The 56,418-nt window shown below is 54.3% G+C and carries 60 protein-coding genes, 1 pseudogene and 1 riboswitch (2 of these 62 running past the window's edge); of the genes and pseudogenes, 32 read left to right on the top strand and 29 right to left on the bottom strand.

The features are described 5' to 3' along the window. The 6 genes from FKP33_RS02060 to FKP33_RS02035 all read left to right on the top strand — a co-directional run. Positions 1-17 carry the final stretch of an efflux RND transporter periplasmic adaptor subunit gene (locus FKP33_RS02060; protein WP_141333819.1) on the top strand. Its footprint begins 637 nt before the window's first position, so the window shows 17 of its 654 coding nt (coding positions 638-654); its start codon lies off the left edge, out of view; it ends in the stop codon at positions 15-17. A 35-nt stretch (positions 18-52) separates the two neighbouring features. After that, a complete protein-coding gene (locus FKP33_RS02055) occupies positions 53-1,642 on the top strand; it encodes a DHA2 family efflux MFS transporter permease subunit (RefSeq protein ID WP_141333818.1) in 1,590 nt (529 codons plus the stop codon). Positions 1,643-1,693: 51 nt separating this feature from the next. Beyond that, positions 1,694-2,932 carry an efflux RND transporter periplasmic adaptor subunit gene (locus tag FKP33_RS02050; RefSeq protein ID WP_054797699.1) on the top strand — a complete coding sequence of 413 codons (1,239 nt, stop codon included), beginning with the start codon at positions 1,694-1,696 and terminating at the stop codon, positions 2,930-2,932. Positions 2,933-3,188: 256 nt separating this feature from the next. After that, positions 3,189-3,455 carry an ROK family protein gene (locus tag FKP33_RS02045; RefSeq protein WP_141333817.1) on the top strand — a complete coding sequence of 89 codons (267 nt, stop codon included), beginning with the start codon at positions 3,189-3,191 and terminating at the stop codon, positions 3,453-3,455. Between the two features lie 77 nt (positions 3,456-3,532). Continuing rightward, positions 3,533-3,901: a hypothetical protein gene (locus FKP33_RS02040; RefSeq protein WP_230876126.1), complete on the top strand. Its 369-nt coding sequence runs from the start codon at positions 3,533-3,535 to the stop codon at positions 3,899-3,901. A 241-nt stretch (positions 3,902-4,142) separates the two neighbouring features. Continuing rightward, positions 4,143-4,502: a hypothetical protein gene (locus FKP33_RS02035; RefSeq protein ID WP_236595977.1), complete on the top strand. Its 360-nt coding sequence runs from the start codon at positions 4,143-4,145 to the stop codon at positions 4,500-4,502. A gap of 66 nt (positions 4,503-4,568) precedes the next feature. On the opposite strand, the gene FKP33_RS02030 is transcribed toward FKP33_RS02035, so the two are convergent. Beyond that, positions 4,569-4,874, bottom strand: a complete 306-nt coding sequence (locus FKP33_RS02030; RefSeq protein WP_230876125.1) for a hypothetical protein — start codon at positions 4,872-4,874, stop codon at positions 4,569-4,571. Positions 4,875-5,012: 138 nt separating this feature from the next. Between FKP33_RS02030 and FKP33_RS02025 the strand changes: the two genes are divergently transcribed. Continuing rightward, positions 5,013-5,678: a tetratricopeptide repeat protein gene (locus tag FKP33_RS02025; protein ID WP_127606212.1), complete on the top strand. Its 666-nt coding sequence runs from the start codon at positions 5,013-5,015 to the stop codon at positions 5,676-5,678. Here the strand turns inward: FKP33_RS02025 and thiO are convergent. Together thiO and FKP33_RS02015 are read right to left on the bottom strand one after the other, a co-directional pair. Continuing rightward, positions 5,668-6,837, bottom strand: coding sequence for a glycine oxidase ThiO (gene thiO / locus FKP33_RS02020; RefSeq protein ID WP_141333816.1), 1,170 nt, complete (start codon positions 6,835-6,837; stop codon positions 5,668-5,670). The two genes, FKP33_RS02025 and thiO, sit on opposite strands and share 11 nt — an antisense overlap. Next, positions 6,834-7,490 (bottom strand): thiamine phosphate synthase, encoded by a 657-nt coding sequence (locus FKP33_RS02015; protein WP_054797702.1) that lies wholly within the window; start codon positions 7,488-7,490, stop codon positions 6,834-6,836. The genes thiO and FKP33_RS02015 overlap by 4 nt, the downstream gene beginning before the upstream one ends. Positions 7,491-7,686: 196 nt before the next feature. Here FKP33_RS02015 and thiD point away from each other — a divergent pair, with 196 nt between their 5' ends. The 3 genes from thiD (at position 7,687) to FKP33_RS02000 (ending at position 9,942) form a co-directional block, all read left to right on the top strand. After that, positions 7,687-8,499, top strand: a complete 813-nt coding sequence (thiD, locus tag FKP33_RS02010) for a bifunctional hydroxymethylpyrimidine kinase/phosphomethylpyrimidine kinase (protein ID WP_127606206.1) — start codon at positions 7,687-7,689, stop codon at positions 8,497-8,499. Between the two features lie 128 nt (positions 8,500-8,627). Next, positions 8,628-9,068, top strand: coding sequence for a DUF86 domain-containing protein (locus FKP33_RS02005; protein ID WP_054797703.1), 441 nt, complete (start codon positions 8,628-8,630; stop codon positions 9,066-9,068). Positions 9,069-9,306: 238 nt separating this feature from the next. Continuing rightward, positions 9,307-9,942 carry a helix-turn-helix transcriptional regulator gene (locus tag FKP33_RS02000; RefSeq protein ID WP_054797704.1) on the top strand — a complete coding sequence of 212 codons (636 nt, stop codon included), beginning with the start codon at positions 9,307-9,309 and terminating at the stop codon, positions 9,940-9,942. A 198-nt stretch (positions 9,943-10,140) separates the two neighbouring features. Here the strand turns inward: FKP33_RS02000 and def are convergent, their stop codons facing one another. Next, on the bottom strand, positions 10,141-10,659 hold the full coding sequence (gene def, locus FKP33_RS01995) for a peptide deformylase (protein WP_054797705.1): 519 nt from the start codon (positions 10,657-10,659) through the stop codon (positions 10,141-10,143). A gap of 83 nt (positions 10,660-10,742) precedes the next feature. Next, entirely contained in the window at positions 10,743-11,879 is a 1,137-nt protein-coding gene (locus FKP33_RS01990) for an LCP family protein (RefSeq protein WP_141333815.1), read from the bottom strand. A 259-nt stretch (positions 11,880-12,138) separates the two neighbouring features. On the opposite strand from FKP33_RS01990, the gene FKP33_RS01985 reads away from it, so the two are divergent. From FKP33_RS01985 to FKP33_RS01975, 3 genes are all read left to right on the top strand, one after another. Next, complete coding sequence (locus tag FKP33_RS01985; RefSeq protein WP_141333884.1) at positions 12,139-12,705, top strand: FAD-dependent oxidoreductase; 567 nt, start codon at positions 12,139-12,141, stop codon at positions 12,703-12,705. 228 nt (positions 12,706-12,933) lie between these two features. Next, complete coding sequence (locus tag FKP33_RS01980; RefSeq protein WP_054800206.1) at positions 12,934-13,377, top strand: DUF948 domain-containing protein; 444 nt, start codon at positions 12,934-12,936, stop codon at positions 13,375-13,377. Between the two features lie 6 nt (positions 13,378-13,383). Then, the gene (locus tag FKP33_RS01975) at positions 13,384-13,815 is read left to right on the top strand and encodes a YtxH domain-containing protein (protein WP_127606202.1); all 432 of its coding nucleotides are present in this window, start codon (positions 13,384-13,386) and stop codon (positions 13,813-13,815) included. 401 nt (positions 13,816-14,216) lie between these two features. Here FKP33_RS01975 and FKP33_RS01970 read toward each other — a convergent pair whose 3' ends face one another. The 8 genes from FKP33_RS01970 to FKP33_RS01935 all read right to left on the bottom strand — a co-directional run bounded on the left by FKP33_RS01970 (position 14,217) and on the right by FKP33_RS01935 (position 21,094). Then, on the bottom strand, positions 14,217-15,356 hold the full coding sequence (locus FKP33_RS01970; RefSeq protein WP_141333814.1) for a phosphodiester glycosidase family protein: 1,140 nt from the start codon (positions 15,354-15,356) through the stop codon (positions 14,217-14,219). Positions 15,357-15,467: 111 nt separating this feature from the next. Then, positions 15,468-17,276 (bottom strand): EAL domain-containing protein, encoded by a 1,809-nt coding sequence (locus tag FKP33_RS01965; protein ID WP_141333813.1) that lies wholly within the window; start codon positions 17,274-17,276, stop codon positions 15,468-15,470. Positions 17,277-17,347: 71 nt separating this feature from the next. After that, the gene (locus FKP33_RS01960) at positions 17,348-17,470 is read right to left on the bottom strand and encodes a cyclic lactone autoinducer peptide (protein WP_127606198.1); all 123 of its coding nucleotides are present in this window, start codon (positions 17,468-17,470) and stop codon (positions 17,348-17,350) included. Further along, on the bottom strand, positions 17,467-18,024 hold the full coding sequence (locus FKP33_RS01955; protein ID WP_127606196.1) for an accessory gene regulator B family protein: 558 nt from the start codon (positions 18,022-18,024) through the stop codon (positions 17,467-17,469). The genes FKP33_RS01960 and FKP33_RS01955 overlap by 4 nt, the downstream gene beginning before the upstream one ends. Beyond that, entirely contained in the window at positions 18,021-18,713 is a 693-nt protein-coding gene (locus tag FKP33_RS01950) for a hypothetical protein (RefSeq protein ID WP_127606194.1), read from the bottom strand. Before FKP33_RS01950 ends, FKP33_RS01955 begins: the two co-directional genes overlap by 4 nt. 214 nt (positions 18,714-18,927) lie before the next feature. Further along, the gene (locus FKP33_RS01945; RefSeq protein ID WP_127606192.1) at positions 18,928-19,521 is read right to left on the bottom strand and encodes a CPBP family intramembrane glutamic endopeptidase; all 594 of its coding nucleotides are present in this window, start codon (positions 19,519-19,521) and stop codon (positions 18,928-18,930) included. A 230-nt stretch (positions 19,522-19,751) separates the two neighbouring features. After that, positions 19,752-20,399 carry a hypothetical protein gene (locus tag FKP33_RS01940; protein WP_141333811.1) on the bottom strand — a complete coding sequence of 216 codons (648 nt, stop codon included), beginning with the start codon at positions 20,397-20,399 and terminating at the stop codon, positions 19,752-19,754. Between the two features lie 29 nt (positions 20,400-20,428). Next, positions 20,429-21,094 (bottom strand): helix-turn-helix domain-containing protein, encoded by a 666-nt coding sequence (locus FKP33_RS01935; protein WP_127606189.1) that lies wholly within the window; start codon positions 21,092-21,094, stop codon positions 20,429-20,431. Between the two features lie 159 nt (positions 21,095-21,253). Between FKP33_RS01935 and FKP33_RS01930 the strand changes: the two genes are divergently transcribed. The 8 genes from FKP33_RS01930 (at position 21,254) to FKP33_RS01895 (ending at position 29,485) form a co-directional block, all read left to right on the top strand. Then, entirely contained in the window at positions 21,254-21,691 is a 438-nt protein-coding gene (locus FKP33_RS01930; RefSeq protein ID WP_127606187.1) for a hypothetical protein, read from the top strand. Positions 21,692-21,807: 116 nt separating this feature from the next. Further along, complete coding sequence (locus tag FKP33_RS01925) at positions 21,808-23,841, top strand: glycoside hydrolase family 15 protein (RefSeq protein WP_127606185.1); 2,034 nt, start codon at positions 21,808-21,810, stop codon at positions 23,839-23,841. Beyond that, on the top strand, positions 23,838-25,139 hold the full coding sequence (locus tag FKP33_RS01920; protein WP_141333810.1) for a glucose 1-dehydrogenase: 1,302 nt from the start codon (positions 23,838-23,840) through the stop codon (positions 25,137-25,139). Before FKP33_RS01925 ends, FKP33_RS01920 begins: the two co-directional genes overlap by 4 nt. Before the next feature lie 127 nt (positions 25,140-25,266). Continuing rightward, a complete protein-coding gene (locus tag FKP33_RS01915) occupies positions 25,267-25,695 on the top strand; it encodes a disulfide oxidoreductase (RefSeq protein ID WP_127606181.1) in 429 nt (142 codons plus the stop codon). 149 nt (positions 25,696-25,844) lie between these two features. Continuing rightward, entirely contained in the window at positions 25,845-26,879 is a 1,035-nt protein-coding gene (locus FKP33_RS01910; RefSeq protein WP_141333883.1) for a delta-lactam-biosynthetic de-N-acetylase, read from the top strand. A 156-nt stretch (positions 26,880-27,035) separates the two neighbouring features. Next, on the top strand, positions 27,036-27,845 hold the full coding sequence (gene racE, locus FKP33_RS01905; RefSeq protein ID WP_127606179.1) for a glutamate racemase: 810 nt from the start codon (positions 27,036-27,038) through the stop codon (positions 27,843-27,845). A 75-nt stretch (positions 27,846-27,920) separates the two neighbouring features. Continuing rightward, positions 27,921-29,123 carry a M14 family metallopeptidase gene (locus FKP33_RS01900; protein ID WP_141333809.1) on the top strand — a complete coding sequence of 401 codons (1,203 nt, stop codon included), beginning with the start codon at positions 27,921-27,923 and terminating at the stop codon, positions 29,121-29,123. Positions 29,124-29,251: 128 nt separating this feature from the next. Then, on the top strand, positions 29,252-29,485 hold the full coding sequence (locus tag FKP33_RS01895) for a hypothetical protein (protein WP_054798358.1): 234 nt from the start codon (positions 29,252-29,254) through the stop codon (positions 29,483-29,485). 211 nt (positions 29,486-29,696) lie between these two features. On the opposite strand, the gene ytvI is transcribed toward FKP33_RS01895, so the two are convergent. After that, entirely contained in the window at positions 29,697-30,809 is a 1,113-nt protein-coding gene (ytvI, locus tag FKP33_RS01890; protein WP_127606175.1) for a sporulation integral membrane protein YtvI, read from the bottom strand. A gap of 161 nt (positions 30,810-30,970) precedes the next feature. Here ytvI and FKP33_RS01885 point away from each other — a divergent pair, with 161 nt between their 5' ends. From FKP33_RS01885 to FKP33_RS01870, 4 genes are all read left to right on the top strand, one after another. Beyond that, positions 30,971-31,273, top strand: a complete 303-nt coding sequence (locus tag FKP33_RS01885; RefSeq protein WP_127606173.1) for an iron-sulfur cluster assembly accessory protein — start codon at positions 30,971-30,973, stop codon at positions 31,271-31,273. A gap of 56 nt (positions 31,274-31,329) precedes the next feature. After that, entirely contained in the window at positions 31,330-31,551 is a 222-nt protein-coding gene (locus FKP33_RS01880) for a YuzB family protein (RefSeq protein ID WP_054798359.1), read from the top strand. A 358-nt stretch (positions 31,552-31,909) separates the two neighbouring features. Then, positions 31,910-32,002: riboswitch (cyclic di-GMP riboswitch) on the top strand. Positions 32,003-32,091: 89 nt separating this feature from the next. Then, positions 32,092-32,385, top strand: coding sequence for a hypothetical protein (locus FKP33_RS01875; RefSeq protein WP_054798365.1), 294 nt, complete (start codon positions 32,092-32,094; stop codon positions 32,383-32,385). A gap of 124 nt (positions 32,386-32,509) precedes the next feature. Continuing rightward, a complete protein-coding gene (locus tag FKP33_RS01870; protein ID WP_054799249.1) occupies positions 32,510-33,322 on the top strand; it encodes a DUF2935 domain-containing protein in 813 nt (270 codons plus the stop codon). Between the two features lie 177 nt (positions 33,323-33,499). Here FKP33_RS01870 and FKP33_RS01865 read toward each other — a convergent pair whose 3' ends face one another. Further along, entirely contained in the window at positions 33,500-34,681 is a 1,182-nt protein-coding gene (locus FKP33_RS01865; RefSeq protein ID WP_127606169.1) for a THUMP domain-containing class I SAM-dependent RNA methyltransferase, read from the bottom strand. A 128-nt stretch (positions 34,682-34,809) separates the two neighbouring features. Between FKP33_RS01865 and FKP33_RS01860 the strand changes: the two genes are divergently transcribed. After that, positions 34,810-35,451, top strand: a complete 642-nt coding sequence (locus FKP33_RS01860) for an O-methyltransferase (protein WP_141333808.1) — start codon at positions 34,810-34,812, stop codon at positions 35,449-35,451. Positions 35,452-35,540: 89 nt separating this feature from the next. On the opposite strand, the gene FKP33_RS01855 is transcribed toward FKP33_RS01860, so the two are convergent. Further along, entirely contained in the window at positions 35,541-36,758 is a 1,218-nt protein-coding gene (locus FKP33_RS01855) for an MFS transporter (RefSeq protein WP_127606167.1), read from the bottom strand. Positions 36,759-36,845: 87 nt separating this feature from the next. After that, the gene (locus tag FKP33_RS01850; protein ID WP_054798363.1) at positions 36,846-37,595 is read right to left on the bottom strand and encodes a metallophosphoesterase family protein; all 750 of its coding nucleotides are present in this window, start codon (positions 37,593-37,595) and stop codon (positions 36,846-36,848) included. A 301-nt stretch (positions 37,596-37,896) separates the two neighbouring features. Between FKP33_RS01850 and FKP33_RS01845 the strand changes: the two genes are divergently transcribed. Both FKP33_RS01845 and FKP33_RS01840 read left to right on the top strand, forming a co-directional pair. After that, positions 37,897-39,279 (top strand): CapA family protein, encoded by a 1,383-nt coding sequence (locus tag FKP33_RS01845; RefSeq protein ID WP_141333882.1) that lies wholly within the window; start codon positions 37,897-37,899, stop codon positions 39,277-39,279. A gap of 44 nt (positions 39,280-39,323) precedes the next feature. Continuing rightward, the gene (locus tag FKP33_RS01840; protein ID WP_127606163.1) at positions 39,324-39,959 is read left to right on the top strand and encodes a fumarylacetoacetate hydrolase family protein; all 636 of its coding nucleotides are present in this window, start codon (positions 39,324-39,326) and stop codon (positions 39,957-39,959) included. A 59-nt stretch (positions 39,960-40,018) separates the two neighbouring features. Here the strand turns inward: FKP33_RS01840 and FKP33_RS01835 are convergent, their stop codons facing one another. Beyond that, positions 40,019-41,239 carry an HD domain-containing phosphohydrolase gene (locus FKP33_RS01835; protein WP_244932919.1) on the bottom strand — a complete coding sequence of 407 codons (1,221 nt, stop codon included), beginning with the start codon at positions 41,237-41,239 and terminating at the stop codon, positions 40,019-40,021. Between the two features lie 157 nt (positions 41,240-41,396). On the opposite strand from FKP33_RS01835, the gene FKP33_RS01830 reads away from it, so the two are divergent. Beyond that, positions 41,397-42,233, top strand: a complete 837-nt coding sequence (locus FKP33_RS01830; RefSeq protein ID WP_141333881.1) for a DUF92 domain-containing protein — start codon at positions 41,397-41,399, stop codon at positions 42,231-42,233. Positions 42,234-42,428: 195 nt separating this feature from the next. Here the strand turns inward: FKP33_RS01830 and FKP33_RS01825 are convergent, their stop codons facing one another. From FKP33_RS01825 to FKP33_RS01795, 7 genes and pseudogenes are all read right to left on the bottom strand, one after another. Continuing rightward, a complete protein-coding gene (locus FKP33_RS01825) occupies positions 42,429-44,948 on the bottom strand; it encodes a beta-propeller domain-containing protein (protein ID WP_258313355.1) in 2,520 nt (839 codons plus the stop codon). Positions 44,949-45,078: 130 nt separating this feature from the next. Further along, positions 45,079-46,764: a sensor domain-containing diguanylate cyclase gene (locus FKP33_RS01820; RefSeq protein ID WP_127606161.1), complete on the bottom strand. Its 1,686-nt coding sequence runs from the start codon at positions 46,762-46,764 to the stop codon at positions 45,079-45,081. Between the two features lie 139 nt (positions 46,765-46,903). Then, a complete protein-coding gene (locus FKP33_RS01815) occupies positions 46,904-47,239 on the bottom strand; it encodes a LapA family protein (RefSeq protein WP_230876124.1) in 336 nt (111 codons plus the stop codon). 111 nt (positions 47,240-47,350) lie between these two features. Then, a complete protein-coding gene (gene pepF / locus FKP33_RS01810) occupies positions 47,351-49,141 on the bottom strand; it encodes an oligoendopeptidase F (protein WP_127606159.1) in 1,791 nt (596 codons plus the stop codon). 241 nt (positions 49,142-49,382) lie between these two features. Beyond that, positions 49,383-49,565: a hypothetical protein gene (locus FKP33_RS01805; RefSeq protein ID WP_054796846.1), complete on the bottom strand. Its 183-nt coding sequence runs from the start codon at positions 49,563-49,565 to the stop codon at positions 49,383-49,385. A 271-nt stretch (positions 49,566-49,836) separates the two neighbouring features. After that, a pseudogene (locus FKP33_RS01800) lies at positions 49,837-50,490 on the bottom strand (TerC family protein); the annotation flags it as partial. A 282-nt stretch (positions 50,491-50,772) separates the two neighbouring features. Next, positions 50,773-51,006: a hypothetical protein gene (locus FKP33_RS01795; RefSeq protein WP_127606155.1), complete on the bottom strand. Its 234-nt coding sequence runs from the start codon at positions 51,004-51,006 to the stop codon at positions 50,773-50,775. 230 nt (positions 51,007-51,236) lie between these two features. On the opposite strand from FKP33_RS01795, the gene FKP33_RS01790 reads away from it, so the two are divergent. The 3 genes from FKP33_RS01790 to FKP33_RS01780 all read left to right on the top strand — a co-directional run bounded on the left by FKP33_RS01790 (position 51,237) and on the right by FKP33_RS01780 (position 52,710). Further along, the gene (locus tag FKP33_RS01790; protein WP_141333807.1) at positions 51,237-51,947 is read left to right on the top strand and encodes a class I SAM-dependent methyltransferase; all 711 of its coding nucleotides are present in this window, start codon (positions 51,237-51,239) and stop codon (positions 51,945-51,947) included. 86 nt (positions 51,948-52,033) lie between these two features. Then, entirely contained in the window at positions 52,034-52,231 is a 198-nt protein-coding gene (locus FKP33_RS01785) for a cold shock domain-containing protein (RefSeq protein ID WP_054796811.1), read from the top strand. Positions 52,232-52,473: 242 nt separating this feature from the next. After that, positions 52,474-52,710: a YebC/PmpR family DNA-binding transcriptional regulator gene (locus FKP33_RS01780; RefSeq protein WP_141333806.1), complete on the top strand. Its 237-nt coding sequence runs from the start codon at positions 52,474-52,476 to the stop codon at positions 52,708-52,710. Between the two features lie 138 nt (positions 52,711-52,848). Here the strand turns inward: FKP33_RS01780 and FKP33_RS01775 are convergent, their stop codons facing one another. From FKP33_RS01775 to FKP33_RS01760, 4 genes are all read right to left on the bottom strand, one after another. Beyond that, positions 52,849-53,517: a nitroreductase family protein gene (locus tag FKP33_RS01775; RefSeq protein ID WP_054796812.1), complete on the bottom strand. Its 669-nt coding sequence runs from the start codon at positions 53,515-53,517 to the stop codon at positions 52,849-52,851. A 117-nt stretch (positions 53,518-53,634) separates the two neighbouring features. Next, the gene (locus FKP33_RS01770; RefSeq protein ID WP_141333805.1) at positions 53,635-54,717 is read right to left on the bottom strand and encodes an efflux RND transporter periplasmic adaptor subunit; all 1,083 of its coding nucleotides are present in this window, start codon (positions 54,715-54,717) and stop codon (positions 53,635-53,637) included. Positions 54,718-54,741: 24 nt separating this feature from the next. Continuing rightward, a complete protein-coding gene (locus tag FKP33_RS01765) occupies positions 54,742-56,115 on the bottom strand; it encodes an ABC transporter permease (protein WP_141333804.1) in 1,374 nt (457 codons plus the stop codon). Beyond that, on the bottom strand, positions 56,112-56,418 hold the 3' end of the coding sequence (locus FKP33_RS01760) for an ABC transporter ATP-binding protein (protein ID WP_054796813.1). It continues 386 nt past the right edge of the window; only the last 307 of its 693 coding nucleotides appear in the window; its start codon lies beyond the right edge, outside the window; the stop codon is at positions 56,112-56,114. Before FKP33_RS01760 ends, FKP33_RS01765 begins: the two co-directional genes overlap by 4 nt.

Here is a 56,418-nt window from a genome sequence, read left to right as displayed (position 1 = left end):
TGAAAATCGAGAAATAGCAACAGACACGTGAGCGGTAAGGGGGAAGCAGACGATGAGCGCTCAGAATGAACAGGAGAATAAAGGGGGTAAGGCGCCCCAAGCCGCCGCCAAATTACCTGGATTCGCGATGGTGGCGCTAATTCTCGGGGTGTTTATGGCCGTCCTCGATACAAGTATCGTCAACGTCGCCATTCCGAAGATGATGTCCGTCTTCGGCGTGAACCAGTCGCAAATCGAGTGGGTGGTTACCGCCTATGCGTTGGTGAGCGGGGCTTTGGTACCGGCAACCGGGTTTTTGGGCGATCGTTTCGGCTATAAGAAAATGTACGTGATTTCGCTCGCTATTTTTACCATCGGTTCGGGGCTTTGCGGCATCGCCTGGAGCAACAACGCGATGATCGTATTCCGGATCGTGCAAGCCGTTGGCGGCGGCGCGATGATGCCGATCAGCATGGCGATGATTTTACGTATGATTCCGGTGGAGCGCCGCGGTATCGCGATGGGCATGTTCGGGATCGCGATTATGTTCGCTCCGGCTACCGGTCCGACGTTGTCCGGTTACATCGTCGAATATTTGGATTGGCGGCTCATTTTTACGATCAATGTGCCGATTGGCATTTTGGACTTATTTTTATCGGCAGCTTTCTTAAGGGAGTTCAAATCGGAAGTGAAACGGCGTTTCGACCTTGCCGGCTTTCTGACCTCCAGCCTCGGACTCGCTTCGCTGCTCTACGGGGTCGGGCTCGTGTCAGAGAAAGGCTGGACGGATCACGAGGTGCTCGCCTTCGTCTTGACAGGCCTTGTCTCCTTGATCGCATTCATCACGATTGAACTCCATGTGAAGGACCCGCTGCTTGACTTGAGCTTGATGAAAAACTGGACGTTCACGCTCACCGTGTCGATCTCGAGCCTCGTCACCGTCATCATGATGGGCGTGTTATTTTTGCTGCCGATTTTCCTGCAAAGCGTCTCCGGCCTATCTGCCGTCCAAACCGGCTTGCTGCTGCTGCCGCAGGCGCTCATGTCGGGGTTCATGATGCCGATAGCGGGAGCGTTATACGATAAAATCGGGGCCAAAGCGATTGCGGTTATCGGCATGCTGATCACGGCTTATGCGTTGTATTTGACCTCGCAGCTCAGCATGGAAACGTCGCACGGCACGATCGTCTTCTGGATGTGCCTGCGGGCCGCCGGAATGGGCTTGATGATGATGCCGATGCAAACGGCGGGGATGAGCACGGTGCCGATGGACAAAGTCGGGCAAGGAACCGCGCTGTCCAATACGATCCGTCAGGTCAGCGGTGCGTTCGGCATCGCCTGGTTGTCGATGCTGTTCACGGACCGCCGGAATTTCCACAGCGCGAGCTATGCGGAGCAGCTTAATATGTTCTCTACTTCGGTGACGGATCAAATCAACCGGCTGCAGAACTCGTTCGTGGCGCTCGGGCAATCGGCGTCGCAGGCCAGGGCCAGCGCGCTCAGCTACGTGGCCGGGCAGGTGCAAATCGAAGCGACGATCACGGCGCTGGACGACGTGTTTATTTTAACGGCGGCTCTATCGCTGGTGGCGCTGGCGCTGTCGCTGTTGATCAAGGAAAAGAAGCGCAAAGGCGAACCCGGCATGCCGATGATGGGCGAATAACGGGAAGGCCGACAGGAACGGAACAGGCGAAGCAAAGGAGCGAATCTGGAGATGGCACAATCAACGAATCATAAACAAGCCGCGTCGCGAGCTATGCTGGCGGTACTCATGGTCTTGCTGACCGGAGCTGCCGCAGCGGGCTGCTCGAACGCTTCCGCCGGATCGGACGGAGCGAAGATCGTCACGGTAGCGCGGGCGGCGACGGCTGAGATCGACGGCAAGCTGGAGCAGGAGGCCGACATCGTCGCATCCTCGCAGCTCAACATCATCTCCAAGCTAGGCGGGGACGTCGTCGAGGTATTGAAGAAGAAAGGCGATAACGTCAACCGCGGAGACGTGTTGTTCAGACTCGATGCCTCCGATATGGAGCGCAATCTGGAGAAGACGAGGCTATCCGGCGAAAATTTACAAGCGCAGCTCGATAAGAACGCAGCCGAGTTATCGACGAACAAGCAGGTGCTGCGCAATACGGTCGAGAAGCTGAGCCTGCAAATTGCCGATATCGAGAAGTCGTACAACAGTGTGAGGAACGATTACGACGCGGGAACGGCGACGAAGGCGCAGGTCGACAAAATCGAGACGCAATGGAAGGCGGCCCGACTTGACCTCGATACGGCGCAGAAGCAGCTTGCGGGGCTCGAATCGACCGACCCGCTTGCGCCGCTGCGGATTCAACTCCAGAGCGCTGAGCTGTCGATGAAAGATATCGAGGATACGTTAGCCGATGTGGAAGTGAAGGCGCCGATCGGCGGCATATTGACCGAATTGACGCCCGAGCCGGGAATGACGGTGCCGCAAGGGTTTGCCGCCGGTGTGGTGCAGCAGCTGGACCCGATCAAGATCCATGCCGACGTGACCGATCAAGCGGTCAAGCAATTGGCCGGCCGGAAGGAAGTGACGTTCACGCTTCAAGGCTCGGCCGACAGCTTCACCGGCACCGTAACCTACTTGGCCGATGTCATGAGTCCGTCTAGCAAGACGTACGTGCTGGAGCTGAGCGCTCCGAATCCCGACCGCAAGCTGAAGCCGGGGATGCGCGTGAAGCTGCAGCTTGGCGACGACGGGAACCGGCAAGCGCTCACGGTCCCGTCCGCAGGCATAGTGAAGGAAGGCGTCGACAACTACGTGTTCGTGTTGGTCGGCGATCATGTCGAGAAGCGGAGCGTTACGCTCGGGCGCAGTTCGGATAACGGCCGCGAGGTGTTGAGCGGCTTGAAGGAAGGCGAGCAGGTGGTCGTATCCGGTCAGCAGGGTCTGAAGGATCAAGATAAAGCGGTTATACGCAATTGAGAAAGAGATTGAAGTATTGGATTGAAAACATCAATAAAATGAACTGAAATTTGATAAAACCGAGCGAAGGGAGCGCCGGTCGGAAGAAGAAGACTTCAAGATCAGAGCAGAGGGAGAAGCCGGTGAAGCATTACATAGGTGTCGGTATTGGTGGAACGAACATGGTCATCGGCGTTGCGAACGAGACGGGGGCCACGGTCAGCCTGGTAAAAATCGCAACGGACGCGCAGCGTGGGGGCGCGGATGGGGTCGTGCTGTGCAGGCGGAAGCGATCGTCCGCCTGCAGCAGGAGACGGGCTTGGCGCCTGAAGGCGTCGGCATCGGCATCGGCGTACCGGGCTTCGTTGACCATGTGACGGGGACGAGCGTCTTTGCCGCCAACCTCGGCTGGTGCGGCTTTCCGCTGGCGGCGCGTTTGAGCCGGGTGCTCGGCGGGCTGCCGGTATTCGTCAACAACGACGTGCGCATGTACGTAGATGGGAGAAGCGACTGGCGGCGTCCCCGCCTTGCCGCAAGCTTTTGACAACTTTTAGACAGATTCGGCAAACGGTTGTCCCGCTTTCGCTTTCATGTTAACCTTGGGAAGGCGAGATGTTTGGAATGAGTCGGATTTGGGAGCGTGAACGACCCTTGACGTACGATACGATATTTTGGGTAGTGATAGGAGCCGGCTTCGTGTTGACGGGGCTTGTCGGCATTTTATTGATGTGGAAAACAGGCCTTCTCCTGCTGTCCTTCCTGGCAGGCTCGGCCGTCAATATAGCGATTACCGCTTCAGCCGTCTGGTGGTGGGCGTCGGTATTCCCGGGAACGGAGCAGCACTTCGCCCGCATGTTCGGCATTTTCGGCTTAGGGGTATCCTTTGTCAACAACGAAGTGCTCTTGTTTTTTGCACAGCTGGCGATGAAGAAGAAAATAGGCGGCGATCCGCCCCGGGAGGAATATGTCGATTTCGACGATGAGGATTAAGAACAGGCCCGGCTCCGGCCCTTGTAATGATACCTTGTAACGAAACTGTAATCTGTTTATAACAGGTCGTTAATGTAACCCGGCTATACTAAGGAAGACCCCCTTTTTAAAATATATATTCCTTTGACGCCTGCCATCCTCGGATTGCGGGTTTTTTGTTTGCTGTGCATAAGGGGCGGCCGGCAGTGGGACACTGTTGAGGACGAAGGCTCTCATAAGGGAGGTATGGCCGTTGCACGACGTGAAGAATGCCGAATGCAAACGCGTGCTGGAGCGAAGCGATCGGCTTTGCGCCGATGTGGAGGTATCCGTAGAAGGCGAAAAGTCAACCTATGTGGCGCTTTTCTCAGACTCGAAGGATAACGATTTTGATATGGTGATGCTGTTGAAGAAGGACGCTGACAGCGATATCGATTGGTATGATAACGATCTGCATGCGGCTTACGTAGATGTGACCGAATCGCTGTTTCAGGATAAGCACGGCGAAACGCACTGGGGCGCCCGGGAAACGTTCAAGGAGCAGGTGCTCAGCTTCGGCACCGTACGGGCAGATGTACGCCGCATGCTGGAAGAAGCGAAGAAGCTCAAAGTCGAAGCGTGAACGAACAGGAAGGAGCACCGGTCTTGGCGACGGGTGCTCCTTTTTTTGCCGGGCTTTATATGGCGTTTATTTGCGCTTCGGTTTGTTCGGCGACTTGGTCCCGGGCTTGCCTTGATGGTGGTTCGTCCGGGCCAAGTAAGCTCGTTCCTGACCGTCCCAGCGGACATTGGCGATGAGAAATCCGATAATCCCGAATACGATCAGGCGAACGGTCAGCCAAGACGTAAGCATCGTATGCTGCGTCATCCATTCTATCGCCGTGAACAGCACGGTCAGGGAAACGCCCCACAACAAGACGCCTCGAAACATCACATATTTGGCCTTGCCCATTTGTCTTGTTTTACTCCATTTGACTGCGGCGCTTTCATTCATATCGCGTCGTCCCCCTGCTTCGTTCGTATGGTAACAATCATTGACAACTTATGGTACAATCGGCTATAAGCGACTCGGCCGCCATCCTTTTTTCCGGAATGCGGCGCGGTCACGATAGACGAAAGGAAGGCATGCCTCTTGAGCAAAGTTCTGATTTTTTCCTTACTATGGTGGTTAACAGGAAATCCGTTCGTAGCGCTCCTTGTGCTCCTGATCGTTCTATACGTCTTGGAGCGGCGCTTTATCGGGCTGACGCCCAGCTTGTTCAAGCCGCTGCAGCGAATCCGCCGGCTCAGCCGATTGCGCGACGAGCTGCGCATGAGTCCCCATCACACGTCGACGAAGCTGGAAATCGCCCGTATTTATATGGAGCAGAAGAAGTACGACGCTGCCTTCGAGCTGCTGGAAGATGTACGGCGCATCATGGACGATTCGGCGGATGTGCTCAGCGAATCGGGCATCTGCCAATTAAAGCGCGGCCACCGGGAAGACGGCGAAGCTTTAATCCGGCGGGCGCTGGACATCAATCCACGCGTGAAGTACGGCGAGCCGTATTTGCGGCTTGGCGAGGCTTACGCCGCAACCGATCCCGAGAAAGCAGTCGGGTACCTGGAGAAATTCCGCGAAGTGAATTCCTCTTCTTGCGAAGCCTACTACAGGCTCGGGCTGCTGTATAAGGAGCTCGGGCGCGAAGAAGAAGCCCGCCGTGCGTTCCGGGAGACGGTGGAACTGTACCGGGGGCTTCCCAAATACAAACGTCGCTTCGAGCGGCGCTGGGCGCTGCTCGCCAGGTTCAAATCGTAATGGCGCCCGCAGCGGCCCGAGGCGCGGCGACTCTTGCCGGCGAGTAAGGCGTGAGATCGACTTCGGTCGGACGGTCTTGCACGAGCTGGGCGATCAGCTTGCCGGTGACCGGAGCGAGCAGGATGCCGTTCCGGTAATGGCCGGTCGCGAGCAGCAGACCCGGGGCGCCGTCCCAGGCGCCGAGGAACGGCAGCTCATCTTCCGTGCCCGGACGCAGTCCGGCCCAGGTGTTCACGAATTCGGCTTCGGCTATCCGCGGCAGCAGCGCCGCCGCTTTGTCGTACAGATCGGCAATGACGCGGGTTGTGGCACGTTTATCGAAGCCGACCTGTTCTTGCGTGGCGCCGATGATGTAGCTGCCGTCGTTCTTCGGCACGATATAACAGCCTTTGGTAAAGACGGTCGAGCGGATAAGCGGCGCTTCGGTGCGCACGGACAGGCATTGGCCTTTGACCGGGAACATCGGCAGCGTTAAGCCGAGCGGTTCGGTCAACGACGAGCTCCAGGCGCCGGCGGCCAGGACGACGAAGTCGGCCGTCAGCCCGCCTTCCGGCGTATGGACGCCGTTCACGCGTCCGCTGCCGGAGTCGGTCAGCAGACGGGTGACCGGGGTCCACTCGCGGATGCGGCAGCCTTGGCGTACGAGCGCGGCGCGCAGCGTCCGGGCCAGCCAGACCGGATGGACTTGATGGTCGGCATGCAGAAGCAACCCGCCGCGGACGGCAGGCGTCAGCTCGGATTCGAGCTGCAGCATCTCCTCCGGGCTCATCCATCGTGCATCGGACATCCACGTCAGCCGGCTGCGCAGTTCCGTTTCATCCTCTTCGGTTAATGCGGCTCTGACGATGCCTTCCGGTATATATTGCGGGGTGATGCCCGTCAACGCTTCCAGTTCTTCGGCCCAGGGGCGGTACAGCTGCTGGCTGGCGCGGCACAGCTCGTAGAATGGTCCCGGCTGATGGATTTCCACCTGCGCGCCCAGCATGCCGGCCGCGGCGGTAGAAGCTTCCTGGCTCCAGCCTCCTTTATCAAGCAGCGTGCAGGCGAAGCCCGCTTTGCCCAGCTCGTAGGCGATGGCGGCTCCGATGACGCCGCCTCCGACGATAATCGCCGAAGGGGCGTCCGGGCTAACAGGGGTACAATTTGAGACGGTGGTCATAGGAATCCTCTCCTTGGCAATTGCAATGGCTTCGTCCGATCGATCGCTTGCCGGAACAGCTCGATTTGCGCGCCGGGCTTCTCATGCAGGAACACGCCCGACAAAACCGCAACTCCGGCTGCGCCCGTCGCCAGCACCTCTTCGGCGCGCTCCGGCCGGATGCCGCCGATGGCGATCACAGGGATCGGCGACGCTTGTACGGCGCGCGTCAGCGCTTCAAGGCCGCGTCCCGCCAATCCCGGCTTCGAGCCGCTCTCGTAGACATGGCCGTAGAGGACGAAGTCCGCCCCTCCCCGGGCGGCTTCGACCGCCTCTTCCGGTGTGTGGACCGAGCGGCCGATCCGCATGCCCTGCGGCGCAAGCGCTCTCGCTTCGTCCGGCGACAAGCTGCCTCCGCCGAGCTGGACGCCGTCGGCTTGCACAGCCAGTGCCGCGTCCAAGCGGTCGTTCAGCAGGACGGCCGTATGCGGCAGCAGCGGCTTGAGGGTCCGGTACCAGCGAATGAGCTCGCGCGCGGAGCGGTGTTTCTCACGGATGTGCAGCACGTCGATCATCGCAACCGGACAGTCCCGCAGGATCGCGGCAACGTCTTCCAGCTCTTGGCGGCCGGTGGTGACCAAATGAAGTTCGTGCGTGCAGGGGTACGTCGGCATAGGGCAATCGAACCTTTCCGAATTTTCATCGTAGTTTCATCATAACGCTGGGGCTTTACGGCGTCAAAGCGTTTGTTCCACTTGTCAAAAAATGATCACGAAAACTTTGCTTTTCGGCTCGGATGACAGCCTTGACGAGGGAAGGCCCGGAGGTCTAAACTAATAGGAAGGATTGGGCGGAGAGGATTGAAGAGTCATGAAGGTACATAAAGCGTTAACGATAGCCGGTTCGGACAGCGGCGGCGGCGCAGGGATTCAAGCGGACTTGAAGACGTTCCAAATGCTCGACGTGTTCGGCATGTCTGCGGTCACGGCGATCACCGCGCAAAACACGCTCGGGGTTCACGGCATATACGATGTTCCGCTAGAAGGGATCGAGAAGCAGATCGACGCCGTCTTATCCGATATCGGAGCGGATGCGGCCAAGACCGGCATGCTGTCGCAGCCGGAAGTGATCGAGGTGGTCGCTTCGTGCATCCGCAAAGCCGGTTTAACGAAGCTGGTAGTCGACCCGGTCATGGTGGCCAAAGGCGGAGCCAGCCTGCTCGCTTCGAACGCGCAGAACGCGCTGCGGGACAAGCTGCTGCCGCTCGCGGCCGTCGTCACCCCGAACATTCCGGAAGCCGAAGTGCTGACCGGATTGACGATCGGTTCACTGGACGATATGAAGGAAGCGGCGCGGCAGCTGGTCCGGCAGCACGGGGCCGGCGCGGCGATCGTGAAGGGCGGGCACCGAAGCGGCGAGCCGACCGATGTGCTGTTCGACGGCGAGACGTTTCATCTGCTCGTTGCGCAGCGGTATGAGACGCGTCATACGCATGGAACGGGCTGTACGTTCTCGGCGGCGATCTGTGCGGAACTGGCGAAGGGACGCAGCTTGCTGGAAGCGGCGCATACGGCCAAACGGTTCATTACGCTGGCCATTCGCGATGAGTTGGGGATCGGCGGTGGACACGGGCCGACCAATCATTGGGCCTATTCCCGCGAGAACGCCTCCGGCCGGGCCTAGCACAGAAGGAGACCGATATGAGCTACGAATACTTGATGCAGGCAGTATTGTTAATCGTTCTTTTGATCGTCTCGTTCCCGGCCATCTTGTTATGGTCGAAATGGAAAAAGAAAAAGCGGGGATAAGCCATGTACTATGTCAATCAAGAACAAATCGACCTTCGGTTGTCGTTCATCCCGACGTTAATTCAAGCTTGCCGCGAACTGCAGGAGGCTCATTCGACTGCAGGCCCGGCTTCTGCAACGCTCTTGTTTCATTTGGCGCAGGAGCGTACGCTTCACTTGGCGATCGAAACGGTGACGGACATCGGCAGCTTGCTGATCGATGCTTTTATGATGCGCGATGCGAGCAGTTATGAAGACATCGTGGACATTTTGGAAGGAGAAGGCGTTGTTGAAGCTCCAACGGCCGGGACATTGAAGGCGCTCGTACAACTTCGCCGGCTGCTGGCTCAAGACTATGCGGACATCGTGCGGGATGGCTTACATCCGCTAGTCGAAGCGCTGCCTGAGGCGCTGGAAACGTTCGCAGAAGCCGTACCGGCTTTCATTCGCAAAGAAGTGCTGTAATCCGCAGGAGAAGGTAAGCGATTATCCGTGGTGAATAAGTGCGAAGCCGACGCGTCGGCTTCGCTTCTTTGTGTAAAGCGGGAACGCTTTCCTCCATTAGGATTTTATATACATAGTAGTATATTAATTTACTTATCGTGTAATTTCGTATACAATGAGGGTATTCATTGGCGTGTGGAATTTTATTTGTCGAATTGTCGAATAATGGCGACCTGCGTACGAAGGATGGTGAGACCGGATGAACCAAGAACCTGATGTTTCCACTAGAAAAGTCATCATCACCTTATTGAAAACCAAGGGTTCTATGAGTGTCGGCGATTTGTCGAAACGGCTCGGAATAACGGAGATGGCGGTCCGTCGTCATCTGAACACGTTGGAGCGGGACAGCTTGATCGAATCGAGGCTGGTTCGGCAAGCGATGGGCAGACCGACCCATTTATATTCGTTATCGGCAGCGGCCGACGAATTATTTCCTAAGAAATATCAGTTTCTCACCCTGGATTTGTTGGAGGAGCTGGAAGCCGTTTCCGGTCAGGAGCAGGTGAACTTGCTATTCGAGCGCCGCAAGGATCGGCTGATCGGTCGTTACGAGGAGCGGATGGCGGGCAAGCCTTTGACCGAGCGGGTGCTGGAGCTGGCGGATATTCAGAATGCGAACGGGTATATGGTTGAGCTGGAGGAGCAAGAGGACGGTACTTATTTGCTCCAGGAATACAACTGTCCGATTGCCCAGGTAGCTAATCATTACAATCATGCTTGCAGCTGCGAATTGGCGATGTTTCGCAATTTGCTGGGCGGAGAAGCGCACGTGGAACGAACCGAGTGCTTGGCCAAGAGCGGCAGCAAGTGCACGTATATCATTAAACCGAACTAATCATCATGAAACCCAAACCGCCCTATCCTGTTCGCGCAGGATGGGACGGTTTTTTTGCCATATACATCAAATCATTCGCGAAAAAAGAAGGCAGCCGCGTGACCGCCGCTGCAAATGGACCGCGGCATTCATCGGCGTTGGGGGAAAATACGAAGGGAAGCGAGGTCGAAACCCGACCCCGCTTCCCTTCATCGATTGCTACTGGCCCTGCTTGGACAGGCGAATCAAATCGTACACGTTCATCGGCTTATCCGTCGACTCGTCGTACAAATCGCCCTGCTTCACATGGTCGATATACAATACCCCGTCCAAATGATCGATTTCGTGCTGCATACACACCGCGAGATGTCCTTCGGCTTCGAGGATAGCCTCCTCGCCGCTGCGGGTCAACGTCTTTACTTTGATGGAAGCGGCCCGTGTGACAAACCCATATACGTTCGGGATGGATAAGCAGCCCTCGGCGCCTTCCTGGCTGCCTTTGCGTTCGATGATCTCGGGATTGATCAGCTCGATCAATCCGGTTCCGCAGTCCAGCACGGCTGCGCGCTTCGGTATACCTATTTGCGGGGCTGCCAAGCCTGCGCGGCCGGGTACGGCGTATAAGGTTTCACGCAGATCGTCGAGCAGCTTAATAGCGTTGGAATTGACTTGGACGATCGGCTTGCATTTCTCCCGCAAGACCGGGTCTCCGATATTGCGGATCATTTTCTCTGCCATGACTTCACCTTGTTTCCATTGTTGGTAAGCCCAGTATACACGATATTTGTGTCTTGGGAAAAGAGCGTAAGCACCGGATGCAGTTACCGAGGTTTATTCACTTCCCGGGTGTTCGATCCGCCCGTGCGTTGCGTCGTCGCAGCCGATTTGGTGACAGCGGGATCGATGCCGAATTTCGTACGCCATGCATTGTAAGTGGAACCGGTAACGGTGGCGAATGACGGATCTTGAGCCGGCAGCCCCAGCTGCGTACGGAGCGCGGCGACGGCTGCGGTAAGATCTTCTTCCTTCGGCACAATATACGGACTGTCCCAACGCCCGTCTAAATGAATAAATTCAAGCTGCTCCGGCTTCAGCTTCTGGAACGATAAGATGAACTTTCGCAGCGTGTCCACGGGGATATCGGTCTTGACGTTGCGGCCGGCAATCTCAAGAATACCGCCCCATTGGGTGATGCCGCCTAGCGAAGTCATCTGGGAGAGCAGCTTGTCGAGCACGAGCTGCTGTCTTTCGTTGCGGGCCGTATCAGACGATTCATCGGTGCCGCGATTCGATTTGCGGTAACGAAGGAAGTCCAGCGTTTCTTTGCCGCTCAGCGTTTGCAAGCCCTTCTTCAGGTTAATGTCGGTTCCGTCTTCCGTATCTACGTATCGCATATCCATATCGACGTTAACTTCAATGCCGTTCAATTCGTCAACGACTTCGCGAAACCCGTCAAAATCGATGACCGCCATGTAATCGATTGGAACGTTGAACATGTTGCTGTACAGCTGTTTGGTCTTCGACAGTGCGGTGTCTTTGTCCTGATTGTTATAGTACGCGTAATAATAATTGGCTTTATGACTCGGCAAGCCATACGCCTTCGGATTCATCTGCAGATCGCGCGGTATGGACACGATAGTGGCGGCACGTCGCTCAGGGTTTAGACTGACTAACATCAGCACGTCGGTGTTCATCGACCCGCCGCTGCCGTCGCGGCTGTCCACGCCCGCAAGCAGGAAGCTCATGGGCTTCATGAGTTGAGCGTCGACTATCGGGGCGGCGGCTTGCGCTGTTGAATTTCCGCTCGGCAGAGACATGTTCTCAAGGGCTGTGTCGGCTTTATATAGGAGGTAACCGGCGTATGTCAAAGCTCCGGCTCCGATGATAGCCAAGGAGATTAGCGTATTGCGGACCGTTTTGCGTTTAGTTGTTTTTTTTATTTTTTGGCGGGGCAGCATTCCATTTCCTCCCGGACAAGTTGTCGAATACAGTCAAAGATTAGACGCGCGTGCGGCTGAAAAAGTTTTAAAAAAGTATAATTTTCTACATTTGTTACCCGTTCTCATTCACATTCACACAAGTTGACAAGTGGTAAATGTAGGGGGATAATGGAAATATGCCTATCTTACTAAACTAAAGTATATTGAGTTTGGTAAGAATGAATAGTGTGCAGCCTGCGACTGCGGGTAGATCCCATGAAAGAGGAGTAGATGGATGATGTCTTATGAAGTAGCGATTATCGGAGCAGGACCGGCAGGAACAAGCGCAGCGTTATTTACCGCGAAAGCTGGGAAGAAGACGGTACTGGTGGATAACGATCAGAGCATCACCAAACGCGCTTGGATCGAGAATCATTATGGTGTAGCGGAAATTGCGGGACCGGATTTGGTGGACACCGGCAAAAAGCAAGCTGCCAAGTTCGGCGCAGAGCTCGTCCAAGCCAAAGCCGTACGGCTCGAGCAAGCCGGCGACGGTTTCCGTGTCGAGACGGAAAGCGGCAGCTTCGAGGCCAAACACGTTATTCTGGCAACCGGCCTGTCCGTTGAATTAGCGGAGAGCGTGGGCGTCCGGACGAAGCCGGGTACCGAGCCGCGCATCAAGACGGTCATCGATACACAGGCCGACGGTCGAACAAACGTGGCAGGCATCTGGGCGGCAGGCACGGTTGCGGGCGTCAGCGTGCATACGATCGTAACGGCCGGGGACGGCGCAAAAGTAGCGATCAATGTCATCAGCGAGCTGAACGGCGAACGTTATGTCGACCATGACGTGCTTAAAGCTTAAGCAATAAACGATTGGAGAATGCGGCCGAAAGGCCGTTTTTTTTTGCCCCAAAGTCCTTTTTTATTATACCTGATCATGGGGAGATCGAACAAACTTTCCATGCATGAGGAGCACCCGGACCTGGACTTTTTTCGCGGAAAGAGTGTCAAAACGAAAGTCGCCTACTTATACTGTAGTATCTCATAGGCATTCGTCTAGGAGCGGAAACGAACGGCGGAGGTGGGGCCCATGTGGTGGCAATGGGGGTTAGCGTTTTGTATGGTCGCGTTCTTGGCGGTTTCGGTAACGTTCATTCGCTTCTTGCTCTATACCCATGCGCTGCTGCGGCTGGGGGAATCGTCGATCGATCGTCTGCAGAAGCAAGCGCTGCATACGGTGCAAGAGTCGGAAAGGGTCATCGAAGCTTCTGTGACGCTCATTGACGATCTCCAGCATAAGCTGGATACGGTCGATGCCTGGTTTCAGGCGGCGAACGAAACCGGTGAAGCCGTGCGGCGGGTAACACGGTCCATTGGAGTCATTTCACAAACGGTGGAGGACACGGTATTGGAAGCTAAGCGGGCGGTACATAGCCGGCAAGACACCGTAAACGAACTGATCGAGTGGACGATGGCAGGTCTCGCTATCGCGTCGCGTTTCCAGGCTTCCAGACAATCCAAATCGAAGGAGTGACTTCTCATGGCAAGCGAAAACAAAGGCAAAAATTTCTTGGTAGGCGCGGTTGTCGGCAGTGTGTTAGGCGCGGTTACGGCATTATTGTTTGCACCGAAATCGGGGCGGGAGCTGCGTACCGACTTGGCGGAAGGGTATCAGCAAGTAAGTGAAAAATCACAGCAGGTGGCCGGAGAAGTAGGGGAGAGAACGAAACAGCTGGCGATTACCGTATCTGACAAAACGAGCGCTACGGCGAAAACGATCGGACGCCAAACGTCTGAATGGGCCGGCCGGGCGAAAAATCTCGCGGTTGTGGCCGGTAACGAAGTCAAATCGTGGAGGAAGGACAGCGACGCCAGCGAGGCGGTTCATGCTCCGGTCGCGGCTACGACAACGGAGCTGGAAGCCGAAGCCGATAGTCTGGAAGAAGCTGTATCGGACAAAATGACGGTGTAACCGCTATTGGAACGCGACAAAGGACTCGTGCTTTAGGCACGAGTCCTTCTCATGGTTCTTCTGGAAGATTAGTAGGCCCATATTGTACAGAGTACAATAACTAATAGAATAAATAGAATGAAGAAAAGCAAGATTGTACCCATTCTTGCCATCAGATCACCTATAGCGGACGATCCCGCCTATTCCTTTCATCAGAAGATGGTCATAACACCTAATGAAGTGACTAAGGGACGAGAGATGAATCCCCATCACCTCCCCCAAGATGTATACCTTACGCAGTCGCCATCCGCTGTCCGCAGCGTACGTCCGGAATACGGACTGGTAAAACTAATGTATGAATAGCTCGCTGCATCGGATTGGACAGTGTAAAGAATGTGTACTTGTAACGGGGACATGAAGATCTACCATTTAGAAGGATCGATCTTGCTAGGATCGAGACCTTGCCATATGTTCTTGATGTTGACATTCTCCGCCTCGCCGTCAAATACAAGCCAGGCTGTAGGCAAGTACCGTTCGCCATACTCGCTTGACGGCTTGTTCACGATTTTATTATCAACAACGAGTACAGTGGAAGAGCCGCCGTCCAAGTTAGCCGCCGTGATTGCGCCATGATCCAAAAATATGTTCTGAATGTCGTATAACGTGGCACCTATGCTGTGGGCAGGCTGTCTACCGTCAATGATGGCGAACATGATGGTGCCGTCCGCTTTCTGGGCCATCGCCGTTCGCGGGGCGATCCCCCAGCCGTCGGCTTGATTCTTGATCAAGCCGACGCCGTTCACGATAAACTTCGGAGCGAAGGTGACCGCTTCCTGAACCCCCATCTTGATGAGCTCGTTCGGCGAATATTTGCCCGCCACCATACGTCCTTCCTTATCGATGCCGACGATGTGGTTCGGCGTGTTCATATTGCCGTCGTTGTAGTAAATTTTCCCGCCGGACATGACAAGACCTGTCGGTTGAAAGCCGTTGCCCTTCCACTCGGGATCAACAAAACCGCCGGCATTCACACCGGCTTTAGCTCCGAGGCGTTTCACCATACTGGAAACTTTCTCCCCTTTGCCGGACGTTCCGGGGACTGCGATTCGCAGCGCTTTCGGATCGCTGACGATCAGCAGCTTGCCTTTAAAGTTCGTGCCTTGAATATCTTCAACTTCTATGATCGGTTTCTCGGGAGTTAGTACGTCATCTGACGCTTTGGGTCCGACGTTGACCAAGCCTTCATCCTTGACGCCGGAATAAATGTCAAACTGCGCCCAATAACGGTTTACCCGTCTATCCAGCTCCTCGCTGCCGATCAAATATTTCGCCCAGTGGCGATGCTGGGTCGTAATTAACGTATCAGCCATCATAAACCGAAGATTCGAGCCGGACTTCGTCAAGAAAAACCAGCAGCTGAACAGCATGCCAAACAATAGCAGCACAAACACCGTGTAAAAAAACAACGTTAGCGGAAAAGAAGATGCGCGCTTTCGGGATTTTTTCAGGGCGGGGGCAGGCGCGGCCTGTGCACGGGGACTGCTCGGTATACGCGCGGACATGGCTCCAATCCTTTCCTTCCAATCTTGGACCGTTCTGTAGCTTGTAAACGATTTCCTTTACATTACGACGAAAAAAAAAGAAAAAAGTTGCAATAAATTGCTACTTTTTTCTCAGTTTATATATAATTGTTTATTTTCTTTAATCATATATTCAAATTCGCTTGCCGGCATCGGCTTGCTGAAGACATAGCCTTGAATTTCATCGCAGCCCTGCGAGATGAGGAACTCCAGCTGATCCTGCGTCTCGACGCCTTCGGCGAGCGACTTGATCTTGAGCCGATGACTCATGGCGATCAAGGCGGTAACGATAGCGGCATTGTCTTCGTCCGAAGTGACGTCCCGGATAAAGGATTGGTCGATCTTCAACGTATGGACGCGGAATCGCTTCAAGTAGCTTAGCGATGAATAGCCGGTACCGAAATCGTCAATGGAAATACGGACGCCGAGCAATTTGAGCTTCTGCATCGTGTCAAGAATATAAGGGACGTTATTCATCGCGATATTCTCGGTAATCTCAAGGCAGAGCAGGTCAGGAGAGAGGCCCGATTCGTCCAAGGCATCCATGACGATTTGGACGAAGTTCAGCTGATGAAACTGAATCGCGGAGATATTCACAGAGACGACCAGCGGCGCATAGCCTTGACGCTGCCATTCTTTGTTCTGCATGCATGCTTGTTTGAGCACCCAATTGCCGATCGGCACGATCAAACCGGTTTCCTCGGCCAGCGGAATGAACTCGCCGGGTGAAATCATGCCCCATTCCGGATGAATCCAACGAACGAGCGACTCCATCCCGAACACCGTACCGTTCTTAAGATTAACGATAGGCTGATAGAACACGCGAAATTCTCCGCGCTCCAGCGCTTTGCGCAGATTGATTTCCATATTCAACCTGTGCAGCGAACGCTTGTTCATATCGGGATGGTAATAGTTGTATGAATTCCCACCTTTCTCTTTGGAGCGATACATGGCGATGTCCGCATTTTTGAGCAGGGTTTCCACTTCCGTGCCATCGTGGGGATACAAGCTGATCCCGATGCTGGCCGTTACGAATAATTCTTGATCCTCAATAACGAACGGTTCTTTCAACAAATCGGGAATGCCTTTGGCAAACTGGGCGGCTTCGTCGATATGAACGACATTGGTTAGCAGGATGATGAATTCATCTCCACCGAAACGGGCAACGACATCTTTATCTTTAACATAAACCTGAAGCTTGTGCGCCAAGCTTTGGAGGAGCTGGTCTCCTACATGATGACCGAGCGTATCGTTAATGACTTTAAACCGGTCAAGATCGAAAAAGATGACGGCCATCATACTGCCTGTTCGTTCCGCTTCCGCAAAGCAAGCTTTCAGTTTTTCGTCAAACATAAGGCGGTTAGGCAAATTGGTTAAGGCGTCGTGGTAAGCCATATGCAGGATTTTCTCTTCCGCACGTTTGCGCTCGTTCACGGAGCGAATCGTTGCATAAGAGCGAAGCAGCTGGTAATCGTTCGTTTCACTGACAATTTTCGTGAACAGCTCTTCGTAGAGTTGTTGATTTTGCCCAGCTTTCGAGCTCTCTGCCGTTTGGATAAGTCTCATAGCATTCTCAACATGCTCTTTATGGATCCTGGCCGCGGATGCAGTCTTGGCGTTCCTGCTTTGGTCTGAGCTGAAATAAACCTGTCCGCGCTTGTAATCATAGGCGTGGACGTGGTTCATATTTACGATATTGGCGCTGTCCAGCTGCCGAAATCCGTCCTCGAATAGCCATTCTTCTAAGTTGTCAAAAGAGAAATCAAGGTAATATTGTTCGTCTTTGGTGTGGATGATGATCTCACGGTCGCGCACACGGTCAATTTTGATGACATCGCCGGCATCGACCACGAAAACCTCGGACCCTCTCTTACCGTCGCGAGTAACGGGAATCTTCTGCATACAAGTTCAGCTCCGTAGGGGAAGGATGAGGCTGACAAGTCTTATACTTGTCAGCCCTGAAAGGACAGCCATTACTTTTTGAGTAGTTCTGTAGGAGTAGCTGGGCGATGAGACCAGAAAGAATTTGTGCCCATCAGAGTAGCTGCAATAAATACAAGCACTCCGTTTGCCAAAAATGCGATCATTTTTTTCATCGACGTAACCTCCCTTCTATAGAGTCAACTGCTCTTTTTGCCAGATTTGAAGTCAGAAACGCTTGTATAAAAAAAGCAGTTGATAACATAGGGAGGTGGAAATAAAAGTTAGTACTAATGATCATGGCTGAAATTAATTTAAGTAAAGGATAGTACTTCGGGCTAATCGTGCTAACGTCCCGAATGCCGGAAGGGGCGTAGTTGACGACAAGCAAGATGGCTGCCGCATCCAGCAGCATGCCCAGGTAGACATAATCATATTGGGAATGGGATGATATTAAAAACACCATCGCCGAAAATAAGCAGCATACTAAAGAGGATTGAAAATGAATCCCTCCGCTGGCGATCCGAAGCAAGGTGTAACCGCAAATGACGATAAGGGATTCGGTGACTTTCCCGGTGAAGGCCGAGACAAGCAACACGATTAGAACCGATAAAGAAGAGTTGATTATGAGACTAAGAGAATAGGTCAACAACGTCTGGGATGCTGCGCTTGGATAGTTTGATCGAATTTTGCCGGCTAGAGAGTGGGCAGAACGATCAATAAAATTCATCTGTTCTTCATCCTCTCATACTTTTCATTAATTAATTTTTTGTTATGCTTGTATGAAATGTAAAGGGCTACAAAAAATGAAATAGCCAGGCCAATCAGTACATAAGAGTGAATATTCAGTTTGTTGTAGGACAAAGAAGTGACTTGCAGAAGACACATGGCCATCACTAAAATGGCAGAGATTGCAAAATTATATCTTTTTATGCCTTCGCGCATCGTCATCTTGTTGAGCAAAAACATAAACCCGAACTTTCGATAGCGGATATAAATGGTAATAATGATTGTAATGATGGATGTAATCATGTAAATCAAGCTCGAGTGCACAACATTGGTGGCAATCAATTCTGGATTCGTTAATCCAAGCAAATCGCCTGCGATCATAACGGCGTACTCCATAAGTGCACCCGCCATGAAGCCGATAACGGAAATAAATAACGAATAATAAACGGGAAGGTTAAACAGAACGGTAATGAGAATCATTTCGGAAATTAACATACTTGGAATCGCATAATTGCTTAATAACAGAACATCTCTCAGGTAAAAAGAAATGGATGTCATAACAAGAGAAATAATGATGAATTTATAATAGTTGTATTTCAGAGGAAAGCGGAATAAAGACATGGTGAGAATCGTTGCTACGCCTAGCTCTACAAAAGAAAAGAAAAACTTTACTGCCGAGTAAACCAACATTGGACAACCCTCATCTATAAATAAAATATAAACCATTAGTAACAAATTGAAATAGATATTAAGTCACAAGTTTCCGAGCTGAAATCGACAATTATTTTGTATGTATCGAAAGTTAGCCGTTTACTATTATTTAAGTTTAATATAGTAAGTCCTTGTGCACAAGCGGAAATATGTCGAATTATGCGGTTTTTGACAATTCCCATATATTGATCCGTTAAGCATTCATGGTTGTGACCATTACGCTGATGAAGTTCAATGCGATATGAGTGACCATGCAGGGAAAAAGATTGCCGGATTTTTTGTACACATAGCATTGAATGAGCCCGACCCCGAGATAGGCAATAAACCTGTCCACACTAAAGTGAGCCAGCGAGAACAAACACGAAGACAAGATCGCAGCCATCCAAAAGTTGTTTGTTTTCCTGGATAAATATCCGAATACAAGGTGTCTGTAGATGATTTCTTCAATGACAGGCCCGATGAATACGACATTAATCGACATTATCGGATAGTTTTTCAGAAGGTGATCCGTTATGCTGCTGCCCGTATGTCTAAACAGGATGGCGCTTAGGGCGTGCGCGTAAATGCCCCATTGTACCGCTTTTAGGATGAGACGATATTGTCCGTTATTGCGCAGGATTTGATTAAAATCCAGGCCGGCCAACTCTTTCCTATACAAAAACAGCGTAACGACCAGCATGAATAAGGGGAAAAAGGTAACGGTAAATTTATTCAGCATGAATAGAGCAGGTCCGGGACCGGTTGTGAGAAAAAACAAAACAAGGAGCAGCGCTTCCCGATATTTCACGGCTTTGTCGTCCAATAAACGTAAAGTAGAAATGTTAATGACCTTCCTTTTCAATAAGGATCCATTATCCGATAACACCGACTAGCCTAATCATAACAAACTAGGATCAACTAGACTAATTTAATAATTAGAGGAACAGAGGGTCTGTGTCAATGAGTGCAAGCATAAAAAACCGATTCCGGAGGAATCGGTTTTTTATGCTTGCTTTTATTGGAATTTCAGATGGCGGGCTACTCGCCCAATTCTTTCCTGTAAGAAAGAAAGATCAGCAGCGCCCACACAATAAAAACAACAGCAACTAAAGGAAGCAAATGCTTTGTAGAGAAGTAAACCGATATGGTGATGAGTCCTGATGTGAAAAAAAGGCCTGTTAACAACACATTCCAAGCACCCTGCAGCTTTGGCTGCGGCCTATTCTTCGAAACTGCGGAGAAAATAAACGATATTCCCCAGCGGAGGCGATGCAGCAGCAAGTAAAGCAGAACGTTTGTAACGATCATACAAAAACCCACGATCGGCAGATCCTTTTGGAGATGCAGCGCCAGGAGATGGAGCTGGAATCGGTTAAACACGGTTGCAAATAAAAATTCGGACAGCGCGCTCGTCGTGTAGATGATGATGCCGATGAGTAAGGAATGATTGAACCGGAACTTGAATATGAGCCAGTAGCCCAGCATGATGCATAAGGGCTGGATGAAGCCCATGAGATACGCTTTCCCGTAATATTGAACGAGTACGGAAATCAACGAAAGCGGCACGACGCAAACCAGCGTAGGATACATAAATTCAGTAACCTTGAGCCTGCAAACAGCCAGTCCCAGAGCAAACAACGAAGCGAAAAGCAACGGGTACACGACGATGTAGTGAATCACGTTCAAAGAGATGCCCCTCTCTGATGTTGTAGTGTTTAGCTGTTCTCTTCGACCGTGTTCAGGCTTGCCGGAGCTCCGCTTTTACCGAACGAGAATTCGAGGCTTTTATTCGTATTGTTCGCCACATATCGAATGATCAAGTCATGATATTTCTTTTGCCGGATAGCGGAGATGATGACGGATTTGCCTTTACCCGTCTCGTCAAAGTGCAACCTGCCGCGTTTTTCATCGTATTTACGGATATGGTTGAAATTTACATAGAGATCCGTGTCCATTTTGCGAAAACCGTGCTCTTCCAGTTTGTCCAGGAACGAACTGAAATCAAGCAGGGAATCGATATTCCGGGCTATTCTCGCATCTTTCCCATAATAAGCGACTTCTTTCATGCCGATCTCGATATATTGGACAGCCGTCAAGTTGAGATCCGACGGGGAATTGGATGGCGTACTAGGTACGTCTCCGCGGCTTAAGTGGCCCGCTTTAACCATAAGATCGGTGTACGGATACCCGTAGGCGACCGATAATTTTTGCAGTGTATCCGGGGACGGTGTAATTTTGTCATTGGTCGAACGGTTTCGCTCCAATTCCAAATCACGAATGTACGCATGGGAAAGTCCGCTTTTTCTGGCTGCCTCGCGCAGAGACATGGAGCCGCGTAAGTGTTCTAGAAATTTTCCGAAGTCAGGAATTGGTTGCCCCACCCTGTTCACCCCTTTCTCAACTATTGTATAGGAGGCGTCAGCGAAAATAAATAGCAATTCTAAAAAAAACTTTATGAATCAATTCGTTCTTGACTCCATGTAGTATCGATACTACGATTTAAATAATATCCTTTTTAGGCCTGAAGGGGGAGAATTGACTTGAAAGATAAAATGATGAGTCGTTGGAGTGCCTACGAACCCTTCTTTATCCATTTTAACGGATACAAAGTGGCCGATATTGTGATAACCAGTCATGCGCTCAGCCGCTGGACGGAGCGTGTGGAGCCGGAAGAGGGCGGCATTGCGCATATTTGCGCTTACTTATGGGATAAGCTGAAGAACAATCAGGTGCAGCCTTATTATTCGAATGAAAAAGATGTGCATCTGATTGACGGAGACTTGGTGATGGTGGCGGAATTTGTTGAATTGAAAGAAAAAGTCGATCTCTCTGGCAACCCGCTTCACAAAATGATCGTGGTGACGTTCCTGGGCCGCGTATCGCAGGATATTCAACTGCGCGACTTGAAAGCGTATTACTCGTGGCTGCGCCATTCCCGGAGGATGACGCTCGTGAAACACGGCAGAAAAAGAAAATAGACGTTCGGTTCTTTCAGCCGGCCCCAAGGGCCGGCTTTTTCGGTTTTTCGGCGATATGCATAATTCGTTTCAATGTCAGGGGAAATTAGGTAGAGCAGGAAGGAGATGAACTAACGATGGCCCGTGATCTGCCCATCGGCAACGGCAATGTATTGGTCAATTTCGATGCGCACTATAATTTGCGCGATATTTATTTTCCATATGTAGGCCAAGAGAACCAGGCGCTTGATCATTTGTCGCATTTTGGTGTATGGACGGCTGAAGATTTTTTCTGGATCGATCATCCGGAGCTAAGCAAGAAGGCGAGTTACTTGAACGATTCCATGGTGACGAATGTGGAGTGTACGTATAATCGTCTCGGACTGGCGCTTCTGATCCGTGACGGCGTCGACGTTCAAGAGAACGTGTTGGTCCGCAAGGTGGTTGTAGAAAACAGATGGGACCGGGATCGGAAAGTGAAGCTGTACTTTCATCTGGATCTGCATCTGTACGGGAACGGGGTCGGCGATACGGTCTATTATGATCCCGAACTGAAATCGCTCGTCTTCTATAAAGGTCATCGCTATATGTCGCTGTCCTGCAAATCCGGGGAAGGCGTCGAGTCGGCGCCCACCTCTTTCGCGATCGGGCAAAAAGAATTGAACCGGCTTGAAGGCACTTGGCGGGACGCCGAGGACGGACAGCTCGGGCGTAATCCGATCGCGCAGGGCTCGGTGGACGGAACGATCGAGCTGGAGCTGAACGTTCCGGCCAACTCAAAGAAGGAGGCTTGGTTCTGGGTTTGCTTCGCCCGCGATATGAAGGAGATTCAAAAGCTGGAGCGATCGGTTCGCGCTTCCTCTCCGCATCTGCTGCTGCAGCGGACCTACAATTACTGGCATCAGTGGCTGGAGCAGGACCGCCATGAGCTTTCGATTCTTGATGAGGAGCTTGCATCCTTTTATAGAAGAAGCTTGTTGATCATACGCACGAATACCGATAACCGCGGCGCGATTATGGCGGCCAACGATTCGGATATTATGAAATTTGCGCGGGATACGTATTCTTACATGTGGCCGCGGGACGGCGCATTGATCTCGCACGCGTTGGACCGATCGGGGTACTATGCGTTGACGCGCAAGTTTTTCAACTTTTGCAAACGCGGGTTAGCGGCGGAAGGGTATTTGCTGCATAAATACAATCCGGACGGCTCGGTCGGCTCAAGCTGGCATCCTTGGATCAACGCGCGCGGCGAAAAGCAGCTTCCCATTCAGGAAGACGAAACGGCTCTGGTGCTATATGCCCTTTGGCACCATCACCGGCTGGCGGGCACTTTGAAGGAGGCTCAAGACGATTACGAGAAGTTTGTCATCCCGGCCGCAGATTTCATGACTCGCTATACGGATGCGTCGGGACTGCCGCTGCCCTCCCACGATTTATGGGAAGAGCGTTACGGGGTGCATTTGTTTACGGTGGCGAGCGTGTACGGGGGATTGTTGGCAGCCGCGGCATTTGCGGAGTATTTCCAAGACAAGCTGCGCGGCATGCATTACCGGGATAAGGCGGAGCGGATGAAGGCGGCGGTGGAAGGGCAGATGACCGCCGAAGGCCGTTTTGTCCGATCATTATATTGGAATGAAGAGAAGCGGATATACGAGCAGGATTTGACGCTGGATGCCAGCATGTACGCGGTGTTCGACTTCGGCTTGTTCCCTGTGGACGACCCTCGCGTAGAAGCGACGATGAAGGCCATTCGCGAGCGTTTGTGGGTAAAGACGGAGGTCGGCGGCATTTCGCGGTATACGAACGACTACTACCATCAGATGACGAAGGACATCGAGAAGGTGCCGGGCAATCCGTGGTTTATTTGCACCTTGTGGTACGCGGAATATGTGATCGCCGTTGCCAAAAGCGAGCAGGACCTCGAAGAGGCCGAAGGATTGCTGCGCTGGACGGTTGAACATGCGCTTCCGTCCGGCGTGCTGGCGGAGCAGGTGCATCCGTTCACCGGCGATCCCTTGTCGGTGTCGCCCTTGACCTGGTCCCACGCTTCATTCGTCAAAGTTGTTCAGGAGTATGTGTCCAAGCTTAAATGGTTCCGGCACCAACAGCGCGACCGCGAGGACGAGAGCGATGCGAAGCTTCTGAAGCAGGGGAGCGTGAAGCGATGAAAGCCGTAAGGTTGTCCGGCTTGTCCGCCGCGGCTGGTGCCCAGACGGAAACGCCGAAGCTGGAGTTGTGCGAGGTGGAGCGGCCGTCCCGGAAGACGGCTGCCGAGGTGCTCGTGCGGGTGCTGTGCGTAGGGCTTGACGGTACGGACCGGGAATTGGTGAGCGAGAAGTACGGCGTGCCTCCGGAAGGGGAGCATTCGCTGATCATCGGGCACGAGTCGCTCGGCGTTGTCGAGGAAGCGGGCGAGGACTCCGGATTTACGGCCGGAGAGCTCGTGTGTGCATTGGTGCGGCGCCCGTGCACGGATCCCGGGTGCGTGAACTGCCGCAACGGCAAGCAGGATTTCTGCGAGACGGGCGAGTACGTGGAGCGCGGCATTAAAGGCGCGCACGGGTACTTGTCCGAATATTATGTGGAGGACGCCCGGTACTTGGTTCGCGTGCCGGCAGGGCTGCTGCGGTACGGGATGCTGACGGAGCCGCAGAGCATCGTCGAGAAGGTGTGGGATGAAGTGCAGCGCATCCAGCAGCGTCTCGTATGGCAGCCGACAACGGCCGTGGTGCTTGGCTCGGGACCGCTGGGTCTGCTGGCCGCGCTGACGTGCCGCTGCCTCGGCTTGGACACGCTCGTCTGGTCCAAGTCGGCTCCGGACTCGCCGGGAGCGGATATCGTGCGCGCGTGCGGGGCCGAGTTCCAGCAGGCCGTCGAACGGCGTGCGGAAGCGGCCGGAGCCGGGGCGGCTGCAGGGACGGCGAGAAGCACGGACGCAGCGGCAGCAACGGGAACAGTGGCGGGCGCCGGAGAAGGTACGGGCGCAGGAGATGGAGCGCGAGCAGCGTCGTCGCCGTTAAGCGAGCTGCTGCAAGCGAAGGGGAAACGCGCCGATTTGATTGTCGAATGCACGGGCTTTAGCCCGCTCGCTTTCGACGCGATGACCGCTCTCGGCCCGAACGGCGTATTGGCGCTGCTCGGCGTTACCCCCGGCAGCCGCCATATCCGGGTCGCTTCGGATGCCATTAATCAAGAGCTGGTGCTTGAGAACAAATGCGTGTTCGGGTCGGTTAACGCATCCCGTCAAGACTTCGAGACCGGATTGTACCGGCTTCAGCAAATCGAAGAACGGTTCCCGGGCGTGCTGGATCGGCTTATGACCGAACGGTTGACGCTTGAACGCGTGCCGGAGCTCGATTTCGGCAAGATTGCGATCAAAGCGGTCGTCGATGTGATCCCGCGGGAGCAGTGGAGCGGACTCGTGCAGGAGCAGGGTGCCGGGATCGCGAACAGTTTTTCGGTATAAGGGGAAGCGGGCGGTTCGTCGCGGACGAACCGCCCGCTCTATGTTCGCCGTGGGCGGTAGTGATGAAAAGGAGAGAAGCTTAATGGTATAATGATGAAACGAGATTCGAAATCAAAGGGAGAGACGTATGAACTGGAAATCATTTATCCGCGAGAACGGCTTGCACTTGTCATGGGTAGTGGCGTTAACGGCCACGTTGGGCAGTCTTTATTTCTCGGAGGTGCTGCATTATGCGCCCTGCAAGCTGTGCTGGTATCAGCGGATCTTGATGTATCCGCTCGTTATTTTGCTCGGCATCGCAGCGGTTCGCAAAGAGAAGAAATTTTACCTGTATGCGCTGCCAATGTCCGTGTGGGGAGCGGGAATCTCGTTATATCACTACTTGATGCAGAAGACGGATTGGTTCAAGAGTGGCGCGGCCGCTTGCGGTCCGGTGCCGTGTGACGTCGATTATATCGACTGGTTTCATTTCGTAACGATTCCGTTCTTAGCGCTCACAGCCTTCGTGCTTATTACGATCCTGCAACTGCTGATGTGGGCTGCCGAGCGTAAATAGAACGGCTGGCTGCGGATGGATGCGGATAAACGCCGGCTTAGGGATAAGCCTATTAGCACTCGCCGGTTCGCATCGAAGTTGAGTATAATGAAGCAAGCAGGTTTTTCCTGTACTTATGGAGCGTAAGGAGAGCGGTGCTGTTGGCGCGTATGAAAGCTTGGATAGGTTTAGCCGCTTTGGCCTGTGTTCTAACGGCGTGCAGCGGAGGCGCCGCCGCGGATCCGCCGGAACGGGAATCGGCACCGGCTGCGCCCCCGGCCCCAGAGGCGAACGTCGTTCCGGCTCCGCCGGTGAACGAGGTGACGTCCGGGCCGCCGAAGGAGAAGGAGCCGGGGCCTCCGGCCGGGCCTCCGGCCGAACACGCATCCACCGGGCCTTCCACGGCCTCCGGCGCGGACGCAACGGCAACGGGTTCGGTTTATAACGGGCCGCGCAATCCCGCAAGCGCCGTCGTGGGGTCATCCGCCAAGCCGCCGAAAGAAGCGGGAACCGGAGACCGTAAGGCGCTGTCGTGGTATTACATGAAGAAGCCGAAAGGACAAGTGCCCGGCTTCCCGGGCGATACGAAAGCCTATACGGATTCTATGAAGGCGTTATGGGTCGGCACGGGCAAGAAGGTGTACTTGACGATCGATACCGGCGGTAATTTGGGCGATATCGAGACGTTGATCAAGTCGTTGAAGGACAACGACGCGAAAGCGAATTTTTTCATAGCCGGTTACAATGTGAGGAAAAATCCCGATTACGTTCGGCGGCTGGTCAAGGACGGCCATTTGGTGGCCAATCATACGATGACGCATACCGATATGAACGTGCAGACAGACGAGCAGGTACGGAAAGAAATCGAGGATTACGAGAAGTTATATCAGGAAGTGACCGGCGAAGAGATTCAGCCGTTTTTCCGCTTCCCCTACGGCCGATATAACATGCACTTATTAAAGCTTGTATCCGATATGGGCTATACCTCCGTCTTCTGGTCGACGGCGATGCGCGACTGGGAGCCGCGGAAGAACGGGGCGGAAGATCCGTATAACGACATCATGAACAACCTTCATGACGGCAATATCATTCTTATGCACCAAGGCTCGCCGGAGAATATCGAAGCGCTCGACCGAATTGTCAAGGATATCAAGAAAGCCGGCTACACCTTTGCACTTCTGAACGACATCGAGCCGCCAAAGTGAAGGTTGATCGCGGAGCGGTTTAATTTTCCGCCATCGTTTGTTAAGATAGAATGACCTTGCGGACACCGGATGTCCGGGGTACATTTCCAACGGAGCTCACATATGTTGTAGGAGCACATTCGTTTTGCCACTTCATGAAAAAGGAAGCGAACACACGTGCAGCAAGCGATTGCCATACTGGATTCAGGTGTCGGCGGATTGACGGTAGCGAAAGAAATTATGCGCCAACTTCCGCAAGAAAAAATCATTTACTTCGGCGACACGGCACGTACGCCGTACGGTCCCAGACCGGCCGAGGAAGTTATACATTTTACCCATCAGATCGTCGATTATTTGCTCCAATACCATCCGAAAATGATCGTGATCGCTTGCAACACGGCAACCGCCGTCGCCATGGAAGAAATTCGCGCCCGCGTGCCGATCCCGGTTGTCGGTGTCATTCACCCGGGCGCGCGCGCCGCGATCAAGACCACCAGAAAGCAAATCGTCGGCGTCATCGGTACCGAAGGCACGATCAAAAGCCGCGCATACGAGTTCGCGCTGCGCCAAATCTCGCCAACGATCCAAGTGGTGACCAAAGCTTGTCCGCTGTTCGTGCCGCTGGTCGAACGGGGCATGTTCCGTGCCGATCAGACGAGCCAAGTCGTCGCGGATTCGCTTGCCGACCTGCAAGGAGCGCCGATGGATTGCTTGATTCTGGGCTGCACGCATTATCCGTTCTTGTCCGATGTGATCGGCAGCGTGATGGGTCCTCAAGTGTCGCTGATCAGCTCGGCGGATGAAACCGCGCGGGAGGTCAGCACGATTTTATATCATAAAGGAATGCTGGCTACGAGTCCGGTGATGCCGGTTCATCAGTTTTTTTGCAGCGGGGATCCGCTCATGTTCAAGAAGATCGCTCAAAGCTGGTTAAACGAGCAAATCCGCGTGACGCCGGTTGTCTGGCAAGTATCGCATATTATTTAGTCCTCACGCATATTTTTAGATACCCCGGCCTCCGACCGGAAGAACGGGGAGGATGCGTGAAGGAGGACGGAACGTATGACATTTCCTTATGTCGTCAGGCGGGGAGACACGTGGGAGAGGATCGCACAGCGGCATGGGCTTCAGGTTCAAGCCTTGATAAGGGCCAATACGGAGCTGCAGAAGGGCGGCGGATTGCAGCCGGGATGCAGCGTTCGGATTCCGAACGCTCCGGATTGCCGTTATATCGTCCAAGCCGGGGATACGTTAGCTGAATTGGCGGGGCGCTTTCAGATCGGGCTGAGCGATCTCATGGAAGCGAATCCGGACGTCAACCCCCGGTATTTGCGGATCGGACAGACCGTTCGCTTGCCCGTGTGCAAGGCCGGTCCTATCGTCGATACGACGGTTCCATTCGGTTATCAGGAGATGATGCGGAGCCTCGAGCTTCTCGGGTATCGCTACCCGTTCCTGGAAATAGGCTCGATCGGTCAAAGCGTCATGGGCAAGGACATTCCTTACGTCCGCATCGGATGCGGGATGCGGCACCTTCATTATAACGGTTCGTTTCATGCGAATGAGTGGGTGACCAGCCTGCTGCTGATGAAATTTACGGAGGATTACGCGAACGCCTGCGTGCAGGCACAGTCCTTCTGCGGCTCTGATGCGGGCAGGCTGCTCGAAGAGACTTCTCTCTGGATCGTGCCGATGGTCAATCCCGATGGCGTTGAGCTGGTGCTGCACGGAGCGGACCCGGATCATCCGCATGCCGGGCAGCTGCTCGAATGGAACGGCGGCTCGGACGACTTCTCGGGATGGAAAGCGAACGTTCGCGGCGTCGACCTGAACGATCAATTTCCCGCTTATTGGGAGACGGAACGCGACCGCCGCGACGTACCGGGACCCGGACCGAGAGATTATACAGGGCCGAGCCCCTTGTCAGAGCCGGAAGCTTCGGCGATGGAACGATTTACGCGGGAGCGCGATTTCCGGCTGGTGATGGCGTTTCATACCCAGGGCCGGGAAATTTATTGGAATTACCGCGATTACGAACCGGCGGAGTCGGAACGTATCGCACAGCGTTTCCAGCAAATTAGCGGATATGCAGCCGTGAAGTTAACCGGCAGCGATGCCGGATATAAGGATTGGTTTATTCAAACCTACGGACGCCCGGGATTTACGATTGAAGCCGGTTATGGAGTGAATCCGCTCCCGTTGTCGCAATTCCCGATTATTTATGATGAGCTGCTTCCGCTATTGACGGAAGGGCTGATGGTTTAGCATTTCGAAGCCGCCGAGTCCGTCCGTCTCGGCGGCTTCTTTGTGCGGGGAGCGGAGTTTGGGCAAACGGGTTGCCATGAGGTATAATCGGGGTAAGACGACTTGGACAGGAAGGGAGACCCGAGGCGATGTGGAAGCGATTGTTGTCACTCCGGCATTGGGGTCATGTATTTCGGCGCATTTGGCCGCTGCTGCGTTCCCCGCGGGTTCCGCTCGGAGAGAAGCTGTTGTTCGTGGTGCCTGCGCTTATTTATTGGATCATGCCGGATCTGCTGAATTTCATCCCGATTGACGATGTAACCGTTACGCTGCTCTTGATGAACTGGTTTACCGATAGAGCCGAACGGAAATACGGCGCTTAAGGCTGCGTCCTCGGAAGGTCAAACCACAAGAAGCGGCCATCCGCTCAACAACTGAATAGGTTTAAAGGGAACCTCGAGGAATCGGGGTTCTTTTTTTGTTCTTTGTAAGAAACGCTATGCGGGCTGCGACATATCGTTTCACCGCTTTCCATGGACTTCAGATGCCATCAACCGGCTTGTGAGCGTCCGAATCCGGTTGAGATGTGCTGCATTATTTGATAGACGACGGATCGGGCTCGTACTCTTCGGCCGGCATCCGGATCCATCGTTTTAAATACCCTTGCTCGTACAGCGCTTTAACCAGAATGATCAGCACGGGCGATAAGATCAAGCCGGCCACGCCGAAGAGCGACAGCGAGACGATCATGAACGAAAGCATCGTGAAGGCAGACACGCCGAGGGAATCGCCCGTAATTTTCGGTTCCAGAATTTGTCTCGTTCCAATCACAACGACGAGCAGCACAGCCAGCCAAATCGCGAGCGTCGTTTGTCCGACGACCAGCAAGTAGATGATCCATGGAATGAACAGCGTCGAAACGCCGAGCAGCGGGAGCACGTCGAAGATGGCCGCCAAGAGCGCGATCGAGAAGGCGTTGTTGACGTTCAATATAAGCAGCGCGATGAAGATGACGATAAAGGTCAGGCTGATCAGCTTCGCCTGCGCTTTAAGGTAGGTGACGATGCCCAGCAGCACGTTCTCGCGGAGGAAGTGGAACGCTTTTTTAAACGTTTTCGGCGTTTTGTCCGAAGCGATCCGCTTCCAGGATTCGATCTCGATGCTCAGGAAATAGGCCAAAATAATACCGATCACGAAGTTCACGACGAACGTGGAGAACGAGGTCAGCATGGCGAACAAGCTCGTTAAGAACGTACGGGCGATTTCGGTCGTCTTCTGAATGATCTCCGCGGAGTACTCCTTGGCCTTCTCCACTAAATTCAAATCGACCGGAAGCGTCCCGATCAGTGACTGTACCTGGTCGGAGCGGTTGATGAGCTCTTGCTCCAGAACGACGGCGTAATCGGGCAGCTTGTCGGCGAGATTGATGATCTGGGTCGTGAAGATCGCGCCGAGTCCGGTCATGGCACCTAGAATGACCATCACGAAGACGAGGGTGGAGATGGCGGAAGCGATCGATTTCTTCAACCCGCGCCGGTTCAGGAACTTGGCGAACGGCTCGATGATCAAGTAAATGACGAACGCGAGGAAAATCGGGGTCGCGATCCGATACAGATGGCTGAAGGCGAACATGAACAAATATACGGTAAGCACGAGCAGCGCAATATCGATAATCGTTTTGTAATATTTGCGATAAAAGGGAATCATTCGTTAACCTCCATTCATTATCTTCCATATTAAAAGACACCGACTTGATTCGCAAGTGAGGCCGGCTTGTACATACATACGGAAACAGCGAAGAACGGTTGCTTTCGGCGGCCCGATTCTATACAATAAGAAAAAACGCACAGTAGGAGAAGTGACTGGACATGAAATGCAAGATTTCGCGCAATGCGGCCAAAGTGTTGTTGGCCGAGATGGAGCAAGAAGAGAATAAAGAATTAAAGCTTCGCGTGTATGTGACTCATGCGCATGGCGACCATGCCCACTACGGACTCAGCATGGATACGCCGACCGAGAACGATGTCGTCGTTTCGACAGATAAAGGAATCGACGTTATTCTGCAAAAGGACGAGCCGCTGCTCGACGGCGTTCGGATCGATTATTTCTATGTGCCGGAAGAAGGATTCGCGGTAACGAATCCAAGCAAGGGCAATAACGGGGACCACTAGCACATCGTTCACAGGGAGTTCCCCGGTGTCAGCCGCTTGAAGAAAGGAATTACCGCATGGTCAACGATATTCGCGTTTGCGACAAATGCAAACATATGAGAATGAAAACCGCCGTTCCGAAGCTGCAGAAGCTTGTGCCCGACGCCGAGATCAAAGTCGGCTGCAAGTCTTATTGCGGCCCGTGCTCGCGGTTTGCCTTCATCTTCATTAACGGCCGGTATGTAACCGGCAAGACGGAAGACGAAGCGATCGAGAAGGCGAGCAAATACGTGAAATAAATCATGCAAGAAGATCAGATCCTCGGGCCTCAGGGCACCGGGGATTTTTGATTTGACGCCGGAAGGGATGCGCGGCACGAATTTCGGCGTCCAGACATGATCCGGGGGCGGCCAATTTCCGGGACCGGTAATCGGGGCTATGTGCTCGGTCAATGGGGCGGAGGCCCGCTTTTTGTAACGGTTGCCATGATCGCGTTGACGGGTATCATTTTTTACTGGAAAGGGTACCGGTTATTCAAAATCATACAAAATTCCCAAATTTTTTTATGAAAATGGGATGAAAGAACTATGTATTCGTGACCTTCTATCTTATATTCTTAATAAAGAACATCTCCATGAACAGACACAATTCGAGCGCACTCGATAAGGGCAACCCGGACGAAAGTCTGCGGACGCAAAGCTATAGGGGCTTAGGCGCAGGAGAGCAGCGCTATGCCAGCCAGTTGTCGAAGGCACGGAGTGATCGCGATCCTTTCAACAGCGGCTCCCGACCAGGGGAGCTTTTTTTGGTGTGAATAGATGAAGGAGGAGAACCCGGCGATGGACCAGGAACGCAGCATCTTAAATAAGAAGGGGTTTTACACGAAAATCGGCGATGATTTCATCGGAGTCTTCCTATCTGCTGAAGGACCGAAATTGTTCATAAATCGTGACGTGTACGAGCTGACGTCCCCGCATTGGGATGTCGAGATGATTCGCGGGCGCAGCCGGCAAATCATCACGTTTTACTGGATGGGCGAAGTGAAGCTCTCGATCTGCTGCGAATCGAACCACGACGTATTTCTACCGTTGTTCGATTACTTGATGTGCCGTCCTCAGCTGAAGCACGCTTAGTATAGCTTAGGCAGCGAACGACTGCGGCTTTCTTTGAACCCGATTGGGCCTCTGAGCATACGATGTGGGGTGGCCGGATCATTCCCATCCGGCACGGAACAATCGGATCATTGGAGGCATGTTTGTGAAAAACTCGGAGGTTATCGAGTCGGCGTTATTTGAACATCGGTTTTGGCTTCAGGTGCTCGGTGATCATGCCAGGTTCATCCGGGTAAGCTTGCCGGTCGATGAACGGGAAGAGGCGCAGCGGGCGCTCGGCTTCGTTCAAGCATTCGACGACTTGCTGAAGAAGGCGCGTTCGGATAAGTTCCCGGCAGAGGCGGGAGCTTTGACGCAGGATGCGTACGGGCTGACACAAGACCTTCGCGCGTTCAAGCTGCGCTTGCTGGAGCGGCATTTGATCGGCAAGATCGCAATCCAGCTGCCGCCCGCGTTCTTGAGCCATATGGTGAACGAAGCAGAGGAGTATTTACGCGTACTGGGGTACTTGTTATCCGGGCGCCCGGCGCCGGTATTCGATGCGGTGCACCACCACATCGTATGGCTCCAGGACGCCTACGGCCATGCGGGCTCCATTGCAGCCGGCTTGGATATGACGGAATCCCGTTTGGTGGAACTGGCCAGATCGTTCGACCGGCAATTCCGCGAGTATTACCTGAAAGCGGTGGAACTGGCGGGCTTTCTGCGCACGAACATCAAGAAATTCCCGGCTTTAGCCCGGTTTAATAAAGAGGTTGAGCTTGAAATGACGCTGTTCAAGCAGTTTCTGAGCGAGCTGGAAGAGCTCCGTTTAAGCGGGCAGGCGCTCGGTGTGCTTTCGCCCTTGATGGCGGATCACATGGCTCGGGAGGAGTGTTATTACTTGCTTAAGCTGTCTCAGGTGTCGGAAATCAAAGCGATGAGCTGCGATCCGACGAAGCCGAGGACGGAAGTGTAACGAAACCCTATCGGCCGACGCCGGCAGCGCATCCGTTTACCGGGGAACGTACCCCGAAGACGGATGCGTTTTTTTGCATGGTTTACGCGCTGGAAGGGCGCATGCCAAAAAAAGCTTAGGAGCGTCTGCCCTAAGCTTTTTTTGGCTGCTCCTCACAGCGTATAGGCGCAATCTGCATTAATTCCCGCTCGTACTCGAATCCTTCCGCCAGCCGAACAAGCCGCCCGGGGCGAAAAATTGGTATAACGCGCATTCGATGCGTCCGTTAAACAGCTTGCGCTTCTTATCGGCTTTTCGCCCGAGATAATGCTCCATTTGCTTGCTCGGGCTGAGGATGAAGGCCGACCAGTTCGGCAGCTGCTTATGCATCTGCCCGAATTGGCGCAGCGCGCGTTCGACTTCTTCGCGGTCGCCGAGCCTTTCGCCGTATGGCGGGTTCGTGATCAGGCAGCCGTAATCGCCGGCCGGCAGCGCTTTGCTGACCGGAAGCGTATGGAAGCGAAGCTCCTTGGCGAGGCCTGCGGATTTGGCTGCAGCTAACGCCACTTCGATGGCGGCGGGGTCGATGTCCGAGCCGCCGATTTGCAGCGGGATATCGTCCTTGACCAGATCAAAGGCTTCCTCCCGTGCTTCGCTCCATAACGCTTCCGAAATCACAGGCCAGCTCTCCGCGTTGAAGCTGCGCCGCAGGCCGGGGGCTATATTCCAGCCGATCATCGCCGCTTCGATCGGGATCGTGCCGGAGCCGCAGAACGGGTCGTAGAGCGGCCGTTCAGGCTGCCAACGGCTGAGCAGCACCATGGCGGCCGCCATCGTTTCCTTCAGCGGCGCTTCCGTCACCAATTTGCGGTAGCCTCTCTTATGCAGTCCGGGACCGGTCGTATCCAGCGTGATCGTGGCGATGTCATTGAGCAGCGACACCTCAATCACGTAACGGCCTTCGGTTTCGCGGAACCATTCCGTGCCGTACCGCTGCTTCATGCTTTCCACGACCGCTTTCTTCACGATGCCTTGGCAAGCGGGGACGCTGGACAATTGCGATTTGTGCGAACGTCCTTCGACGGGGAACTCTCCGTCTTCCGGAATCCAGTCCGGCCAAGGCAGCGCTTTGACGCCTTCAAACAAGTCGTCGAACGTGCGTGCTTCGAATTGCGCCATCTTGATCAAGACGCGATCCGCCGTGCGCAGCCATAAGTTTGCGCGGCAAACAGCGAGCAGGTCGCCTGTAAAAGTAACGCGGCCGTTCTCCACGGTGACTTGCTCGTAACCCAAATCGCGAACCTCGCGGGCCACGACGGCTTCAAGCCCCATGGGAGCAGTGGCGATCAATTCAATGGAACTAAAGGATGGGAAAGACATAGGTGAGTTTCACTCCGAATCAAACAAGTTGAACTGCGTTGGCAAAAGCCATACAATTACCTAGTATAGGCGATTCGCAATCATTATACAACGCGGCTCGCGATGAGAACGAGGGGAGGCCGGCAAGGATGGAATCGAATTGGACGCAGGAATCGTACGCGGATTCGTTATTTGACAAAGACGAAACGTTGGAGCGGGTATTGGAATCGATTCGTAAGCAAGGGATGCCCGAAATTTCCGTTGCTCCGGGTTACGGAAGACTGCTGACGCTGCTGGTGCGCATGAACCGTGCCGAGCAGGTGCTTGAAATCGGGGCACTCGGGGGGTACAGCGGCATTTGTTTGGCACGGGGGCTGACGGAGCGAGGGAAGCTGACGTCCCTGGAGCTGAAGCAGCCGTACGCCGATCTGGCTTACGAGAACCTGAAGCTCGCCGGCTTCGGCGAACAAGTCGAGTATTATGTAGGGGAGGCGCTCGACAGCTTGCAGCAGCTTGCCGAGGAGGGGCGCCGGTTCGATTTCTTTTTCATCGATGCGGACAAAGGCAACTATTTGAATTATTTGGAATGGGCGATCAAGCTGGCGCGTCCGGGGGCGCTCATCGTCGGCGACAATACGTTCATGCGCGGCAAGACGATCAATCCGAATGAGAAAGGAAACGCAGTGACGCGCATGCGAGAGTTCAACCAGCGGATTGCACGGGATCCCCGTCTGGATGGCGTCATGCTGCCGGCCTACGACGGCCTGGCCATCGCACGGGTGAAGGGATAGGCGAAGCTTTCCCCGGAACAGCTGTCTCTCCGGGATGCCCGGTCCATTCAGGCAAGCCAGCCGCCTGTGGGCATGAAAGCGAACCTCCCCTATTCGGAGCTGCCCGAACGGGGGAGGTTTGGTGTGCTTATCAATGACTTGTGCGCCCAGAAGGCGTTGACGAGCAGCAGCGCGCCGGAGATGAGAAAGATTTGCTGGATCGTGATCAACCCGGAGACGGCGCCTCCAACGACCGGACCGAGCATGTTGCCCAGGCTTAGCGCACTGGAGTTAAAGCTGTAGGAGCGGCTTTCCATACCGGTGGGCGTATGCTTACGGATCAAGGCGTTCACCGTAGGCAGTAGTCCGCCGAGGAAGATGCCGAGGAAGAACCTTGAAGCGAACAACTGCCAGACGTTGTGCACCATCGCTTGCGGCACGGAGGCGATCGCGGAGCCGACCAGGCACACGATGAGAATACGTTCAGGCCCGATCCGGTCAGAAAGGCGACCGAGCAGGGGAGACGCAATCATGTTGGAAAATCCGGTGATGGAGCCGACGAGTCCCGCATAAAAGGCAACCATCGCGTCCTGTCCGTGCAGCTTTTGCACGAATAACGGCAGGAGCGGCTGTACGCTGAGCAGCGAGAATTGAATCAGGAAGGTGACCGCGTAAATCGATGGCAGCTGCGGGCTTTTGCGCAGCTCGGCGAAGGCCGCCATCATCGACTGCTTCGGTTTCTGGGACGCTCGCTTGGCATCGAACGTTTCCTTCACGAGGAAAGTCGCAAGCAGGGAAGCGGCGAACAGCAGCGCGCCCGTCACGAAGAAGATGGGCCGAAATCCGATCCACTCGGCCATCAGACCGCCAAAGAACGGGCCCAGAATAGAGCCGGCGACAGCGCCGGATTGAAGCGTGCCCATGGCGAAGCCCATTCTCTCACGCGGCGTATTCGCCGACATGAGCGCAACGGCGGCCGGCATGAAGCCGGCTATGGTGCCGTTCAGCATCCGCAGGAGCAGCAAGTGCCAGGCCGTGCCTGCGAAGCCCATCAAAGCCATGACGACGGCCATGCCGAACCCGGACCGCAGCAGCATCACTTTGCGTCCGTACCGGTCGGCCAATCCGCCCCATAAGGGCTGAAACAGGAACGAAGTGACAAAGTTGCCGGCGAAGATGAGACCGGCCCAAGTCGCCACCTCATGCTCCTCATGCAGGCCCAGCTCTTGCAAATATAAAGGTAAGAATGGAACAATCATCGTCATGCCCGCCATGACCAAAAATTGTCCCACCCAAAGAACGATTAAATTTACTTTCCAATTCGTCAAGTTGCTCGCCTACTTTCGTCCTCGGATCCTGTGACCCGGACAACTTCTGCTTATCTTACCATAATAATACGACACTTACACAACCTCTTACTGCTCGCGTCCGCTTCGCTGCTCGTAACGGAAACGCTCAAGCTGCGGCAGCGCAACCTCTTCGGCAATCGCAATCGCCCGCTCGACATCGTAAGGAACGCGAACCCACTGGATGCCAAAAGGCGCTTCCCGATCGCCGCCGAATACGCCTTCCAGAATCGTATAGCTGGCCAGCGGCAAGCCGTCATAGGGAGCCCCTACGCTGCCGGTGTTGAACAACAGCAGCCCTTGCTTCGCTCCAGACAATAAGGTGTGCATAAAGGGAAGGTGAAGGTCTCCGTACCCCAGCACGTCAGGCGTCTCATCGGTGCCGGCGAACCCGCCCGTCGCTTCGGTGTTTTCGAACATGCGCAACTTCTCCCGTTTGCTCGCTTTGCGGTAGACGCGATGATAGACGCTGCTCGCGGATGCATGGACCAAGCGAACCCTGCGCCCGCTTATTCGCAGGTCGCAGGCGAAGGGGAGCTTGCTCAAGTAGCGCAGCTGCTCGGCAGAAAGCCGGCTTTGCTGCCAGCGTCCGGCTTCTTTGTCCTGGGGTCCGCCAATGCCGTGGTCCCAATTGCCTTGCACCGTCGTTTCGCATACTTCGCGTATGCGGTCTACCGATTCCGCCGGCTGCGGGCCTTTGCCCACCAAGTCGCCAAGGCATACGATTCGTTCGATCCCGCGTCCGCGAATATCGGCGAGGACGGTATCCAATGCGGTTAGATTGCTATGAATATCGGAAATGATAGCGATTTTGTCCATCTTGTGTCCTTTCCATCGTCAGCACATAATTTCGAACTTCATTATAGCAAAATATTGGGACAATTGCCCATGACCGTGAGAGGGAGTTTTGGTATAATAGGGTGCACGAGAACGTATGGGCTTATTTGGCAGCCAGTTCGTTTTAAAGGGGTAGGTTATCATTCAATCGCGGACGCAGAAGCATAAGAGGGAGAAAGAGAAGAAAGTATGGAAGTCGCTCCGGCTGAAAATCGTTGTGCTGGCCGTCTTCGTCTTTGGCGCATTCGTTTATTTGATCCAGTGGCTGGAGGCCCGGCCGGACATGCAGACACCGACTGCGGAAACAAGTCCTAAGACCGAAGCGGCGCCTCTGCCGACGGCGGTGAATCGCATCGAGGAACCGCCGGCAGCCGCACCCGTCGCTGCTCCTGGCGGAGAACAGGGAAGCACGGCACAGCCGGCTTCGGAAGACAAGGCACGCGTCAAATTAGCCTTCGTCGGGGACGTTATGTTCGCAAGCAAGGTGGAGGATTTGCTCGTCAAGAACGGGTACGATTACCCGTATAAGTATGTAAAATCTTATCTGGACAAAGCGGACTTGACCATCGTCAACCTGGAGACGCCGATCACGACGAGAGGCACGGCTCAAACGAAAGAATACGTCTACCGCTCATCTCCGCTTGCTCTGCCGGAGCTCAAGCGGGCCGGCGTCGATTTGGTCAATTTGGCGAACAATCACTCGATGGATTATGGGCAAGACGGTCTGCTTGATACGCTCGGGCATTTGGACGATCAGCAATTACGCCGCGTCGGAGCAGGACGCAATGCGCAAGAGGCGTATAAGCACGAGATTATCGAGCATAAAGGAATCAAAGTCGCATTTCTCGGCTTCAGCCGCGTATTGCCGGATACCAGCTGGATGGCGACTGCGCAAAAGCCGGGACTTGCCGCCACTTATTCGAGCAAGCTGGCGCTGGATGCGATCACGAAAGCGCGAAGCGAGGCCGATCTGGTCGTCGTCATCGCCCATTGGGGCGAGGAACGCAACCCGCGTCCGGTCAAGGTGCAGACGGACTTGGCTCATGAGTATATCGATCACGGCGCCGATCTGATCGTGGCCAGCCACCCGCATGTGCTGCAAGGATTTGAGCAGTACAAAGGCAAATGGATCGCTTATAGCCTGGGTAACTTCATCTTCACGACCAATGAAAATCCGGATACGTGGGAAAGCTTGATTCTGGAAGCATCCTGTGCGAAGGATCGCAGCTGCGATTTAAATTTGGTGCCTATCTTGACCAAGTGGGCACAGCCGATCCGGATGATCGACGATCAAGCGCAGAAGCTGTTCGAGAAGCTGACGAAAAATTCGGTTAACGCGCGAATCGATACGAAAGGCGTCATCACGGTAGGGCCGGTGAACAAGTTCGTGACGGAAACGCCGAAGCCTCCCATCAACAAGAGCGTGACGAACGGTTTGACGAAATCGAATGACGGCAGCAAGCCTGCTGCGACTTCGCCCAAGCCGCCGGCCAAAGACAGTTCAAAGACGGGCGAGAGCCCGAAGCAGGTCGATACGGCGAAGCCGGAGAAACCGCCGAAATCGGCGGATACCTCCAAAACGGAGGAGCCGGCGAAACCATCGTCCAGCACGACAAACCCGGCGAATACGGCCAAACAGCCGAGCAAAACCGAAAAAACAGAATAATAATGGAAACCAGACTCTGACAACGAAAGGGCGAACAATTAACGATGAAACAATCGATTCGCAACATTTATTGCGTAGGACGCAATTACGGACTGCATGCTGCCGAGCTTGGGAACAGCGTTCCCGACGAGCCGATGATCTTCACAAAACCGACGCATGCCATAACTCAGATGGACGGCAGCGCCATCGAGCTGCCTGCAGGCAGGGGCGAGGTGCATTATGAAGCGGAGCTCGTGCTCCATATCGGGCGCGATTATTCCCCGGGTAATACCGTAGACGAACTGGTCGACCGGATGGCGCTCGGGATTGATTTTACACTGCGCGATGTACAGAATGTCGTCAAGCAGAAGGGATACCCATGGCTGCCGGCCAAAGGGTTTTTACGATCTGCGGTGGTGACGCCGTTCGTTGCGTTCCCTGGTTTCGAGGAGGCAAAGCGGGTAGAGTTCAGCCTTATTCGCAACGGGAAAGAAGCGCAGCGCGGCAACCTGAACGATATGATTTTCAACTTGCAGGTGATCATTGATTATATCGCGCAGCATTACGGTCTCGGCCAAGGCGATTTGATTTATACGGGAACGCCGGCCGGCGTTGCAGCCGTTCAGGATGGCGATCTCTTCGAGCTTCTTTGGGGCGAGAAGACGCTCGGTTCGTTCCACGCGCGCATTCCGGCTTTGTAATTCAACGACAATAAGACCGCCCCGTTCATTCGAATAGGGGCGGTCTTCATTTTGGCGGGTCACTTGGCGGCTGGCTCGTTTCGGGCTAATTTTCCGTTAGCCGCTGCTTCCTCAGACGCAAGGTCGGAATGCTCGTCGCGTACCTTCAAAATTTGGGGCAGCTGCTCCATGAACACGTCCACGACCTTCGGGTCGAAATGCTGTCCTCGTTCTTCTTTAAACAAATTCAGAATGCGGTCCAGTTCCCAAGCCTTCTTATATACCCGTTCGCTGCCCAGCGCGTCGAAGACGTCGGCGATGGCGGTTATACGGCCGAAGATGTGGATCTCTTCGCCCTGCAAGCCGCATGGATAACCGCGTCCATTCCATTTTTCGTGATGCTGGTAAGCGACGACGGCGGCTGTTTGTAACAGATGGCGATTCGAATTTTTCAGCAGGTTGTAGCCGATCGTCGTATGCGACTTCATGATCTCGAATTCTTCATCGGTCAGCTTGCCGGGTTTTTTCAACACGGCGTCCGGAATCGCCACCTTGCCGATGTCATGCATCGGGGAGGCGATCTTGAGCAGCTCCGCTTCCTGTTGGCTGATGCCTAAGCCGATGGCGAGCAAGTACGAGTACTCGGCGACCCGCTTGACATGGTTGCCGGTTTCCTTCGAACGGCTTTCGCCGATTTCCCCCATCGTGAAGATGATCTCTTTTTGCGTTTCTTCGATTTCGGCCGTCAGCAGTGCGGATTCCAGCGATTTGCCGGCATACGATGCAGCTAGCGTTAAGTATTCCAAGTCGCGCTGTGAGAACTGCTCGCTTCTCGTCAGCTTATTGACCGCCTGATAGGCGCCCATAATCTCGCCTTCGTTATTACGGAACGGAATGACCATGAGAGCCTTCGTGCGATAGCCCGTTCTCTGATCGGTGGCGATAGCGCCGTGCTGCAGCACGTCTTTAAATTCCGCATTCGTGTAGGCGTCGTCGATGAAGATCGGGTTCCCGGATTGCACCGCATACCCGACGAGACCGGCCGTGCTCGGGATGCGCAGAGGCGGTACTCCGTGGGCGACGGTGGAATACAGCTCGTTGCTATGGCGGTCCAGCATCCAAACCGTACAACGGTCGGATACGACCATTTGCCGGCCCATATCGGCCATCAGCATGAGCAGATTGTCGAGCCGCCGCTCATTCGCTATTTTGGCCGCATAGTCGAAGATGACGCGCAGCATCTCTTGCGAATCCAAATCCCGCTTGACTCGCACCTTTTCGATTCCGAAATCCTCATGCACGGCGTCTCACTCCCCGGACGATTTTTCCATATAACCAAATCATATTATAATGGCAATAGTTCTGTAAACATAAAGGCCGCCGAATGCAAACGTTAATCGAAGCTATCAGGCACAGGGTTTGCAGGTATAAAGAAGGAGAGATAGAATCATGCTGCACATGCTGCAGTCCGTGACCATCGGACTTATCGGAAGTTTAGCCGTCGCAGGGGCGGCCTATTGGCGAAAATCCCTGTCGGGGTCCGGTTTTGCGGCTGCCGTCTTGCTTGGCACCCTCATGTATGCCGCAGGAAGCCTGGCGTGGTTCGGCACGCTGATCGTGTTCTTTATTACATCGTCCGTCTTATCCAGGTGGAAGAGCCGGAAGAAGGCCGCAGCCGAGAGCGGTTATGCCAAATCCGGTCGTCGCGATGCCGGACAAGTGCTCGCCAACGGCGGAGTGGGGCTGCTGTTATGCCTCGCTTACGCCCTTTGGCCGCACCCCGTCTGGTGGGCGGCTTACGTCGGCGTTATGGCGACTGTCACTGCCGATACGTGGGCAACAGAAATCGGCGGCCTCAGCCGCACGCAGCCGCGCTCCATCGTGAGCGGTCGACGGGTCGCTCCCGGCACGTCCGGCGGCATTACGCCGCTAGGCCTAGGCGCTTCCGCGGCCGGCGGACTCCTCATCGGCGGGACCGCCTGGACGCTCGCCGCGCTTCAACCCGGCGCCGGAGCCGTCATCGGTACGGCCGAACCTGCGTTCGGGCTTCTGCCGCTGCTCCTCATCGGCGTGCTCGGCGGGTTGGCCGGCTCGCTGCTGGATTCGTGGCTCGGGGCCGTCGTACAAGTCATGTACCGCTGCACCGTATGCGGCAAAGAAATCGAAAAAAACCGCCACTGCAAGGCAGCGGCGGTTCGATATCGCGGTTTGGCTTGGATGACGAATGATGCGGTGAACGGGCTCAGCTCGTTGATCGGAGGTGCGGTCGCCGCAGCCGTAAGCCTTCTGCTGTAATCTACTCGTCGTAATATTTGCGCGCGTACGCTTTGTTCGTCACGTAGATGGCGGAAGCCGATATGGCAATCGCTATGATGATAGAGATGACGATAATAAAAGTTACCATGGGTTCAAGTCCTCCATGCCCTAATTTCAGCTCTTCAAGTATTGTACCCTAGCCTCATGGGGATGCCAAGCGAAACTTGCTCGAATCTACGGTTGTTTCGGCGTCCATGGCGGAAGTGTGACGGAACCGACTTCCTGCAAATCGGATAACCGGTTTGCTTTCACGGCATCCGGCGAAGCCGAGTACAAGATGTCGCCGATGTACAAGAGGCGTTCAACGTTTCGGCTGCCGTCATACCAGCCGCTTCCGGACTTTTTCAGATCGTCGTCGGTCAAATGCGTGATTTTGCCCCGAAGCTGGAAGCCCTGCTGCAGGTCGATTCCGTACACATAGGCGCCTTGAAAAGCAAATTCGCCATAAGCGGTCGGGTCGGCCGCCTTGTTATTGGGAACCTCCATGACGGTAACCGGGAAGGCCATCAGTTGTTTCTCCCTGGAGAACAGCAGCGCCTTGTGGTTGTGCAGCAGATCCGAATGGGTGCCGCGGTCGCCGATCGTTTCTTTAAAGAGCTCTTTCGGGTTATTCACATCAGACACATCGAACATCGCAATCTTCATGCCTTGGTAGTAGGCCATCGTTTCCTCACCGGGCCCTCCGGCGCCTTTATTGGCCACCTCGACCGTTTCTTTGCCGAAGCCGATCAAGTGGTTCTCGTCGTAAGGATGCAAATAATCGCTGTAACCGGGAATTTTCAGCTTACCCAATACGGCAGGCGCTGCCGGCTCCTTCAAGTCGATGACGAACAGCGGATCTACGTTGCGGAACGTGACCATGTAGGCGCGGTCTCCGGCATAACGAACCGAGTAAATGCGCTCGCCCGGCGCCAAATCTTCCAGCTTGCCGACCGTCTGCATCGAGGCGTCCAAGACGTACACGTTGTTCTTGGAGGTGAACTCGTCGTTGCGCCACATGGCGCCGGACGTCGTGGCGATCCGGAAGAAGCCGTTATGTTCATCCATCGAGAATTGGTTTAACGGATGTCCCGGCACTTTGCCGCGTCCTTCGTAATGAACCGTGCCTTGATTCAGACCGAATTTATAAATGACGGTTTGCGTCTCCGGCGGCGTCCAGCTTGGCGGCATTGACCGGTCGGCCTGCTCCGCCGCAGGTGCAGCTAAAGCAACCGGGCCCTCCGGCGCCGCCTCATATTCGTTCACTCCGATGTACAGGTTCGAAGCGGATGCATAGACGTGCTGCCCGGAGCCCAAGTAACTGGTCACCTGCATGTTTTTCCCGGGTTCCCCGAGGTTGAGGCCGCCAATAAGCAAGTAATTCGGTTTTACAGCTTTCGGAAAGTAGCGAACGTCTTCCAGCCCGATCGTTTGGAAGTTTGTGCCGGCGTTCGAATCCCGGTAAGCGGGCAGGGAGGCGTCCGTACCGGCGCCTGCTTCAGCCCCGTTCGGGCGCATCAGCTGGAACGAATTCATGTACTTGTTGGTAATCACATACAATGCGTCTCCGATTTTACGCGAAGATATGTAGTTGCCCTCCAGCTCGGTTTCACGCACCGGCCTCAAGCTGCTGCGGTCGGCGAGATCGTATACGATCGTCTTGGTCGTAGAACGGCCCGGGTTCGGGCGCACCGCGATCTTCTTCAATTCGCCCCCGGCCGGTGCAACGACCGGCATCCGTTCGACGCTCGCGGATGAGCCGGAATCGACCGCTGCGGAAGGGTTCGCCGATACAGCGGGCTTATCCCCGAGCAGCGGCATCGGTTCCGGCTGAACCGGTTCGCCAGACTGCGGATGGAATGTCGTACCGATCACGACCAAATGCCGGTCGTCCACATACAGCTCGCGCGGATAAAAGTTGCGGTCGTCCACATACACCGTACCGACGACGCTCATGTTGTCGGCGGGAACCGCCGACGTTACGATCACCCGGTCGCGGTTCACTTGGTAAATGTATTGGCCGTCCGTCTTGATGATGTCGGCTTCGTCGACGCCTTCGACCTGCACGTTCGTGCCCGAATACCCGGCACCGCCGGCGGCGTCCGCAGACTTGGCTTGTGCTGCTGCAGCCGGAGCGGCAGCTGCCGCGGAGGACATCGCCTTCTCGGCGACCGCACCCGTGGCGGCGAACCCGCTGCCCGAATCCGTGCCGAAGCCGGACTCCTTCAGCAGCTCCTGGAGCCTGGCGACGGATCCGACGGTCGGCAGGCTCTTATCCGCGTCCACGATACTCACCGCTCGATTCGCTCCGTCCCAGTAGACGTTAAAATCGAACGACTCGCTGAAGAAACGCAGCGGCACGAGCAGCTTGTCCTGCACCGTTACCGGGGCTTCGGCCAACGTGACGGCGGTATCGCCGCGGTAGGCGGTCGTGCTGCCGACGGTCAGCTGAATGGATCGCTCGCCTTTAACCGCTGTCGCCGTCTTGGCGGCCTGCTCCCACTCGACCGTTACCCCAAGTGCCGTCGATACGTCGCGCAGCGGCACCATTAATGTGCTGTTGACAAGCTGCGGTTCGACGGAGAAACGGACAGGTCCACCGTTCAGACTTAAAGAGATGCCTTGTTCCGTTTGCGCCTGCGCTGCTGCGGGAATTGCGCCCGCCAGCAGGGAGATGACCAACAGCCTCGCCATCCATGATTGGTTCTTGCTCACCTAAATATCCCTCCTTATACGGGTTTACGATCAGAAAGAAATCGATCCGATTACTCTTCTAACGAAGCGCGCCCGCCAATTGTTTCAATAAAAAAACGCCCGTTTTTCCATTAAGGAAGGAGCGTTTGAACTATGCGGTCAAAAACCCCTTTACCTGGTTTCGCCCTTCTTGTTTCGCTTGATATAAAGCCCGGTCCGCTCTGATGAGCAGCTCCTGCGGCGACAGCTCCCGGCTCGGCACAAGCGTCGCAAACCCCAGACTGGCGGTTACTATCGTCGATACGTCCGAGCATGTATGCGGAATGCCCAAGCGCTCGATTTCGTATCGAAGCTGTTCGGCTACGAAGGCGGCTCCGGACTCGTCGGTCATCGGCAGCACGATAATAAATTCTTCGCCGCCGAAACGGGCAATGAAATCGCCCGGACGTTTGGCCGCACGGAGCAGCGCTTCCGCTACCTGCTGAAGGCATAAGTCTCCTTCATGATGGCCGTAATTATCGTTATACCGTTTAAAATAATCGATGTCGAGTAAAATAACGGAAAGCGGGGTGGCGAACCGCAAGCCGTGTCTCCATTCCCGCGCGTAATTTTCATCGAAGCTGCGCCGGTTGGCGAGGCCGGTGAGCGCGTCGATCGACGATATTTTTTGCAGCAGCTCGTTCGTTTTCAAGAGCTGTTGTTCGTTTTTTTTGCGTGCGGAAATGTCGCGAGACACCCAGACGAACGGTTTCGAACCGGGCTCCGGCGTACTGACCCTGCGAATATTCGTTTCCAACCACAGGTATTCGCCTTGTTTCGTACGCATTCGGTAGGGAGGCAAGCTCATCTCGGTCGCCATGATCGAGTAATCGCCGGCATCCTGTATAAGCCGCAGGTCCTCCGGATGGAAGTAATCAAAGATGTTTGTGCCGATAAGCTCTTCCGCCTCGTAGCCGAGCAGCGTCTTGCTCGAAGGCGAGGCGTACAGAATATCCCCTTCGCCCGTATGCTTGGAAATGATATCGCTGCAATGCTCCGTCAGGATCCGGTGCAATTCCTCGCTTTCCCGCAAGGCGGCTTCGGCTTGACGGCGATCGGTGACATCGCGGAAAAGGACCGAGAACGAGTCGGCCAGCGGGGAGGCGTTGATTTCGATCCATCGGTTGCCTGGTTCGTCATACAGTTCAAGAAGGTTTGGCCGATGATCGGTCAGTATGCGGCTGCAATGTTCAGCAATCGCCTGTGCCGCTGCTTCCGGAAACACATCGGTGAAGCTTAACCCGATCAAGTGGGCACGCGACCGTCCGAAGAACATTTCTGCGGAACGGTTCACATAGGTAAAGCGGCTTTGGGAATCAACCGCAAAGAAACCGTCGGTGCTATGCTCCAGCATATCGATCATTTGGGCGAGCGAGCGTTCGGCTCCCGTTTGCAAGGGCTTATGCTCGGTGATAGCCTGCACCTGAATGAAATACAGCTGCCGCCCGGGGGATGTCCGGAGGACCGAGACGGCAACGTTGGCCCAAATGGTATTCCCGTTACGATCGACGAATCTCCGTTCCTTCGGATCGGCGGATGGGGCGGACGTCTCAAGCCCAATTGCGTCCAAGACCTTCGGCTTCGCCTCATACAAGCTCTCGATATCTGCAGGGTGCCTAATGCTATCGACGTGCTTGCCGAGCAGCTGTTCCCGTTCATAGCCCATGATGCTGCAGAAGGCAGGGTTGAGGGAAACGAACGTTCCTTCGGCCGACAGAAAGGCCATGCCTGTTAAGGATCGCTGAAACGCAAGCGTATTCAGATGTTGTTCTTGGCTTTCCACCCCGGGGTCGCTCATGCTGTAGGCACCCTTCCTGCACGAAGTAGTCGTTCATGCCATTCCTACATACATTTTAATGGAAAGAGCCAGTTTACTTCAATGAATAATCCTTCTTTATGTACGACTTAAGGAAGATTTGATGTAAATTTAATTTTTTTTAAACGTTCTCCGTACCGCGAGCGGCTGTACCATGGGAATCGGGAGAAGCCGGAACGGGCGCGGCTGCCGACTCCGCCTGTTCGCGCTCCAGCTCGCTGACCCGCTTCTCCAACTGACGAATGGTGCGCTTCAGCTTGAACTGCCGGAGCATGCCGAGCAGCGATGCGATGAGTCCGCCGAGCAAGGTGGAGCCGAGCACGACGAGTATTAACGGAATATCCGCCTGGGTGACGAGGAAATTGACACGCACCGGATCAACGTTGATCACGGCAAAGATAGCGGTAATCAGTGCAAAAATAAGCGTCAAAATGAGCATCCACTGGGCTTTCATCATGCGATCACACTCCTTCGGGAAATTAAAATTTGTCGGAATGGGCGAGAACGGGAGGGGCTGACGGAAAAAGGCTGAGCCGGGGGAACCGAACTCAGCCTGACTCGCCAGCACTTACTTCGCTAGCGATTCCATTTGTTCCAATAAATCTTTAAATACGCTCATTCCCTGTTTAATCGGTTCCGTCGAGGACATATCGACGCCGGCCCGCTTCAGGATATTGATCGAATAGTCGCTGCCTCCGCTCTTCAGGAAGCCAAGGTAACGCTCGACGGCCGGCTCGCCTTCATCCAAAATTTGCTTCGCGAAGCTCGTCGCCGCCGAGAAGCCGGTTGCATATTTATAAACGTAAAAGCTGTTATAGAAATGGGGGATGCGCGCCCATTCCATTTCAATGTCTTTATCCACGACCATGTCTTTGCCGTAATACAAGACGTTCAAATCGTAGTACACCTGGCTCAGCAGCTGCGGCGTCAATGACTCGCCTTGCTCGGCCTTCTCGTGAATGATTTTCTCAAATTCGGCGAACATCGTCTGGCGGAACACCGTCGTCCGGAATTGATCCATATAGTAGGTGAGCAGATACATCTTTTCCTTCGGATCCGTCGACTTCTTGAGCAAGTAATCCATCAGCAGCGCCTCGTTCAGCGTTGAAGCGACCTCGGCCAAGAAGATGGTATACTGTGCGTAGCGATACGGCTGGTTCGTATCGGACAAGTACGAGTGAAGCGCATGGCCCATCTCGTGCGTCAGTGTAAACATGCTGTTCAGGTTGTCCTTATGATTCAGCAGCACGTAAGGATGAGTGCCGAAGGCTCCCCAGCTGTAGGCGCCGTTCCGCTTGCCTTCGTTCTCGTAGATGTCGATCCAGCGGTTGTCGAAGCCCTCTTGAAGAATGTTCAAGTAGTCTTGACCGAGCGGCTTCAAGCTTTCTTTCACGGTCGCTTTCGCTTCCTCGTACGTGATGTCCAGCTTATATTCCTCGACGAGCGGAGCGAACAAATCGTACATGTGCAGCTCATCGAGCTTCATCAGCTTGCGGCGGAGCTCCATGTATCGGTGCATCAGCGGCAGCGCTTCGTGAATGGCGTCAATCAGGTTGGTATAGACGCTTTTGTCGATTTTATCGCCGAAGAGCGACATCTCGAGCGCAGAAGGATACTTCCGGGCTCTGGAGTAAAAAATGTTCTTCGTCACGTTGGCCGACAACGTCGCCGCTATCGTATTTTTTTGCTTCGCGTAGGTCGCATACATCGCCTCGAACGCCTCTTTGCGCACCGTACGGTTGGGGCTCTCCAGGAATTGGATGTAGCGGCCGTGCGTCAGCTCGACTTCTTCGCCTTGCTCATTTTTGACCTTAGGAAACTTCAGGTCCGCATTGTTCAGCATGCCGAAGATCGTGCCGGGTGCCTGCGCCAGGTTGCCGACTTGCGCCAGCAGCGACTCTGCGTCCTTGCCGAGTACATGCGGCTTCTGGCGAATCAATTCTTCCAGCGTGCGCTTATAGAAAGAAAGCTCCGGGCTTGCTACGAGCTTCTGAAGCTGTTCGTCGGATAAGCTCAAAATCTCCGGCGAGATGAACGACATCGCTTCGTTCACTTCAACACTCAGCTTTTTGGATTTATCCGATAAGGCCTGATACGCAGGGTCCGTCATGTCCTCGTGATGCTTCAGGTTCGCATAAACGTACAGCCGTTCCATATGTAAGGAAATCTTGTCTTCCAGCTCGAAGCACTTCTTAATAGAGGCCGGGTCACTCAATTTGCCCTGAAAACGCGCAATATCTTTCACTTGCTCTTTCACTTGACGATACTCTTGATCCCATGCCTCCTGGCCCTTGATTAAATCCTCTAAGTTCCAGCGGTGCTCGTCCGGGACCTCGTTACGTTTCAGTACTTGATTCATGGGTGCCCTCCTTGTCATATGATTAGGTGTGGCGGTTTGATCCGCCTGGACCGCTGACGCCGATGGCATCAGCAAACAAGCGCTTAGCGCGCCGCACAGCCCTAATGGAATCCATCGCATCGCTCGTTCACGCTCCATAGGAAGAAGAGGTCGGTCAGAAAACTTACGGGATAGTATGACCGGAGCGAGGCTTAAATATTAGTATAGGGATTCCGGACGCCGAAGTCTAATCGCTTGGTGCTTAGACCGGATTCGCAAGGAATGAATAGATCAGCAGCCCGAACGAGAACGCGACCATCACGAGCGCCAGAAGGGCGAGGGGCCGTTTGACGCCGGACGGCAGCGTATCCTTCTTCATAATTAATATCAAGGCCAAGCAAAAGGAAAGGATGATGAAGGTAACGATCGACGTGGCATTGTTCACAAAAATCACCTCTTATCTATGTAATGTATGTTCGCCGCCTAGCGTTATTTTCCTTTTTTTGTACGGACGGCAAAAAACCGACCCCCTGGAGGGATCGGCTTTCAAGAGTTCCGTTCAGCGAGCCGTTCTAGCTTCGCGATTTCACCAATACGAGACGGCCGTCTTTATCCCGGCTTGCCGTGAAATTGTCGTCCGGCTGGATGCCGGCTTCTTTCTCTAAACCGACCGGAATCGTTAACGCGCCATGCTCATTGACCGAGACGACCGATCCGGATTTTTTCTTCAAGTAGCCAAGGGCTAGTACGCCCACGATGATCAGGAAGACAATCGCCCATTTCACAACCGGATTTTCATGGAAGTATCCGGCTACGGAGCGATCCTCCGTCAGCATCTTGGCTGCCGTATAGGCAAGGACGGCGGAACCGAGCCAGATGATGATCGGGAAGCGGTCGACGAGCTTAATGAACAGCGTGCTGCCCCATACCATGATCGGTACGCTTATGATGAGTCCGAGGATGACCAGCGAGAAGCTGCCGTGTGCGGCGCCGGCAACTGCGATGACGTTGTCGAAGCCCATAGCCGCATCGGCGATGATGATCGTGCGAATCGCGTCCGCGAGTCTTGGCTTAGCCTCAATGGCGTGGTCCTTCTGGTCGACGAGCAATTTGTAAGCGATCCAGATTAGGACGAGTCCCCCGATGAGCAGCAAATAAGGCAGCTCCAGCAGCCAGACGACGGCGAGTGTGGCGACGATTCGAATAACAACCGCACCGACGGTTCCCCACAGGATGGCGCCCTTCTGCTTGTCTTTCGGCAAGTTGCGCGCTGCGAGCGCGATGACGATCGCGTTATCGCCTGCCAGTACGAGGTCAATGAGTATAATGTTCAACAACGCTAGTAAAAATGATGGCGTTAACCACTCCATGTCCCTCACTCCTTCTTTCTTTTATAATTATTGTGTACATAAAAATGATCCTGTGCCTGGTTTGGTTCAGGTACTTTTTTCAAACAAAAAAGACCTCTACCCATAATAGGCAAAGGTCTTGCTAACAACGTGACGTTGCCAATAAAGCCGGGGCTCGCAAGAACCCGAATTGACGACTTTACTGTGACAGCTACTCCCCTTTGGAGGACATCCTTATGTAATTATCTTAATTATAGAAGCCAAACAAGCAAGAAGTCAAGCCTGAAAATGCAAAATCGGCTTTTATACTTGGCGAAACGCTTCCCAAATTTGCTCAAGCTCTTCTTCCGTGCCTTGAAAGCGTTCTTTGGAAAAGCGCTCTCCGACCCAGTGCATCATCTCCGGACGGCTGAGGAACGTATGGCATTCTTCGCCCCATTGGTCGGAAATTTCACGTAAAATCAATTGTTTGCCGTTCACTTCCACTGTCAGCATATTCCATTTATCGGTTTTGTAAATCGTATGTTTTTTAATCACGTGCGGGGAACCTCTTTTCAACATAATAATGAAGGACACAACCAGTCTCTCTACTCGCGAATCATACCTTAACTGCCGCGGAAAATCAAGGCGGTACGGGATACGGGACAATCGGCATTGCGTCCCACTCCAAACCGTGGTAATATCCTGCTAAGCTTCAGCATCGGCCGGAGGGCGGGTGGAGGCCCAGAGCTATCAAGATGAGTCGAGACGAGGAGAGTGCTTTGGAGATGAGCAAAGAACGGAAAGCGTATGAACAAATCGGCGTAGCCATGACGTGCCGATCCTATGACGAGTATGTACGGATGTTTGCCTTGAGACCCGAGCTGCTGCAAAGCGGAGCGGTGTTGGACGTGGCGGCGGGGGCCTCATCGTTCGTGGCCGAAGCATGCGGCCGAGGTTACGATGCCCGGGCGGCAGACCCGCTGTATGCGCTGGAGCCGGAAGCGATCCGCGCGAACGGCGTCCGGGAAATTGAAGCTTCCACAGCGAAGCTGGCGGCAATTCGGGAGCAGTTCGACTGGAGCTATTACGGCGATGTGGATCGCCATCGTTCCAATCGCGAGGCGTCGCTCGAACGATTTGCCGCGCACTACGAAGCGGAGCGGTCGAACGGCCGTTACGTGCCGGCTAAGCTGCCGCGCCTGCCATTCGAAAGCGGCGAGTTTTCGCTGGTGCTGGTCAGCCATTTTTTATTTCTGTATCACGAGCAATTCGACTTTGACTTCCATCTCGCGGCGCTTCAAGAGCTGATGCGCGTTTGCCGGCGAGGCGGCGAAGTACGGATTTACCCGGTGATTACGCTGGGGTGGGATCGTTATCCGCTGCTTGAGCGGCTGTCGGAAGCGCTGGGCCGGCAAGGGATTCAAGCCTCGCTGCCGGAGTCGTCGCTGCCGTTCATTCCGGGCTCCAAAGAGCTGCTGAGATTGGCGTATGAATAAGAGGAAGCAAGTTGATTTATCCTCATACTGGTGGTATAATTGAATTATTCGCCCTTGATGGCGATACATCTAGGAGGTTGTTTTCATTGAAAGGTACAGTAAAATGGTTTAACGCAGAAAAAGGCTATGGTTTTATCCAAGTTGAGGGCGGAGACGATGTATTCGTTCACTTCTCGGCTATTCAAGGCGATGGCTTCAAAACGTTGGAAGAAGGCCAATCGGTTGAGTTCGAAATCGTTTCCGGCAACCGCGGTCCTCAAGCAGCTAACGTTATCAAGCTGTAAGATTTAAACTAACTACGATGCCCGGGCTGTTGCGACAGTCGGGTTTATAACATATATCGTTGGGTAGTTGTCTTCTGCCGTATGCATCATGAGACAAATCAGAGCCTGCAAGCGGTTCTTGGAACTTCGGTTCCGGGAACCGTTTTTTTTTGTATATAGATACCTGGACAAATCTTTGACCCACCCGCGGCAGCTGGTGTAAACATAAATGTGATATTTTGAGCGATAGGGAGCGTTAGGATATGCCTAAGTTTACGCACCCGCATGAATACGAGAAGGTGAAGACCGCGCTGGAGGCGCAGGGACTGCAGTTTGCCGAAGCCTCGGTCAGCTGGATTCTGCAGAACACGATCAAGGTAGAAGGCGAAAATGCCGAAAAGCTGCTCAAAATGATGGACTCGTTCGACGATCTGGACGATGTGCAGGACGTTTATTCGAATTACGAAATGGACGAGGAAGAAATGGCCAAGATCGGCTAAAGGTTCGCGTTATCGCGTTATAGAAACTCCCCCGAACATCCAAGGATGAGCGGGGGAGTTTTTGTCATGGGCTGACGGGCCTTGAACTTCTGGAGATCCTGCGCAACGAGGCGCACCAGCGTTAATAGCGCGTATCGTTTAATCGACGATACGGAGAATATCGTCCACCGGCTTGCGGGGCAGCCGGGCCGGACGCTCCAGCGGATGGCCGAGCGCGATAACCATATTGATTTGACATTCGGGCCGGATGTCCAGGTACGTGCGGAGCCTGTCTTGCGCGAGCAGCACTGGACCGGTCATCGGACAAGTGGCCAGCCCGCGGGCGTGAGCCGCAAGCATCAGGTTTTGCGAAGCGAGGCAGCTGCTCTTGATGCCTTCTTCGTCCCATACATGGTCCGGGACTAAGTGAACCGGATCGAAGATGCGCTCGCGGAATTTGGATTGGTAAGGAGTCGCGAGACACACGATGAGCACGGGAGCGTCGGAGAAGGCCGTGGCGTAAGGTCCGAACGACTTGGTCAGCAGCCGGGCTTCCTTAGACAGGCCGCGCTGCTCCGCCTCGGAGGCGCGCTTGTGCAGCTCTTCCCATGTGATAGCTTCGATCTCCTTGATTTTGTTGCGGTTCGTGACGGCAATGAATTCCCACGTTTGCGAGTTCGTATCGCTTGGAGCATACCGCGCGCAATCGATCAGCTCCTTAATATCTTCAACGGAAACCGGTTCGTCCGAGTATTTGCGGACGCTTCGACGGTCTAACAAAATTTCCTTGAAATCTTCATAGGCAAGCACACGGGTCGCTTCAGTCATCTTTCATCATCCTCTTTCGTGTTTAACAGACAAGCACCACAAATTTAGTACTTGGTGCTAAAAGCTACACTCATTATACCGGGAGACTAAAGAAATAACAACCGCCGTTCAGCCTTTTTACGGAATGACGACGGTGTCGCCTTCCTGAAGACCGCTGACAATTTCCGTTTTCTCCGGCGTTTCCACGCCGATTTTGACGGTTCTGCGCTCGAGTTCGCCTTGTGCCGTTTCCATCATCACATAATATTCGTCTTTCTCCCGCTGTACGGACAAGGTCGGGATGACCAATACGCCGGTTTTCTTATCGGTTTGAATGGAGGCGGTCAAGCTCAGACCCGCGATAAGCCGCTCGTTCGGTTCGAGCGAAATGACGACCTCGAACTGAGCGGCACTCCCGGACGCGTCCGAGGCGCTTTTGGCGAATTTGGACAGCCGTTCGACTTTGCCCTGCAGCTTCAGCCCCTTCAAGGCGTCGACGCGCACCTCTACGGGCAATCCTTCGCTAAGCCGGAACAGATCGAACTCGCCTACCATACAGATGAGCTGGAGCTTCGACAGATCGACGATTTTGCCGATCCGCTCGCTTTCTTTCACGGACTTCGGTTCCTTCGTGCTATCGAATAAGAAAATGCCGTCTTCCGGCGCGGTAAACTGCGAAGACTTAAGCTTCTCGATCTTCTCGGTTAACTGGGTTCGTCCATGCTCCAGATTTAACCGGTTGATTTCCTCTTGGATTTTGCGGCTTTCGTTCTGCGCGAAGCGCTGCTTGGCGTCGGCTTCGGAAATGCCCGTCGAAGCGTCGCCGCTTCCTATCGTCGCTTGAAATTCACCCAAACGGATATCGAGCTCCTGCTTGCGGGCGGACGCCTGAAGCTCGGCGATTTCATTGCGCAGGTCCGTATCGACGAGCTGGAAGAGCAGGTCGCCCTTTTTCACCTGTTGGCCTTCCTTCACATTCCACGATTTGACATCGGCGGCGAAGGGGGCATTGATGTACGTTTCCTGCTGATACGATGATTTGCCTTTGACCTCGACGCTGCTGGCCAAATCTTCGCGGGTCACTTTGAATTTAAGCGCATTCGTCGTTTGCATCGCCGCCTGCTTCGATTTGTCGGCCGGTCGGCTTTGCCAGAACAATAAACCTGTCACCCCGAGGACAAGCACGGTGGCGATGGCGATGATCCATTTTTTCTTTTTCATGGCAGCATGACTCCTATAACGTGATTAATCCCGTTTGATCGCAGTTAACGCATCGGTGCGGGATGCCTTGACAGCCGGATAAATGCCGGACAGCACACCGGTCATAATGGCGAAGAACAAGCCGAGCGGCAAAATCCACAGACTGATGAACAAAATCTCTTCGCTGCCGGATCCGCCCGAAAAACGCATGATGACGATATTGATCGCCCAGACGACCCAATACGAGAGCAGAATGCCGACCAGCCCGCCAAGCAGTCCGAGCAACGCGGATTCGACCATGAACATGTTGCGGATTTGCCTCAGATTCGCCCCGAGCACTTTCATGATGCCGATTTGTCTGCGCCGCTGGTAGGTTGACATCGTCATTGCGACGACGATCGAAATCGAGGCGACGAACAGGATAAACAAGCCGGCCCCGCCAAACACGATTCGTACGATCATAAGCTCGGACTGTATCCGCTCTTCCCGGTACAGGTTCGTCTGCACATCAAGCTTGAGCTTCTTCAACAGCTCCTCCACTTCTTTGACGTGGGAGCTGTCGGTCACTTTTACTTTCACTTCGTCGTAATCGGCTGTTGTCGCGGGTTGTCCGCCGCTGTTCGGCCTTTCTTGACCACCGTTCATTAACGCCTGCGCCTCGGACAATCGTTTGCCGAGCGCGGGTGAGACATAGGCGATCTTCTGATTCGAGACGATGTCGTCCGACATGCCCTCGGGCTTCTTCAGAATGCCTACGACACGTACAGGAATGGAGACGCTCTCCCCGATGCTCGCTCCGAAGCCTTGCGGCACAAGCGTAATCAGCTTCTGGTACATGGGATAGGCGAGCGTCCGCTGTTCGCGCCAGGCTTGCATCGCTTCGCGTTCGTTCTCGTAGTTTCGTGTTCTCGACACTTGTTCGTCCTGCAGTCCCATCGTCGCCCCGTAGCTGAGGATGATCGTATTCTCGAGGTCGGACGGGCCGCCTTGCTGGAGCTCAATGCCGAAATCGTCAAGCGTGTCCAGCTCGGTTGCGTAAATTTCGTTCAAGTACCCCTTCTTGTTATCGAGCTCCAATTGAAACCCGTGTAACGTCCGATAGGTCGACAGCGCCTTCATATGCGGGAAGCTGCGAATCAGATCGATTTTGCTCTGGGTCAGCTCGTAGGGCTTGGACGCGTTCGGATCGCCGTCCGGCGCCCCGGTTTCCGGTCCGCTGCCAGAGCGGACGGAAATTTCGTCCGATTTCAGAAAATCGTACATCCGCGCCTTGCTGAACTGGTTGATCGATTCGCCGAACGAGAGGGCGACAATGATCGAAGCCGAGCCGATGGCGATTCCCATCGCGCATAAAGCGGTGACGACGATCCGGCGCTTGAGCTGATCCCAGCCGAGCTTGATGTAGTCGGTCAGCTTCATCCGGTTTCACCCGCCCATGCGCCGTCTTCGACGAGGCGTCCGTCCCGCAGTTGAATGACCCGCTGGGCGCGGCGGGCCACCTCGAGCTCGTGCGTGACAATGACGAACGTAATGCCCAGCGTTCCGTTCAGCTCGATCAGCAGGTCGATGATCTCCTTCTCGGTTTTCGTATCCAGGTTCCCGGTGGGCTCGTCGGCAAACACGATGGCCGGCTCGGTCACCAGGGAACGCGCGATGCTGACCCGCTGCTGCTGGCCGCCGGACAGCTGGGACGGGAACATTTCCGTTTTCTCGCCGAGTCCG

Source organism: Paenibacillus sp. tmac-D7 (assembly GCF_006519665.1).
Taxonomy (GTDB): domain Bacteria; phylum Bacillota; class Bacilli; order Paenibacillales; family NBRC-103111; genus Paenibacillus_G; species Paenibacillus_G validus.
This window is presented reverse-complemented; position numbering and strand designations above follow the sequence as displayed.

What these genes read in the sequence shown, in the direction of transcription:
- FKP33_RS01915 (WP_127606181.1), top strand. Translation starts at nt 25,267, where the DNA reads ATGAACTGGAAATCATTTATCCGCGAGAACGGCTTGCACTTGTCATGG.
- FKP33_RS01765 (WP_141333804.1), bottom strand. Translation starts at nt 56,115, where the DNA reads ATGAAGCTGACCGACTACATCAAGCTCGGCTGGGATCAGCTCAAGCGC.
- FKP33_RS01850 (WP_054798363.1), bottom strand. Translation starts at nt 37,595, where the DNA reads ATGGACAAAATCGCTATCATTTCCGATATTCATAGCAATCTAACCGCA.
- FKP33_RS01840 (WP_127606163.1), top strand. Translation starts at nt 39,324, where the DNA reads ATGAAACAATCGATTCGCAACATTTATTGCGTAGGACGCAATTACGGA.
- FKP33_RS01845 (WP_141333882.1), top strand. Translation starts at nt 37,897, where the DNA reads ATGCAGACACCGACTGCGGAAACAAGTCCTAAGACCGAAGCGGCGCCT.
- FKP33_RS01970 (WP_141333814.1), bottom strand. Translation starts at nt 15,356, where the DNA reads ATGTCCGCGCGTATACCGAGCAGTCCCCGTGCACAGGCCGCGCCTGCC.
- def (WP_054797705.1), bottom strand. Translation starts at nt 10,659, where the DNA reads ATGGCAGAGAAAATGATCCGCAATATCGGAGACCCGGTCTTGCGGGAG.
- FKP33_RS02005 (WP_054797703.1), top strand. Translation starts at nt 8,628, where the DNA reads ATGTACTATGTCAATCAAGAACAAATCGACCTTCGGTTGTCGTTCATC.
- FKP33_RS01880 (WP_054798359.1), top strand. Translation starts at nt 31,330, where the DNA reads ATGGTCAACGATATTCGCGTTTGCGACAAATGCAAACATATGAGAATG.
- FKP33_RS01875 (WP_054798365.1), top strand. Translation starts at nt 32,092, where the DNA reads ATGGACCAGGAACGCAGCATCTTAAATAAGAAGGGGTTTTACACGAAA.
- FKP33_RS01975 (WP_127606202.1), top strand. Translation starts at nt 13,384, where the DNA reads ATGGCAAGCGAAAACAAAGGCAAAAATTTCTTGGTAGGCGCGGTTGTC.
- FKP33_RS01860 (WP_141333808.1), top strand. Translation starts at nt 34,810, where the DNA reads ATGGAATCGAATTGGACGCAGGAATCGTACGCGGATTCGTTATTTGAC.
- FKP33_RS02015 (WP_054797702.1), bottom strand. Translation starts at nt 7,490, where the DNA reads ATGCCGACGTACCCCTGCACGCACGAACTTCATTTGGTCACCACCGGC.
- FKP33_RS01775 (WP_054796812.1), bottom strand. Translation starts at nt 53,517, where the DNA reads ATGACTGAAGCGACCCGTGTGCTTGCCTATGAAGATTTCAAGGAAATT.
- FKP33_RS01980 (WP_054800206.1), top strand. Translation starts at nt 12,934, where the DNA reads ATGTGGTGGCAATGGGGGTTAGCGTTTTGTATGGTCGCGTTCTTGGCG.
- FKP33_RS01830 (WP_141333881.1), top strand. Translation starts at nt 41,397, where the DNA reads ATGCTGCAGTCCGTGACCATCGGACTTATCGGAAGTTTAGCCGTCGCA.
- FKP33_RS01960 (WP_127606198.1), bottom strand. Translation starts at nt 17,470, where the DNA reads ATGAAAAAAATGATCGCATTTTTGGCAAACGGAGTGCTTGTATTTATT.
- FKP33_RS01910 (WP_141333883.1), top strand. Translation starts at nt 25,845, where the DNA reads ATGAAAGCTTGGATAGGTTTAGCCGCTTTGGCCTGTGTTCTAACGGCG.
- FKP33_RS01990 (WP_141333815.1), bottom strand. Translation starts at nt 11,879, where the DNA reads ATGCTGCCCCGCCAAAAAATAAAAAAAACAACTAAACGCAAAACGGTC.
- FKP33_RS01985 (WP_141333884.1), top strand. Translation starts at nt 12,139, where the DNA reads ATGTCTTATGAAGTAGCGATTATCGGAGCAGGACCGGCAGGAACAAGC.
- pepF (WP_127606159.1), bottom strand. Translation starts at nt 49,141, where the DNA reads ATGAATCAAGTACTGAAACGTAACGAGGTCCCGGACGAGCACCGCTGG.
- FKP33_RS01885 (WP_127606173.1), top strand. Translation starts at nt 30,971, where the DNA reads ATGAAATGCAAGATTTCGCGCAATGCGGCCAAAGTGTTGTTGGCCGAG.
- FKP33_RS01925 (WP_127606185.1), top strand. Translation starts at nt 21,808, where the DNA reads ATGGCCCGTGATCTGCCCATCGGCAACGGCAATGTATTGGTCAATTTC.
- thiD (WP_127606206.1), top strand. Translation starts at nt 7,687, where the DNA reads ATGAAGGTACATAAAGCGTTAACGATAGCCGGTTCGGACAGCGGCGGC.
- FKP33_RS01920 (WP_141333810.1), top strand. Translation starts at nt 23,838, where the DNA reads ATGAAAGCCGTAAGGTTGTCCGGCTTGTCCGCCGCGGCTGGTGCCCAG.
- FKP33_RS01790 (WP_141333807.1), top strand. Translation starts at nt 51,237, where the DNA reads ATGAGCAAAGAACGGAAAGCGTATGAACAAATCGGCGTAGCCATGACG.
- FKP33_RS01900 (WP_141333809.1), top strand. Translation starts at nt 27,921, where the DNA reads ATGACATTTCCTTATGTCGTCAGGCGGGGAGACACGTGGGAGAGGATC.
- FKP33_RS02030 (WP_230876125.1), bottom strand. Translation starts at nt 4,874, where the DNA reads ATGAATGAAAGCGCCGCAGTCAAATGGAGTAAAACAAGACAAATGGGC.
- FKP33_RS01770 (WP_141333805.1), bottom strand. Translation starts at nt 54,717, where the DNA reads ATGAAAAAGAAAAAATGGATCATCGCCATCGCCACCGTGCTTGTCCTC.
- FKP33_RS01895 (WP_054798358.1), top strand. Translation starts at nt 29,252, where the DNA reads ATGTGGAAGCGATTGTTGTCACTCCGGCATTGGGGTCATGTATTTCGG.
- FKP33_RS02040 (WP_230876126.1), top strand. Translation starts at nt 3,533, where the DNA reads ATGAGTCGGATTTGGGAGCGTGAACGACCCTTGACGTACGATACGATA.
- FKP33_RS01815 (WP_230876124.1), bottom strand. Translation starts at nt 47,239, where the DNA reads ATGATGAAAGCCCAGTGGATGCTCATTTTGACGCTTATTTTTGCACTG.
- FKP33_RS02055 (WP_141333818.1), top strand. Translation starts at nt 53, where the DNA reads ATGAGCGCTCAGAATGAACAGGAGAATAAAGGGGGTAAGGCGCCCCAA.
- FKP33_RS01780 (WP_141333806.1), top strand. Translation starts at nt 52,474, where the DNA reads ATGCCTAAGTTTACGCACCCGCATGAATACGAGAAGGTGAAGACCGCG.
- FKP33_RS01950 (WP_127606194.1), bottom strand. Translation starts at nt 18,713, where the DNA reads ATGTTGGTTTACTCGGCAGTAAAGTTTTTCTTTTCTTTTGTAGAGCTA.
- thiO (WP_141333816.1), bottom strand. Translation starts at nt 6,837, where the DNA reads ATGACCACCGTCTCAAATTGTACCCCTGTTAGCCCGGACGCCCCTTCG.
- FKP33_RS01965 (WP_141333813.1), bottom strand. Translation starts at nt 17,276, where the DNA reads ATGCAGAAGATTCCCGTTACTCGCGACGGTAAGAGAGGGTCCGAGGTT.
- FKP33_RS01955 (WP_127606196.1), bottom strand. Translation starts at nt 18,024, where the DNA reads ATGAATTTTATTGATCGTTCTGCCCACTCTCTAGCCGGCAAAATTCGA.
- FKP33_RS01865 (WP_127606169.1), bottom strand. Translation starts at nt 34,681, where the DNA reads ATGTCTTTCCCATCCTTTAGTTCCATTGAATTGATCGCCACTGCTCCC.
- FKP33_RS02000 (WP_054797704.1), top strand. Translation starts at nt 9,307, where the DNA reads ATGAACCAAGAACCTGATGTTTCCACTAGAAAAGTCATCATCACCTTA.
- FKP33_RS01820 (WP_127606161.1), bottom strand. Translation starts at nt 46,764, where the DNA reads ATGAGCGACCCCGGGGTGGAAAGCCAAGAACAACATCTGAATACGCTT.
- FKP33_RS02050 (WP_054797699.1), top strand. Translation starts at nt 1,694, where the DNA reads ATGGCACAATCAACGAATCATAAACAAGCCGCGTCGCGAGCTATGCTG.
- ytvI (WP_127606175.1), bottom strand. Translation starts at nt 30,809, where the DNA reads ATGATTCCCTTTTATCGCAAATATTACAAAACGATTATCGATATTGCG.